This is a genomic window from Flavobacterium tructae, from assembly GCF_001853485.1.
GTDB classification, from domain to species: domain Bacteria; phylum Bacteroidota; class Bacteroidia; order Flavobacteriales; family Flavobacteriaceae; genus Flavobacterium; species Flavobacterium tructae.
Genome location: NZ_MIKE01000004.1, coordinates 1 through 57,671, shown reverse-complemented (window position 1 = coordinate 57,671; position 57,671 = coordinate 1). Strand labels below are relative to the sequence as shown.

Annotated in this window: 43 protein-coding genes and 1 pseudogene (1 of these 44 running past the window's edge); 29 read left to right on the top strand and 15 right to left on the bottom strand. The window is 32.6% G+C overall.

The window, feature by feature from the left end:
* Nucleotides 1–2,846, top strand: the 3' portion of a protein-coding gene (locus BHE19_RS01575) for a LodA/GoxA family CTQ-dependent oxidase (protein ID WP_070905669.1). It extends 373 nt beyond the left edge of the window; the window shows 2,846 of its 3,219 coding nt (coding positions 374–3,219); the start codon falls outside the window, past its left edge; the stop codon is at nucleotides 2,844–2,846.
* A 2-nt stretch (nucleotides 2,847–2,848) separates the two neighbouring features.
* Nucleotides 2,849–3,943: an NAD(P)/FAD-dependent oxidoreductase gene (locus tag BHE19_RS01570; protein WP_070905668.1), complete on the top strand. Its 1,095-nt coding sequence runs from the start codon at nucleotides 2,849–2,851 to the stop codon at nucleotides 3,941–3,943.
* A 121-nt stretch (nucleotides 3,944–4,064) separates the two neighbouring features.
* Here BHE19_RS01570 and BHE19_RS01565 read toward each other — a convergent pair whose 3' ends face one another.
* The 4 genes from BHE19_RS01565 to BHE19_RS01545 all read right to left on the bottom strand — a co-directional run bounded on the left by BHE19_RS01565 (nucleotide 4,065) and on the right by BHE19_RS01545 (nucleotide 9,934).
* Nucleotides 4,065–4,598 (bottom strand): GNAT family N-acetyltransferase, encoded by a 534-nt coding sequence (locus tag BHE19_RS01565; protein WP_083342437.1) that lies wholly within the window; start codon nucleotides 4,596–4,598, stop codon nucleotides 4,065–4,067.
* A 196-nt stretch (nucleotides 4,599–4,794) separates the two neighbouring features.
* Entirely contained in the window at nucleotides 4,795–5,382 is a 588-nt protein-coding gene (locus BHE19_RS01560; RefSeq protein WP_070905667.1) for a hypothetical protein, read from the bottom strand.
* A 514-nt stretch (nucleotides 5,383–5,896) separates the two neighbouring features.
* Nucleotides 5,897–7,792 carry a flavin monoamine oxidase family protein gene (locus BHE19_RS01555; RefSeq protein WP_070905666.1) on the bottom strand — a complete coding sequence of 632 codons (1,896 nt, stop codon included), beginning with the start codon at nucleotides 7,790–7,792 and terminating at the stop codon, nucleotides 5,897–5,899.
* Between the two features lie 1,587 nt (nucleotides 7,793–9,379).
* Nucleotides 9,380–9,934 (bottom strand): fasciclin domain-containing protein, encoded by a 555-nt coding sequence (locus BHE19_RS01545; protein ID WP_035625480.1) that lies wholly within the window; start codon nucleotides 9,932–9,934, stop codon nucleotides 9,380–9,382.
* Between the two features lie 542 nt (nucleotides 9,935–10,476).
* Here BHE19_RS01545 and BHE19_RS01540 point away from each other — a divergent pair.
* Genes BHE19_RS01540 through BHE19_RS22210 form a run of 5 tightly spaced genes read left to right on the top strand, consistent with a single transcriptional unit; the run spans nucleotide 10,477 to nucleotide 13,389 of the window.
* The gene (locus BHE19_RS01540) at nucleotides 10,477–10,743 is read left to right on the top strand and encodes a TIGR03643 family protein (RefSeq protein ID WP_035625517.1); all 267 of its coding nucleotides are present in this window, start codon (nucleotides 10,477–10,479) and stop codon (nucleotides 10,741–10,743) included.
* 15 nt (nucleotides 10,744–10,758) lie between these two features.
* A complete protein-coding gene (locus BHE19_RS01535) occupies nucleotides 10,759–11,160 on the top strand; it encodes a DUF2452 domain-containing protein (RefSeq protein ID WP_313771877.1) in 402 nt (133 codons plus the stop codon).
* A gap of 30 nt (nucleotides 11,161–11,190) precedes the next feature.
* The gene (locus BHE19_RS01530; protein WP_089052224.1) at nucleotides 11,191–11,841 is read left to right on the top strand and encodes a flavin reductase family protein; all 651 of its coding nucleotides are present in this window, start codon (nucleotides 11,191–11,193) and stop codon (nucleotides 11,839–11,841) included.
* A 20-nt stretch (nucleotides 11,842–11,861) separates the two neighbouring features.
* The gene (locus BHE19_RS01525; protein ID WP_233431343.1) at nucleotides 11,862–13,265 is read left to right on the top strand and encodes a cryptochrome/deoxyribodipyrimidine photo-lyase family protein; all 1,404 of its coding nucleotides are present in this window, start codon (nucleotides 11,862–11,864) and stop codon (nucleotides 13,263–13,265) included.
* Nucleotides 13,252–13,389: a DUF2256 domain-containing protein gene (locus tag BHE19_RS22210; protein WP_081912509.1), complete on the top strand. Its 138-nt coding sequence runs from the start codon at nucleotides 13,252–13,254 to the stop codon at nucleotides 13,387–13,389. Before BHE19_RS01525 ends, BHE19_RS22210 begins: the two co-directional genes overlap by 14 nt.
* Nucleotides 13,390–13,469: 80 nt before the next feature.
* Here the strand turns inward: BHE19_RS22210 and BHE19_RS01520 are convergent, their stop codons facing one another.
* Nucleotides 13,470–13,751, bottom strand: a complete 282-nt coding sequence (locus BHE19_RS01520; RefSeq protein WP_035625477.1) for a hypothetical protein — start codon at nucleotides 13,749–13,751, stop codon at nucleotides 13,470–13,472.
* Between the two features lie 277 nt (nucleotides 13,752–14,028).
* Between BHE19_RS01520 and BHE19_RS01515 the strand changes: the two genes are divergently transcribed.
* Entirely contained in the window at nucleotides 14,029–14,406 is a 378-nt protein-coding gene (locus BHE19_RS01515; protein ID WP_035625474.1) for a hypothetical protein, read from the top strand.
* A gap of 40 nt (nucleotides 14,407–14,446) precedes the next feature.
* On the opposite strand, the gene hemH is transcribed toward BHE19_RS01515, so the two are convergent.
* The 5 genes from hemH to BHE19_RS01490 form a co-directional block, all read right to left on the bottom strand.
* Nucleotides 14,447–15,460, bottom strand: coding sequence for a ferrochelatase (hemH, locus tag BHE19_RS01510; RefSeq protein WP_070905664.1), 1,014 nt, complete (start codon nucleotides 15,458–15,460; stop codon nucleotides 14,447–14,449).
* A 122-nt stretch (nucleotides 15,461–15,582) separates the two neighbouring features.
* A complete protein-coding gene (locus tag BHE19_RS01505; protein WP_035625466.1) occupies nucleotides 15,583–16,467 on the bottom strand; it encodes an AraC family transcriptional regulator in 885 nt (294 codons plus the stop codon).
* 46 nt (nucleotides 16,468–16,513) lie between these two features.
* Nucleotides 16,514–17,065 carry a YceI family protein gene (locus tag BHE19_RS01500; RefSeq protein ID WP_035625463.1) on the bottom strand — a complete coding sequence of 184 codons (552 nt, stop codon included), beginning with the start codon at nucleotides 17,063–17,065 and terminating at the stop codon, nucleotides 16,514–16,516.
* 53 nt (nucleotides 17,066–17,118) lie between these two features.
* The gene (locus BHE19_RS01495) at nucleotides 17,119–17,658 is read right to left on the bottom strand and encodes a YceI family protein (RefSeq protein ID WP_035625460.1); all 540 of its coding nucleotides are present in this window, start codon (nucleotides 17,656–17,658) and stop codon (nucleotides 17,119–17,121) included.
* Nucleotides 17,659–17,672: 14 nt separating this feature from the next.
* Nucleotides 17,673–18,041, bottom strand: a complete 369-nt coding sequence (locus tag BHE19_RS01490) for a hypothetical protein (RefSeq protein ID WP_035625458.1) — start codon at nucleotides 18,039–18,041, stop codon at nucleotides 17,673–17,675.
* Nucleotides 18,042–18,208: 167 nt separating this feature from the next.
* Here BHE19_RS01490 and BHE19_RS01485 point away from each other — a divergent pair, with 167 nt between their 5' ends.
* The 11 genes from BHE19_RS01485 (at nucleotide 18,209) to BHE19_RS01430 (ending at nucleotide 33,232) form a co-directional block, all read left to right on the top strand.
* Nucleotides 18,209–18,598 carry an OB-fold protein gene (locus BHE19_RS01485; protein WP_035625455.1) on the top strand — a complete coding sequence of 130 codons (390 nt, stop codon included), beginning with the start codon at nucleotides 18,209–18,211 and terminating at the stop codon, nucleotides 18,596–18,598.
* Between the two features lie 27 nt (nucleotides 18,599–18,625).
* Nucleotides 18,626–19,465, top strand: coding sequence for a DUF5777 family beta-barrel protein (locus BHE19_RS01480; protein WP_035625453.1), 840 nt, complete (start codon nucleotides 18,626–18,628; stop codon nucleotides 19,463–19,465).
* A gap of 128 nt (nucleotides 19,466–19,593) precedes the next feature.
* Nucleotides 19,594–20,028 carry a hypothetical protein gene (locus BHE19_RS01475; protein WP_035625451.1) on the top strand — a complete coding sequence of 145 codons (435 nt, stop codon included), beginning with the start codon at nucleotides 19,594–19,596 and terminating at the stop codon, nucleotides 20,026–20,028.
* Nucleotides 20,029–20,048: 20 nt separating this feature from the next.
* Nucleotides 20,049–20,642, top strand: coding sequence for a globin family protein (locus BHE19_RS01470; protein ID WP_035625449.1), 594 nt, complete (start codon nucleotides 20,049–20,051; stop codon nucleotides 20,640–20,642).
* 256 nt (nucleotides 20,643–20,898) lie between these two features.
* Nucleotides 20,899–22,203 carry a glutamyl-tRNA reductase gene (gene hemA / locus BHE19_RS01465; RefSeq protein ID WP_035625447.1) on the top strand — a complete coding sequence of 435 codons (1,305 nt, stop codon included), beginning with the start codon at nucleotides 20,899–20,901 and terminating at the stop codon, nucleotides 22,201–22,203.
* A gap of 1,845 nt (nucleotides 22,204–24,048) precedes the next feature.
* Nucleotides 24,049–24,606: an RNA polymerase sigma factor gene (locus BHE19_RS01455; RefSeq protein WP_070905662.1), complete on the top strand. Its 558-nt coding sequence runs from the start codon at nucleotides 24,049–24,051 to the stop codon at nucleotides 24,604–24,606.
* Nucleotides 24,607–24,724: 118 nt separating this feature from the next.
* A complete protein-coding gene (locus BHE19_RS01450; protein ID WP_051885885.1) occupies nucleotides 24,725–25,663 on the top strand; it encodes a FecR family protein in 939 nt (312 codons plus the stop codon).
* A 119-nt stretch (nucleotides 25,664–25,782) separates the two neighbouring features.
* Complete coding sequence (locus BHE19_RS01445; protein ID WP_081912508.1) at nucleotides 25,783–29,193, top strand: SusC/RagA family TonB-linked outer membrane protein; 3,411 nt, start codon at nucleotides 25,783–25,785, stop codon at nucleotides 29,191–29,193.
* Between the two features lie 33 nt (nucleotides 29,194–29,226).
* Nucleotides 29,227–30,744 (top strand): SusD/RagB family nutrient-binding outer membrane lipoprotein, encoded by a 1,518-nt coding sequence (locus BHE19_RS01440; protein WP_035625445.1) that lies wholly within the window; start codon nucleotides 29,227–29,229, stop codon nucleotides 30,742–30,744.
* A 155-nt stretch (nucleotides 30,745–30,899) separates the two neighbouring features.
* Nucleotides 30,900–31,730: an endonuclease/exonuclease/phosphatase family protein gene (locus BHE19_RS01435; RefSeq protein WP_035625443.1), complete on the top strand. Its 831-nt coding sequence runs from the start codon at nucleotides 30,900–30,902 to the stop codon at nucleotides 31,728–31,730.
* Nucleotides 31,731–32,017: 287 nt separating this feature from the next.
* Complete coding sequence (locus tag BHE19_RS01430) at nucleotides 32,018–33,232, top strand: sensor histidine kinase (protein WP_035625441.1); 1,215 nt, start codon at nucleotides 32,018–32,020, stop codon at nucleotides 33,230–33,232.
* 417 nt (nucleotides 33,233–33,649) lie between these two features.
* Here the strand turns inward: BHE19_RS01430 and BHE19_RS01425 are convergent, their stop codons facing one another.
* On the bottom strand, nucleotides 33,650–33,889 hold the full coding sequence (locus tag BHE19_RS01425; protein ID WP_035625440.1) for a hypothetical protein: 240 nt from the start codon (nucleotides 33,887–33,889) through the stop codon (nucleotides 33,650–33,652).
* 644 nt (nucleotides 33,890–34,533) lie between these two features.
* On the opposite strand from BHE19_RS01425, the gene BHE19_RS01420 reads away from it, so the two are divergent.
* The 5 genes from BHE19_RS01420 (at nucleotide 34,534) to BHE19_RS01400 (ending at nucleotide 40,669) form a co-directional block, all read left to right on the top strand.
* Nucleotides 34,534–34,947 (top strand): response regulator, encoded by a 414-nt coding sequence (locus BHE19_RS01420; RefSeq protein ID WP_035625496.1) that lies wholly within the window; start codon nucleotides 34,534–34,536, stop codon nucleotides 34,945–34,947.
* 293 nt (nucleotides 34,948–35,240) lie between these two features.
* Nucleotides 35,241–38,189, top strand: a complete 2,949-nt coding sequence (locus tag BHE19_RS01415; protein ID WP_051885884.1) for a PAS domain S-box protein — start codon at nucleotides 35,241–35,243, stop codon at nucleotides 38,187–38,189.
* 5 nt (nucleotides 38,190–38,194) lie between these two features.
* Complete coding sequence (locus tag BHE19_RS01410) at nucleotides 38,195–39,328, top strand: FIST signal transduction protein (protein ID WP_035625437.1); 1,134 nt, start codon at nucleotides 38,195–38,197, stop codon at nucleotides 39,326–39,328.
* Complete coding sequence (locus BHE19_RS01405) at nucleotides 39,328–40,365, top strand: sensor histidine kinase (RefSeq protein ID WP_035625434.1); 1,038 nt, start codon at nucleotides 39,328–39,330, stop codon at nucleotides 40,363–40,365. The genes BHE19_RS01410 and BHE19_RS01405 overlap by 1 nt, the downstream gene beginning before the upstream one ends.
* Nucleotides 40,352–40,669, top strand: coding sequence for a hypothetical protein (locus BHE19_RS01400; protein WP_035625432.1), 318 nt, complete (start codon nucleotides 40,352–40,354; stop codon nucleotides 40,667–40,669). The genes BHE19_RS01405 and BHE19_RS01400 overlap by 14 nt, the downstream gene beginning before the upstream one ends.
* A gap of 209 nt (nucleotides 40,670–40,878) precedes the next feature.
* On the opposite strand, the gene BHE19_RS01395 is transcribed toward BHE19_RS01400, so the two are convergent.
* The 3 genes from BHE19_RS01395 to BHE19_RS01385 are packed head-to-tail and all read right to left on the bottom strand — an operon-like array spanning nucleotide 40,879 to nucleotide 44,483.
* Nucleotides 40,879–42,051 (bottom strand): response regulator, encoded by a 1,173-nt coding sequence (locus BHE19_RS01395; RefSeq protein WP_035625429.1) that lies wholly within the window; start codon nucleotides 42,049–42,051, stop codon nucleotides 40,879–40,881.
* 16 nt (nucleotides 42,052–42,067) lie between these two features.
* On the bottom strand, nucleotides 42,068–43,234 hold the full coding sequence (locus BHE19_RS01390) for a glycosyltransferase (RefSeq protein ID WP_035625426.1): 1,167 nt from the start codon (nucleotides 43,232–43,234) through the stop codon (nucleotides 42,068–42,070).
* A gap of 10 nt (nucleotides 43,235–43,244) precedes the next feature.
* Nucleotides 43,245–44,483: an MATE family efflux transporter gene (locus BHE19_RS01385; RefSeq protein ID WP_083342435.1), complete on the bottom strand. Its 1,239-nt coding sequence runs from the start codon at nucleotides 44,481–44,483 to the stop codon at nucleotides 43,245–43,247.
* A gap of 464 nt (nucleotides 44,484–44,947) precedes the next feature.
* Between BHE19_RS01385 and BHE19_RS01380 the strand changes: the two genes are divergently transcribed.
* The 4 genes from BHE19_RS01380 (at nucleotide 44,948) to BHE19_RS01365 (ending at nucleotide 53,441) form a co-directional block, all read left to right on the top strand.
* A complete protein-coding gene (locus BHE19_RS01380; protein ID WP_070905661.1) occupies nucleotides 44,948–48,040 on the top strand; it encodes a hypothetical protein in 3,093 nt (1,030 codons plus the stop codon).
* Nucleotides 48,040–49,269, top strand: a complete 1,230-nt coding sequence (locus BHE19_RS01375) for an Ig-like domain-containing protein (protein ID WP_089052223.1) — start codon at nucleotides 48,040–48,042, stop codon at nucleotides 49,267–49,269. Before BHE19_RS01380 ends, BHE19_RS01375 begins: the two co-directional genes overlap by 1 nt.
* Nucleotides 49,256–50,809 carry a cellulase family glycosylhydrolase gene (locus tag BHE19_RS01370; protein ID WP_089052222.1) on the top strand — a complete coding sequence of 518 codons (1,554 nt, stop codon included), beginning with the start codon at nucleotides 49,256–49,258 and terminating at the stop codon, nucleotides 50,807–50,809. Before BHE19_RS01375 ends, BHE19_RS01370 begins: the two co-directional genes overlap by 14 nt.
* A 553-nt stretch (nucleotides 50,810–51,362) precedes the next feature.
* Nucleotides 51,363–53,441 (top strand): tetratricopeptide repeat protein, encoded by a 2,079-nt coding sequence (locus tag BHE19_RS01365; protein WP_035625418.1) that lies wholly within the window; start codon nucleotides 51,363–51,365, stop codon nucleotides 53,439–53,441.
* Between the two features lie 52 nt (nucleotides 53,442–53,493).
* Here BHE19_RS01365 and BHE19_RS01360 read toward each other — a convergent pair.
* A pseudogene (locus tag BHE19_RS01360) lies at nucleotides 53,494–54,188 on the bottom strand (LytR/AlgR family response regulator transcription factor).
* A gap of 1,511 nt (nucleotides 54,189–55,699) precedes the next feature.
* On the opposite strand from BHE19_RS01360, the gene BHE19_RS01355 reads away from it, so the two are divergent.
* On the top strand, nucleotides 55,700–57,671 hold a 1,972-nt coding region (locus BHE19_RS01355), incomplete at its 3' end, for a DUF11 domain-containing protein (RefSeq protein ID WP_165607896.1).

Below are 57,671 nucleotides of genomic sequence, written 5' to 3'. Positions count from 1 at the left end.
GAGAAGGCCCTACTGCCGATTTCATTTTTCAGAATATCGATCGCTTTTTTGCTAGTGATGCACAACAAATGTGTGCGTTTACAACTGCTGGTGCTATTGATAGGGATTATGATTCTTATATTAATAAACATCCTGAATTAGCTGGTATTTTACAAGCGATGCAGAAAGAAGAAGCGAGTGTGTTAAGTACTGGTTATTGGGCTATTTTACCTTTTCAACTGGGAGAATATCAAATTGTTAAATATCGTTTGGTTCCGGACGATACTTATAAAGGGGCACCTTTTGACGATGATAATTATTTACGTTTGGATTTAGAAAAACGTTTGCGCAATGGAGCTGCTACTTTCAGATTTGAAATTCAATTGCGTACTAATGACGCAACCATGCCTCTTAATGATGCACAAGTAGTTTGGAGCACAGAGGAAAGTCCGTACATCAGTATTGCAAGGTTGCATTTACCCCAACAAGATGTAACTGCGATTGGTCAGTCTGAATTTGGAAGCAATCTTTCATTCAATATTTGGAGAACTTTAGAAGTTCATAAACCTTTAGGCTCAATTGCAGAGGCTCGCAAAACCGTTTATGCTGCTAGTGCCGAAGCAAGGCATCAAGCCAACGGGCAACAGTTACAAGAGCCAAATGCCATAAATCCACATTTTAGAGGCAATACAGACGAGGATAGCAATTGTATTGTTAGAGCCGGTATTTATCCCCCTATTGGTGTAATGCGTGTAGGAACTAGTGAAGAAGAGTATTTTATAGGTCCTTTAGTAGATGAACCAGAAGTAAAAGAGGATGTTTATGCGTATCGCGATAAAACCGGAGCGATAAAACGTCAGGCCGCACAGTTTCGTATTTATGGTTTCAATGCTGCCGGAAAAGCGATTAAGGAGCTAACTATGGATAATGCTAAGATTACCTGGCATTCGCATTTGGCCAATCAAAAATCATCGTGGTATCAATTTCAAATTGCCTTAGATATTCCGGATGCATCCGCTCCTAATGTTCCGCCTTCTTTATTAAGAAATATTGATGTAAAAGACCGGAGCCAGTTATTGATTGATGGTGGAGGCGAAAGTATCTCAGATCCTAATGTCACTGAAGGGAAAAAATTCACGGGGGAATTCATGGGCCAATCGGTTTATTTGGGAGAAATGCACACCGACGAAAAAGGGCGATTAGTAATGTTAGGTGGTCATGGTAAATCGAAAAACATCAATGGTGACAGAGCCATTACCTTTGCTAACAATGAAGGTTGGTATGATGATATGTCAGATGGCCCCGTTACCGCCACAGTAGAATATGAAGGAGTAGCTCTTAATGTAGATCCTGCCTGGGTGATTTGCGCTCCGCCTGATTATGCTCCTATGCAAAAATCGGTTCGTACTATGTGGGATTTAATGCGTAGTGTTGCTGTAGAATCAGGAATGTTAGTAAGACCTGCAAGACCTTCTTTCTCTAAAGATATCTTGCCTATTTTTGAAAGAATGACCAATTTACAATGGGTAAATGCAGGATTTGCGGCTGCTTTTGGATGGGGTGGACAATTTAATTATACCAGTATAACATGGGTAAAAAAACTAAATGATCCTTCTTCTGCCAACTTAGAAATGCGTCGTACTATTTCCAATAATTTCCGTAGGTTTGATCAATCTGGTGCTGAAGCGCCGCAGCTATGGCCTTGGCTATATGGTGATGCAGTTGCCATTCCTACACAAGGTTCTGTACGTCAACATTCTACCTTATCGCAGTTGCAATTGCAGTTTTTAGATCAATGGGTCGAAGGTGATTTTGATGCCGATTTTGTAGATAAAACAGGCTGTCCTTATATTCCACCTGTTAAAAAAATTGATGATTATCCTATTGCCGAACAACCTGACATGCTAACCAAAGCGGCCATGGATTTTTGCCTGGCTGATGCTTTTCATCCGGGTTGCGAAATGACTTGGCCTATGCGAACTTCTGGTATGTATATGGCTCCTTTCCGATTGAAACACGCTCCTAAAACACCAAAAACCGATTACCATTATTATGGCTCTACGATGAATAGTGATGTCTTGACTTTACCTGCTGGTCCTTTATTAGGTGGTCAGGTACCAGGTGGTGTGACGAGATGGATGGCTATTCCCTGGCAAACGGATACGGCAAGCTGCAGAGATGGTTATACGACTGCATACGATCCTTATCTGCCAACATTTTGGCCTGCGAGAGTTCCTAATAATATTTTGAGTGAAGAACGTTATAAAGAAACTTTAGATACTCACTTAGCAGAAGAGACCCGCAGAGAAGCTTTTGCATATCGTTATTTTTGGTTGGATGATTTGCCTTTAGATGGAGAAGCTCCAACACAAACGAATCAGATTAATGCAATGGTGAAGTATTTTGACAAGTTAGCGATTGTGCAGCCGCGTCCGGGGGTATCTGATGATCCTAATTTTCCACCAGAAATGCAAATAGGTATAATTCCTAATGACGAACAAAATCAACTGTTGTTAAAAGAAACGGAAACCCGATTAAGAAAAATCTTAAATGACAACAAGCGTTTGGACAAGAAAGAAGAATCTTTATTAAATATTACTTTGGAACATTTGTCGAATGAAGGTTTGTTTACTGAACAAGTTGTAATAGAGAGCACTCGCGACCAACTATTAGAATTGGTTCAGGACGAATTGGTTCAGGATGAGACTTTAACAGGTGAAGTTCAAAAACTAGTTGATTTATTAGCTTCTAAAGCACATAAATTCACCAGAACAAGAACCGTTCCTCATTCCAGACAACCTAGAAAAGAGGTGGGTGTTCCGGAGCAATTAGTTCGTTTCCAGCGTTTTATTCCAAAACAGTATTAGATTTGGCAACAGAAAAAACAGATATATTAATTATAGGTGGCGGCATTGCAGGTTGCATTGCCGCCATTTCCTTGACAGATACCTATCAGGTAACATTAGTTGATAAACTTCCTGAACCCACTGAGCGCATTGGAGAATCTTTAGCTCCCGCTTCGCAACGCATTCTAAAACAATTGGATTTATTGGAGGGGTTGGAAAACCAAGAAGACATTTTGTACCGTAAAAGTGTAGGTATGCAGTCCTATTGGGGAAGCGACAAAGTGCATTTAGTAGACGATTTAAGAAATCCTGATGGTTTTGTTAAAAATTTGGACAGGCAAGCTTTTGAAGCCTATTTGAGAAGTGTTGCAGAAGCTAGAGGCGTACATTGTTTGTGGGGGTCTAAACTGCATAGTAGTTCTTATGAAAATTCTCGTTGGCAGGTGCAATTAAGAGCTAGTGATACCTCTTTGTATACTTCAACGATTTCTGCATCTTTTGTTATTGATGCTAGTGGGCGTCAATCGCATTTTGCACAGAGCCTGGGCATTAAACGACAAGTGGAAGATAAATTGATTGCCTGTTGGGTTACTTTACCTAATACCCGAACAAATATGATGAGTACTATTTCAGCTAGTGAAAATGGTTGGTGGTATAGTACTGTTGTTCCTCATGGCAAAAGGGTAGTGGTTTTTCATACCGATGCTGATTTAGTGGCAAAAAACGAACTTAAAACTACTGACTCATTTTTGGAACTGGCAAAAAAAAATACGGTTATTTTATCTTTACTAAACGAAGATAAAAATGCTATTACTTTTAAAGGTTCAGTTGCCGCTAATTCGACAAAATTAGAACAAGTAGCTGGGCAACAATGGGTTGCTTTAGGCGATGCAGCACTAAGCTTTGATCCGTTATCTTCACAAGGTATGTACAATGCCATGGCTAGTGCCATGCAATTACAAACGTTGCTATTACAGTACGGGTTTACTGAAACACTTCAAAAAATATATACAGAACAAACGGAACGCATTTGGAGCCATTACCTAAAACACAAAAGTATTTTTTACCAGGCGGAAACCAGGTGGAGAACAGCTGCTTTTTGGGAGAGACGGTTGTGATGTTTGCCTTTAGAGAGATGTTCCTATGTAAATCGAAAATAGGCAATTCTGTTTGATAAATTCGGGAAATTGAACAGTCTTATTTTTTTGTGACAAAGTAAGAGGCAACTTCAGTTTTGGTTTAATTTTCAACATTTAGAGTCATAGAAGTATAATCATAAGAAATGTTATCGATTCTAAACATATCTTTTGTTGTGCTCAATTCCTCAAAATTCATTTTTTTGTAAAGTTTGGTTGCAGGAATATTATTTGTCAAAACTTGCAAATCAATCCAGCTAATTTGGCGATTAGCTTTACAATAATCAATAATAAATGCTAACAAATTTTGACCAATTTTCAAATTTCTAAAATTACTGTCAACCCCCATTCCAAGTAAAACTCTATGTTCTGCATTTGGCTGATTTTGAGAACGGATGTCAATGTGTCCGGCAATTTTTTCTTCTTCATTTATTGCTATCCAAACTTTTCTCCATCCGGCTTTTTCATTCATTCCGTCCTCAAACTTTGCCTTCCATTCGTTTGAAAGTGTAGATTGCTGTTTAGAAAGTGGCTGGAAAAGTGCTGTTCCTTTCTGTCCATTTTCAGAAAGATGAATGTTCAAGTATTGAAAAAAGTCATCAAGTTTGTCTTTATTTAGCTCTTTAATTGAAATCATTTTATTAATTGAATATTGGTGTGTTGTTATTGGCTAACCACTAGCACAAATATATAGCTATTTTGGATTTGCAAACAAATAGGAGAGAAAGGTTACCCTACTTTTTTGTAATTAGTTAGTTTATGAAACTCTTCAATAGTTTTAAAAATAGGTGATTCCTTTTGATAAATTCAGGACGAGACATTTTTTAATTTTATCAGCTTTTTAAATTTAAAAAATCCAACACCTTTGGTGAAACTTTCAAATCAGATCGGAATTTTAAAACGCCCTTTATGAAATGTCTTTTTAATTCTTTTGCATTGCGTATTGAAAATGGAGTGTTGAATGTAATGGCTTTATGCATTATTGCGTTTCTGGAGTTATCGAAGTAATACACACAAATATCATGAGCTGTATCTTCTCCCACTGATAAAACGATATCATAATTTTTCAGATCGGGAGTTGGACATAAAGACTCAAAAGTTAGGGATTCAATAGCTATTTCATCTTTATAATGGTGCAAACCATTTTGATCCACTATTACTTTTGTAATTTTGTTTTTCTTGTGAATAATCGTATCCTTTACTACAAAATACACCAAAAAGGATAAAAGAATTACGGATAGTATTGCAGAACAAATTTTAAATTCAACAGATAGTTTAGATTCGATAATAATTACCTCTAAGTAAATTATTCCTAAAACGGTACCTATAAAAATAACTGCCCCTAAAAACTTTACTATAAAAGTTGTTTTTTTTGATTCTAATGACTCTATTTTTGAAAATTGATTATTCTGAAAATCCATTTCTTGTTGGGAGTTAGAAATTAAACATTACAGTTGTTGAAGCGAATTTAAGAAAGATAAATCTAATTTCGATAATTAGTAAAAGCTGTAGGTTATGGTTAGAATTCGGTCTTCAAAATTATTAGTTAAAAAAACATTGTGCCATGATTTTGTCACAAAAATATAAATGGACAAAATTGCGATGAATAGCCCTTAACTGCCTTAGCATTTTGTAGCAAAATGGGAGGCAACTCCAGAATTGAAGTTGTGCATGTGCGGAGGAAGAATCAGATGATTAGACCAGGGATAACTATGTTTAAATCATTTTGTAAATTGGCGCCCCAAATTTTAAATTACTTAAATTCTTATATTTGATTCTGACAGATGCGACATAATCTTAGAATGATATAGTATCAAATTTCATGAATAAGTTAGCAGGTTGTTGTTTGGAGTAACAATTTCGAATCAAACAGTATAATAAAAAAACGACGCAGAATACCTTCCGCGTCGTTCCATTCATTTCTATTTAATTGATTTAGATACCTTCCACCATCAAACGAGTGTCTGGTAAATTTTTCAATGGCTGTATTTTTACCTCTGGTTTTGCCATTCTCGTAATTGCATTTAATGCAGCTGCAATAGCGCCTTCTTGCCAACCAGGAAGGGAGGAAATTTGATCACCAACAATAAAAAAGTTAGCATTGCTCGCATTTTTTGTGTTCGGATCTATAATTCCAGATCCTTGTGCAATAGCGTTAAATTGTTTCGTTGAGTAGTTCGCATCTCCAACGGCTTGCCAATATGCCCAGCCACCCTTGATATTTGGCATATTTTGCCAAGCTATGGCAACGCCTTCTCCCAAGCCTTCGGCAAATTTATTACCGAATTTACTGGCATCATTTCGTGCTTTGGTAAGTCGCTCATTAACGGGTAATTTTCCCCAATCGTGTGCTACTTTATCAAAATTATAAGCGCCTGTGAGCACACCTTTTTCGTCTTGATATGCCGTAGATGGATACCAAATTTGTTGAATTTCATTGTCTGTCCAAGAGATTCCTCCAAAAATAGGTACAACTCCCACTTCGGATTTTTCAACTGCCATTGTTTTGAGATTTATTGGGCTTCCTTGCCATAAAGATCGATTTGCCTGCCAGCCCACTTTGGAGGTACAGGCTAAAAAACGCGGAATGTATCCGTCTTCTCGCGCTTCATAACCTGGAGCTTGTGTTGGTTCAAATTGTGCCACAAAAACGGCTTCTAAAGCATCTTTAAATTCAGGTTCAAGTCTCGAATTTAGGAGATCAGAATCTAGAATGTTTTTCAAAAAAGGCATCGCAAGGTTGCAAACACAATAATCAGCTTCGTAATAGATCGGTTCTTCTGTTCCAACTTGTCCAACCGAAATGATGTACTTCTCTTTAGTTGAGTCCCATTTTATTTTTTTTACAGGACTATTCAAAAGAATATTTCCTCCTAAAGCTGCCACTTGTTGAGCAAAAGCGTGTTGCACCTGATCCATTCCTCCAACGGGTTGAAATAAAGTAGGTTGCCAAAGAAAATCTGTAGGTTGATAGAATTTTGTGCCTTCCCAAAATTTTGATTCGAGCAATTTGTCAAAACTCAAAACATCGGCTACAATTCCAGCCGCAACACCAGGTAAAACTTCATATCCAGCGCGTGTTTTTCCATCCTCGAAGCCAGGTGATCCAGCTGTTGCGCTATAGGTTCCATCTACATCAAGCTCTCCGAAACTGATCATCAAACTTTGTAATTCTTCAACGCGTGTATTAAGATTACTTTCACTAATTCCCACTTGTGAATTGCGAAGTAATTCTTCCGCATTTTTGTATACCATGTGCGCCAACCAACCTCTTGTATTATGATCCAAACGACGGTAAACCATAGGTTCACCTCCAAAACTTTCGTCCTTTTGAACCAAATTAGATTCAGAGTTCATCACATATATTTCAACGTCTACCGAAAAACGTTTTAAGTAAGAAAGGAGTCGTTTGTGACTGCTTGGAATACGACCAGGACCTGCATTAAGGTAAGGTTCTGAGTCTCCCACTGGGCGTTTAAATCGAACAACTTGAGGTTCTCCAGGTTTCGAATCGAACAAATCACTGTTTTCATCTTCAATAAGTGTATCCCCTGTGCGTAAGCTCATGCAGCGTCCTCCCGTTTTATGAGATGCTTCCAGAATGGTTACTTTTGCACCAGACTCCTGAGCGAGTAGTTCATACGCGGTGGTAAGTCCCCCAACACCAGACCCGATGATTATAACCTCTTTTCCTTCTAGTTGATTTGGACTAAGTTTAATCGCTTGATTGGTAATCGTGTTTTGCATTTTTGTTGCTTTAGCCAATGCGGCGAATGCAATTGATCTCGGATTGTTTTTTAAAAATTCCTGACGACTTTTGTACTGTCCCATTTTGTATAAATTTTATGTTAAAAAATAAAAAAAATGATTTCTATGGTATTGGTATTTTTTGGGATAATCTTGAAAACGCTTTCTAACTCTAGATTTTATTTTCTGAAATGAAATTAATGATTGAAAATAAAAAAAATGAAAAAGATGTCGTTAGTGAAGATTTTTCTGTCGTGAATGGATGTTTTTTTGTTGTGAATAAAATGGATTTATTCCAATAAAATAAATTACTTAAGGTTATTGTATGATTGCGGTTTTATAAAGAAGATTAAAATATAAAAAAGTAAAGCCTACAATTATTCTGTCAGCCTTTTACTTTTTTTAATTAGATTTAAAAAGATCTCCATAAACTTTCGCTAATTGAATCTGCTTCTAAGTACTATCAGGTTCTGTCGCATCTAAAGCTAAGTTTTATCTTTGTCTTTTTTAAATTTTTAAATTGATGAATACGAAAGGTCATTGCTATCCGAAGTCTATTATACTGCAGGCAGTATAATTTAAGCTTAGGTTTACATTAAGTTATCGGGATCTTGAGACGATTTTGCCGCAAAACTTTTCAGTGTTTTTACAAAGTTTGAAAACTGTCTTAAAAGAAAAAAACCTACGAATCTTAAGACTTGCAGGTTTTATTAGGTCAAAAAAAAGTCCTGAAATGTTTCAGGACTTTTTAGTGGGGAGAGCAGGATTCGAACTTTATGTGTTTAGATCCCGTCTTTGCTACGTATTTATAAATGTCTTGAACCTAATGCACCGATTCTGCACCCAAATTCAATTTTACTATTTCAACAAATCATGCACAAAAATTAAAACACTAACGAATAACTGACAGTACTATTATTCTTTTTTGTACTACAAATATACCAAAAATACTTAATATTTACGGTTAAATAGAATTGTCACTTACACAGATTTTTCAGATTGAACTTTTCATTAAACATATTTACAGTTTTAAATATGATTACATTATTTCAAGATTTGAAAACGAAAACTCAAGAGGAAAAAATTATATATATACCAATTTTTTGAAGTTTTTTTTTAAAGATTGGGTGATTACAATATGGAAATTTAATTTCTGGATATGTAATTAATAATATTGAATTATCTTAATTTAAGTCCATTTCTAATCTGACTCTTTTTATTCGTTTTTTTACTGTTTAACTAGTACCTAGTTATAAAAAATAAGCGATTTGTATGTCCTGTCGGGGGACCTCGAAGGGACAAATTTCTATACATTTTATGGAAGATTTGAAGAGATTGGCTTACTGGATGTAGGACCTGTCTTAAGATGGCTTCAACAATTTGGTTTAGATGTCCTGTTGGGGATTGATGAAAAAATGTATAGTTTTATATATGATTTTACCATAAATTGCAATCTTATAATTTTAATTTATTTAAAGTAAAATGAGATAGCCCTTAATTTTTTTGTAAAAAAAGATATCAGCTCCATATATGTAAAGTTTTGAGCTGGCAATAAAATGTTAAGCAGAATCTCTTTTACAATCGACTATTATTATTGTATCGCATAGTAATTATATAAAAAGCCCTGAAATTTCAGAGCTTTTTATATAATTGTAATTTATTTTTAGCAAATTACATTTTTGGAAGCAGTACTGTGTCCACTACATGTATAACACCATTAGATTGATTTACATCTGAAGTTGTAACTTTAGCCTTATTGCCGCTTTCGTCGCTAATGTACAAATCTTTTCCATCCATCCAGGCAGTTAGAGTTCCGCCGCTCACTGTTTTTAAAGCAGCTTTTCCTTTACCAGCTTTTATTGCTTTTGCAATATCAGAACTATTCATTTTACCGGCCACTACATGATATGTCAATATGGTTTGTAATGATTTAATATTCTCAGGTTTCAATAATGTTTCAACAGTTCCAGCCGGCAATTTATTAAATGCTTCATTTGTTGGTGCAAAAACAGTAAATGGCCCTTTACTTTGTAAAGTTTCAACTAATCCTGCTGCTTTTACTGCTGCTACCAAGGTGGTATGATCCTTTGAGTTTACAGCATTTTCTATAATATTTTTATTAGGATACATAGCCGCTCCACCAACCATTACAGTTTTTTGTGCAAATGATGTAGATCCAAATCCTAATGCCAGGATTGCCGCTGCTAAAAATTTTCTAGTTTTCATAATTACTTTTTTTAAGTTATAAAGTCATTTACGCTTTAATATTCTTTTTGGTTTTAAAAGAAGTCAAAAAATAAAGTAAAATAAAATCGGACTAAGTAAAAGGTATTATGGATGAGTATTTTGAAGTAATATTTTTTGCGCAATTTACTTTTGTCAAAATAATTTCGCTGTTTTATTCAAAATCAAAGCAAACATGTAATGTATAGCCTAAATTTCTTCTTCTTTATCTTTGGTACTCCAAGTTTTCAATTAAGTAATTTTAATCAATTGATTATAAACTTTAAAAATCAAATGTTATTCTTTTAGCCCTTTTAAGTACTTAAAAGCTGGAATTCTAGAAATAAAGAATTGTGGCCTGGATTTTTTATCAATTTATAAAATAGAATTTCTTCCCATCTTTTAGATTATATTTATTGGTTTAAGATTTAATGTATTATCAATTCTCTCATAACTTTAAAAGTATTATTTTTGTTTAATGTTATTTAATAACTGTTAAACAAAATATGATAAAGTCAATCATTGTAAAAATCGATAATGGTGTAATGAATGAAATTCAGATCGATAGAATTATAGAAATGGCATGGGAAGACCGAACACCTTTTGATGCAATAAAATTTCAATTTCATCTTTCAGAAGCCGATGTGAAAGCTTTAATGAAAAAAGAGCTAAAATTCAGCAGTTATAAATTATGGCGCATTCGAGTTGAAAATTGTAAAACAAAACACGCTGCAAAGAGAGCCGAAACAATAGAAAGATTTAAATGTAACAGGCAAAGAGCAATTTCAAATAATAAAATATCTAAGCGTTAATAAAAATATTCGAAGATGATAAAAAAAGATAAACCCGATAATGTAGTATTTTCTTCTGAGCATGGTTATAATGCAAGCCTATTGCCATATGCTACAAATGTTGGCGCACCGGTAATAAAAGCAGATGATTTAGCAGGATGGAAAGGCATGGGCCTAAATAAGGTAAACAAAGAGTTTGAAAGTAAATTCAATGAACTAAAAATGCAATACCAGGATTTAATCGAAGAATTCCAATGGAATGAATTGGTATACAATGCCAGATTTTCTTTTGAACCTATTGTAGGTGAAATATATCACTTATATAAAGATGCAGACGGTTTTGATTTTCTCTCACTTATAGGACCCAAAGAATGGAATAAGGAACATATTGCTACTTTTAGACTTAACAGTGATAAAAAATGGATACTCATCAATTGAAAAGTTGCATTTTTTAATAAATTTCTACTAATGAAAAACAAAATAAATTTTAAAACCAGTGATCTGGAAAAAATGGAAAAGCAAACTGCCGTGCATTTAATCAATAGTTTAGGCGGTTTTAAAAGTGTGGCATTGGTAGGAACTTCTGATGTACAGGGAAATACTAATTTATCCATTTTTAGTTCTTTTTTTCATATTGGAGCAAATCCTCCATTAATAGGTATGATTTTTCGCCCCAGCCCGCCCGAGCGTGATACCATGAGAAATATTTTAGATACAGGATTCTATACCATTAATCATATCAATGAACAGATCTACAAGCAGGCACATCAGACATCAGCGAGATACAATAAAGAAATTTCAGAATTTGATGCTGCAGGACTCAGTGCGGAATATAAAAATAACTTTCCAGCTCCTTTTGTACTCGAAAGCAACGTACAGTTAGGCATTAAATTTAAAGAAAAAACAGCCATTTCAATCAATAATACTACTATGATTATCGGGGAAATAGTCCAGATTTTTATTCCCGAAGACTGCTTGTCTGAGGATGGTTTCCTCGATTTAGAAAAAGCCAATACCGTTACTTGTTCCGGTCTGGACAGCTATCATAAAACCATGCAGTTAGACCGATTTAGCTATGCAAAGCCCGATAAGGAAATTAAATCACTGCTTAAAAGTTGAATAAAAAAAAGATAAATATTATGTGGTTCAAACGTGATCTGCGTTTTACAGATCACGAACCTCTTTTTATGGCACAGCAGGAAAATATCCCTCTTCTTTTGGTTTATTTTTTTGAACCCTCAATAATGACTTGCGATGATGCTGATGTCCGTCATTGGCGGTTTGTTTATGAATCCTTAAAGGAAATGCAGTCTAAATTAAAATCATTTGCTGCGCAGATTTATTATTTTCATAACCAAGTCCAGACTGTTTTTGAGCACTTATGCAGTCTTTATGAGGTTCAAACAGTGTTTTCGCATCAGGAAATTGGCAACAAAGTCACTTTTGACAGGGATATTGCCATGCAGTTTTTTTTTGATGATCATAAAATTCTTTGGAAACAATCTCAGCTCCATGGTGTTATCAGAAAGCTGCGATCAAAACAAGATTGGGATAAGCGCTGGGAAGAAACAATGCGCGCAATTCCTAAAATGATTGACCTGAATACTTTTAAATTTGAAAATTTAGATCCTGATTTTTATCAAAAACTAAAAGGAAGAGTACTTTCGAATGAAATTACAAACCGAAATAAAAATTTTCAACAAGGTGGCGAATATTGGGCCTGGCGATATTTAGAAAGTTTTGCAAAAGAAAGACACGTAAATTACAGCAAGCACATTTCCAAACCAGCTTTAAGTCGAAAAGGCTGCAGCCGTTTATCGCCTTATTTAACCTATGGAAACATAAGCATGCGAATGGTGTATCAATATACCAATCAGTTTTATGAAACATCATACAACAAAAGAGCCATGCTAAATTTTGTTTCCAGACTTCACTGGCATTGCCATTTTATGCAAAAATTTGAAAATGACTGTCAAATTGAATTTGAAAATATAAACAAAGATTACGATTCCTTGGTCAAGCCAAAAAACGAAATCTATATAAAAGCCTGGCAGGAAGGTAAAACCGGCGTTCCTATTGTTGATGCCTGTATGCGATGTTTAGTCCAGACAGGTTATATCAACTTTAGAATGCGTGCCATGCTGGTTTCCTTTTTTACATTCAATTTGTGGCAGGACTGGCGGGACCTTCATTTCTTGGCAAGACAGTTTTTAGATTATGAACCCGGAATTCATTATCCGCAGATTCAGATGCAGGCCGGTACAACAACAGGCAATACCATTAGAATTTATAATCCCGTAAAAAATTCACAGCAGCACGATTCAGAGGGCATATTTATAAAGAAATGGCTGCCTGAGCTGCCTGAAATTCCACCACAATTAATTCATGAACCATGGAAATTAAATCTTATTGAGCAGCAATTTTACAAATGCGAAATAGGTAGAGATTATCCAGAGCCTATAGTTGACATAGAACAAACTCGAAAATACGCCAGTGATATTGTTTGGAGTTTTAGAAATAAACAAAAAAATGAGAGGAGTTAAAAAACAAAACCTGCCCACTAAAATCTGCATTGTTTGCCAGAGCCCATTTGCGTGGAGAAAAAAATGGGAAAAAATCTGGGACGAAGTGAAATATTGCAGTGATAAATGCAGAATAAGCAGATAAATGATATTTATACTGGTACTAGTTCTTTAACAAAGGTATTAATGGGTAATATATTTAAGAAAGTCAAAAAAGACTGTTTATCAATTTAGAAAGCTTTTGCTTCTTATATTTATTAGTCCCTTAATAGTTATAATGCTTGCATCTGTAGCTGAATCTAAAATAATAAGACCTTCACTATCTAGCATTATTAATGCATCTAAGACTTTTGCCTGATTTGACCTTTGGATAAATAAACTCTCTTGTAGGGATTCATTCAAACAAGCAATAACCATACTGGTTAAATCTTCAAAAGGGCAAGTTTTTTCAGGGCTTTGTGCCAGTATATTAAGAATGATTTCAGAAATAGTAAACTTGTTATACATAAAATAGTTTTACTTAAAATTATGCAAAATAATTCTATTTTAAAACTTTAAAAAGTTACCAAGATAATTAGTACAGAATTAGAATATTAAACAAAATTACTTTCCAGAGTAAATATTTACTTTTTAAAATATTTTTTTTTAACTCTCAAAATCAATTAATAACAAAACATCGAAATAAAAAGCGGGGAATTTAGAATCTAATTGATGTTAGACGTACTTAGGTAAGAAAAGTCGTTTTAAATGTTATACTTTTAACTAACTTTATTAATCGTAAATTATGGATCAGGATATTATATTAGATAAGTTAAAAAAAGCGAAGCAAGAACTTATTTTTAATCACGAAGAATTGCAAAGATGTACTAAAGATTTAAAAATTGCTAATGTAAATTTGAACATCAGAGAAAAAGAAAAGGAGTTGAACATGGAAGAATTTAACAGTGGTTTAGAGCAGATGATGTTTGCAATTTCTCACAAGGTTAGAAAGTCCGTTGCCAATATCCTGGGTCTTTCAAAATTGTTGTGTGAAGATGTAAATCTTGGAAATAATGAGTTGAAAGAAATTTTACTTTTGATTATTCAATCTGCCGAATCACTGAATGCTTCGACAGAAGAATTATCGAAGTTCATTTGTATAAAGAGGCGAACGGATATATGAATGATGGGAGGTCCAATATCTCGATATTGCTATTTTAGTATTATTCAGCCCAGTCATTAATCCAGTTACCAACAGTCTGGCACCACTGGTCGTCGTCATTCAAACAAGGAACGGCCAAGAAATTTTCTCCTCCATTTTTCTCAAAATCTTCTCTGGCACGCATGGCAATTTCTTCGAGCGTTTCTAAACAATCCGAAACGAAAGCCGGTGTTACCACAGCCAGATTTTTAATTCCTTTTGCCGGCATTTTATCAATTTCAATATCGGTATAAGGCTCCAGCCATTTATCTCCAGCCAATCGGGACTGGAAAGTTAAGCTGTATTTATCTTCTGGGAGACCTAATAATTTTACTACTTGTTTTGTCGTTTCATAACATTGATGACGATAACAGAAATCATGCGCTGGTGAAGGTGTGTTACAGCAAGAACCGTCAATTTTGCAATGCGATTTGGTTACATCGGTTTTTCGTATATGACGTTCTGGAATTCCGTGATACGAAAACAATAAATGATCGTATGGAAATCCAGCTAAATGTTTCTGAATTGAATCTGCCAGATTTTTGATATAATCCGGTTTGTTGTAAAAAGCAGCAACATTGGTAAAAGTCATCTGTGGAAATTTCTTCTTTCTGATTTCCTCTGCCTTTACTAAAATGGTTAGAGTAGAAGCCATTGCATATTGCGGATACAGTGGGAAAAGCATTACTTCGCTAACGCCTTTATCGTGTAATTCCTGGAGGCCTTTCTCGATGGTCATGCTTCCGTAGCGCATTGCCAGTGCAACCGGTACATTTACCAATGGTTGTACTTTCTTCTGCATTCGTTCTGAAAGCACTACAAGGGGCGAACCTTCGTCCCACCAGATTTTTGCATAAGCATGTGCCGATTCTTTGGGTCTTTTTCTTAAGATGATGCCTCGGACTAATAAAGCTCTCAATAAATACGGAACATCGATCACGTATTTATCCATTAAAAATTCATCTAAATACGGCTTTACATCTTTTGGTGTTGGACTTTCTGGAGATCCCAAATTTACTATTAATACGCCTTTCATTATTTTTTTGCTTTTTAGTTAAGCTTTAAGCTTTAAGTATTTGTTGTTTGAATTTTTTCTAAAAGTAGCATTTGCTGCCATTTAGAAATATGAGTAATATTATTTTTTATTTATACTGCAATTTACAAAATCGATACTGTTTTAAAATTGGTATTAATCGACATCAGATATTTTTTTGGAGTTGTGGCAAATTTTTTCTTGAATCCCGCAATGAAGTGGCTTCCGGTGCTGTAACCTATTTTTAAGCCCACTTCATTTACATTGTAGCAGCCGCTGTCAAGCAGTTTTCTGGCGCAATCCATTTTGTAATCAAACAGAAAACCATAGACAGTATCACCGTATATTTGTTTGAAACCTATTTTTAGTTTTTTCATATTAAGGCCAATTTCATCTGCCAATTCCTGTAAACCAGGGGGTTCATTCATATTTGCAATAATAATTTCTTTGGCTTTTCTGATTTTCAAAACATTGTCCTGATCAATTAAAAACGGACAATGTTGTGCACTTGGATTCTCAGACCTGTTAAAATACAAACTCAGCAGTTCATATCCTTTTGCTTTGTAATAAAGGTTTTTTATAGAAGGATGAAAGTTATAATGAAACAGCTGGCTTAAAACAATTGCCATCGGGGGACTGATATTTGCTTCAGTAGAATACTTTTGGTTGTTATTATCAGCACTTAATAAAGTAATATAATCTGCTTGAGTAGAAAACAGCGCGTGAAATTTCTTAATCGAGACGATAATAGAAATCACCCATGAATTTGGAGCAAGTTCTAAATGAAGTGATGTCTGCTTTTTAGGATTATACAAAAGCAGGGATTTTTCCTCTTTCAATTCTAAAGTATAACTACCCTGACTGAACAAAAAATTGCTATTGCCTTTCAGTCCGAAATGAAACTGAATCATATCACTTCCCAGCTCACGGTTGGCAAAAAAAGGCTCTGAACTGTCATTCTGAAAGCGTATAAGGGTAAAGTCGTCTTCAATTTTCGTTTCTTCCTCCATTTTTTTTGATATAATGAATAATTGACTTTTTAAGTTTTTTTGGTAGTTATTGTCTGTTTGCTCCTAATACTGCTGCAACTTGAATGTTTATTTTATTAGAAACTTTGCTTTTAACAAGGCTTGGTATTGCAATATTAAAATCACTGGCATTTACACTAAAATCAGATAAAATACTAACTCCTGATATTGATTTGCTTATCCTTGCTGTGGTGCTTACATCCTTAGATTTTCCGTGAAGTTCCAATTTACCCTTAATGATAAAATCTTTAGGATTTACCGTTAGGCTCTGAAGATCAAATCCTTCTATTTTTCCTTTAAAGAATGCTTTTGGATAGCGGTCACTTTCAATATAATTTTCATTGAAATGTTCTTCCATCAAAGCGACTTTAAATCGAAATCCTTTCATTAAGGCTAAACTTGCAATTTCGCCCGTTGCAGGATTCAGGACAAAAGTAACATTAGTATTTGTGGCCTTGACTTCTTCAAAAGAAGCAACGGATGCTTCAAAAGTAATTTTTCCTGATTTACTGATCATTTTTTCTTGTGAGAGGCCAATAGCGCAGACATATAGCATTGCAATGAGTATGTTTTTTTTCATAGTTTTTTGGCTTTACATTGTTTTTAGTGGATAAGATTTATCTGGTTTAGCATTTATTTTAAAACCGCAATAATTTGAACCTTTACCTTATCGTCCAGTTTATACTTAATAAGCGATGGGATAGGGATGCTAAAATCACTGGCATTTACGGCGAAATCAGAAATGATGGTGATTCGCGGCCCCGTCTTGGTAATTTTTGCAGCGGCTTTTATATCTTTAGATTTACCGTGAAGTTCTAACTTCCCTTTTATGATATAATCTTTATAATCTTCTGTTAGACTTTTAATGTCGAACCCCTCAATTTGGCCTCTAAAAACGGCTTTTGGATACTTATCGGTTTCCATGTAATTTTCATTAAAATGTTCTTCCATCAAAGCCATTTCAAATTGGAATCCTTTCATTAAAGCAAGGCTTGCCACTTCTCCTGTTGCGGGATTTAAAACAAAAGTTACATTGCTGTTAGTTCCTGCAACCGGCTGAAAAGAAGGTACTGAAGCTTCGAGCGTTATTGCTGCAGATTTAGTTACTATTTTTTCTTGCGAAAAAACAATAAAAGAAGCCAATAGCATTGGCATTATTATGATTTTCCTCATGATCTTGTTCTAGATTATTTTTCTAATAATCCATCCTGATTCCATTTATTTATAATATCTATAGTGGTTTGAGGTAATCTTGGTCCGCCCTGCGGCATTAAGGAACTATCTCCATTTTCTAAAGAAATTCGTGTAAGCAATCCTCGATTTAAAACTGCATTTTTCACCTGATCATAAGTAACTAAGGACATAGGCGCTCCATTTTTAGGAACTGCTGCATGGCATACAACACAGTTATTATCAATAATAGATTTTACATTTTGGCTGTACGTTGCCAGACCATTAATGGGTGTGGGGTCCATTAAGGTGCTTGGATCATCGTTGGCGCAGCTTACAAAGATTGAAGCTAATGATGAGATAACGAAAAGTGTTTTTAGATTCATAAGATTGGTTTTTAGTTATAAATAAAGGCATGATTTTAAGAATCATCAGGCATTTCAAAATCATATACGTTGAAAAGCATAATACAGATTTAACAAAAGGCATATTTAATGGTTTAAATCCAATAGGTATTTTTTAACGTAGATAATCCAAATACTAAAAAACAGTTATGAGAAAAAAAATACTAACTACAATTTCCCTTTTTATAATAATCGGAATTTTGTCTTTCTTCTACATCTACAAAGGGCATAGGGATATAGAATCAGAAACTGCCGATTATGTTGTAACCGTTAACGAACTAGAAAGAGAGTTTGCTTCAAACGATAGTCTGGCTTACATCAAATATCAGGACAAAACAATTGAATTATCTGCACCAGTAACAAGTATTGATAAAGCTGGTAATGGAATTGTTATGAGCGAAAAAATATTTGTGACATTCAAAAACCGTTTGCCTCAAAATATTACATCCGGGAAAACTCTCAAGATTAAAGGGCGTTTTTTAGGATATGACGAATTGCTCCAGGAATTTAAAATAGACCAATCTTCAGTTGTACACTAATACAAATAACAATTTAAAACTAACCTCATGAAAAACTTTATTCTATTATTTTTTTTATTTCCGCTGTTAAGCTTCTCCCAAACCGATTTGCTCTCTGGAGTAGAAACTCCTTCTACAAAAGAAAAAGTGACATCTGCATTCAAAGCCCTGAAAATTGTTAATCTTGAGTCTACAAAATTGGCCGCAAAAGGTGATTTGTATTTTGTTGTTGCACACCGATTCGGATCCATTAAAGATGGTTTTGAAGGTTTCTACGGACTGGATAATGCCAATACACAAATTAAATTTATTTACGGTTTGACAAATGGACTTAATGTAAGTGCGGCCAGAAGTGAATTTGCATATGACTTTGCAACAAAGTATATGCTATTACCTCAAATAAAAGATGGTTTTCCCGTCACTATAGCCGGGTTCAATAGTTTGTCTATTAATAACACGTTAAAAGAAAGCTTGTACCCTAAACTTGAATTTAAAGACAGGCTTACTTATGTAGCACAGCTGCTGATTTCCAGAAAATTTTCTGAAAAGCTGTCTTTAGAAATTGTGCCGTCATTCTTTCACCAGAATTTTGTTGACGACGTTGACCAAAGCAATACTCAATATGCTATAGGTTTTGGAGGAAGATATAAATTCGCCAAACGCTGGTCTTTAAATATGGATTATGCAGCGCATTTAAACAGGGCACAGAATTCTCTTTATAAAAACCCGCTGTCTATCGGTTTTGATTTAGAAACAGGCGGGCATGTTTTCCAGATGCATTTTACCAGTTCACAGGCAATTGATGAAGCTGGATATCTGGGAAGAACAACAGGCGATTGGAGAAAAGGAGATATATTTTTTGGATTTAATCTTGCCAGAGTTTTCTAGTATCTCCTTTATTATTAAATTATTAGGTAATTTCTGTATTTAAAACGATTCTAAATTGATCAATTTGCAAGTATTTCTAAAACCGCAGCGATTAAGTAGACGTAGATAATTTTAAAAACATAAAAATTATGAAAATTAATAAAATAATCAAAAAGGGACTTTTTATACTAAGCGGAATATTTGGGCTATTTATTGCCATTTTGCTTTTTCACATTATAACAGTAAAACCACCCGTTTATGATACGCCAAATCTGCAGGTAAGCAGAATCGATTTTCAATCAGATATCGATTCTCTGCAGGCCAGACAAATCTGTGCCGATTTAAGAAGTATAAAAGGCCTGACATCTGACTCTATAATAGTTAAAAGAAATGTTGTGGTGTATTTCCACAATAATAAAATTACAAACTCACAGAAAGTTTTCAATGAGTTGATGTCTAAAAGACACTATGATGCTAAGCGTTATATTCTACCTGCAAATTTAGCAAACAAAGAAGTCTGCCCAATGAATCAAAATAGCTTGAGTTATAAATTATCTCAAAAAATAAATCGTTTTTTTAATTAACCCTTTAATACCTTAAATTTATGAAAATTTATTCAAAACTTACACTTAGTGTATTGCTTGCTGCATCTGCAGCTATGATTTCCTGCAGCAGTAATGACGACGAAACCCCTGCACCTCCTGTAAAGGCATCAATTTATGAACGCTTAGGCGGGACTAAAATGGTTTCTGATCCTGATAATTCCGGCCAGATGATTGAGCAGGGACGTTTGAGTTTCCGCAAAGTGGTAAATTCAACTATCGGATTGATTGTTGCTGATATCCAATCGAATGCTTCAGGGAATCTGCAGGCACATTTTGCTCCTTTATTAGCAGAAACGGGAACTACCCAGTCTACCAATATTGCTAAATTATCAGATAATCTGACTGATTTCTTTTCATTTAACACTGGAGGTACCAATGCTGTAAATACATATTCAGGCTTGAGTATGTCAGCGGCGCATGATCCTGCAAAAAACCCTCGTATGGGAACAAAATCCAGCAGTGCAGATTATACAAAATTTGAAGGATATGTTGGAGCTGCAGCCAATGCAAATGGTGTTGCTTCAAATACAGAGCTTTATACTGATATAGTTGCTGTTTTAGAATCATTGAGAACTCCTATAGTTCAAAAATAATTTTCTTCTCAAAACGCTGCCTGAAAAAGGCAGCGTTTTATATTTCAATACTATTACGGTGCCGGATTCTTTACAATATTATAGAATCAGTATATAAATATTTTGAAACTCTCATGTAATGTATAATGGCAGGAAATTATATAAAATTGCCAATTTGAATCAATTTATTCCACAGCGATATATTAAGTCCTTCTAGCGTTGTTATATATAAATTAGTCAGTAATAATTTTTTGAACTTTTTAAGGAAAGCATAAATATGGAAAATTTTAATATGTCCAGTTCCACCACTTTTTACGCATTAGGGCTAAGCTATAAGAAAGCAGATGCAGAAATTAGAGGAAAATTTAGTTTAGATACTCAAGCACAATCTGATTTATTGATGCAAGCCAGAGCAGAAGGCTTAGAATCATTAATCGTGACTTCTACTTGTAATAGAACTGAAATTTATGGTTTTGCCCATCATCCTTATGAACTCATCAAATTGCTTTGCGAAAATAGCAATGGTTCTGTTGAAGAGTTTCAGCAGGCTGCTTATATATATAAGAATGAAGAAGCTGTTAATCATATGTTTAGGGTAGGGACAGGTTTAGACAGTCAGATTCTGGGCGATTTCGAAATTATCAGCCAAATTAAAATCGCTTTTAATCATAGTAAACAAGAAGGTTTGGTAAACACTTTTCTGGACCGTTTGGTAAATACTGTTATTCAAGCGAGCAAAAAAGTTAAAACAGAGACTAAAATTTCTTCTGGTGCAACATCCGTTTCTTTTGCATCAGTGCAGTATATTATACGAAATGTGGCAGATATTGAAAATAAAAATATTTTGTTATTCGGAACAGGAAAAATAGGAAGAAATACTTGTGAAAACTTAGTAAAACATACTAAAAACAGCCATATTACTCTTATAAACAGAACAAAAAACAAAGCCGAATTATTGGCAGGAAAACTCAATATTATTGTAAAAGATTACGACGATTTGAAAGAAGAACTACAGCAGGCAGATGTGCTGGTTGTAGCTACAGGAGCACAAAACCCGACTATTGACAAAACATCGCTTGCTTTACATAAACCATTATTGATTCTGGACTTATCCATTCCACGGAATGTAAATACTAATGTAGAAGAAATACCCGGTGTAACTTTAATACATCTGGATTATTTATCTCAAATTACTGATGACACGCTGGAAAGAAGAAAACAGCATATTCCAGCTGCAGAAGCTATTATTGATGATCTGAAATTAGAACTGAATACCTGGGTAAACGGCCGAAAATGTGCGCCAACCATCCATGCATTGAAAGCGAAACTAAATGATATTGTATCGGCTGAATTTGCTTTTCAAAAAAAGAAAATAATCAATTTTGATGAAGTTCAAATGGATTTAATCAGTTCCAGAATTATTCAAAAATTAACAAACCATTTTGCAGTCCACTTAAAAAATGAAAATAATTCCTTGGATCAAAAGATCGAGTTTATTGAAAAAGTGTTCCAAATTGGACAGTTTACGCAGAAAATAAGCCCTTCATCAGCAGAAGAAAAATATAAAATTAAACTTTCATAAAAATTCTAAAATAATAGGCCTTAATTCTGGAATTTTAAAAGTATAACTTTCTAAAGATAATGCTGATTTAGCAACACTGAAAATGATGCCCAAATTTTTCTAAATGATCACACAGCTGGTTCTGGGAAAATTATTGATAGTGGAAGAAGTTTAAGTATCTAAAAATTTTAATCTCAAGAAAATGTATTATGATAATATACCAGATGTATTGATGGTTAATTATTCTATCTAACATTTAAAGAAAATCATAGATTTATAGTAATATCGCATAAAAATTAAAACAGCCGTTCGCGCTGTTTTTTTATTTTACAATGTCTTAAATCGAAAAAAATGGTTCTGTCGCATTAGGATAACTTTATCTTTATAATTTTAAACCTAGCGAAAAATGAATACCGAAGTTCATTGTTATCCTCAGTCAATTATTCTGCTGGCAGTATATTTTAAAGTTAGGTTTACTTTAAGTTATCGGGATATTGAAGAAATAATGAAGATAAGGGCTGTGATTGTGGTTTATGCTAGGATTCAACATTGCGCTTATGCCGATTTAAATGCACGCAATAGCTATTTTCGGACATTTAGGGATCTTTGTTTTGCTGTCGAAAAAATAAAGTTTTTCTATTTTTGATTGTACAAAAGCCGGGAGCGTTCTGCAGGGCTTGAGTAATCGAGTATTGAGTTAATCAGGCGTTAAGAGTTGTTGGCGGAATTTATTTTGGAGTGGTGAGCATCGTCAATTGTATATAATATTATTTTTTAGGTTTATTATTATTATTATTATTATTATTATTATTATTATTATTTGGAGCTCTTACCGCTTTATGTTCCAATCTTTTGCGCAGAACACTGGCACAAAAAGATTTTCACTGTTATCAGGGCTAAGGGCCGCCTAAAGGTCCTATTTTATCTTTTGAAAAATGCATATTCGAAGCCAATTGTTGTATTTTTTGTAAATTATCACTTTTTTTAATATCATACGCTGCAATTCTCTTAAAGCTATTAGTACTTTCGGCAAAGAATAAATGAAGAATCTAAACATTGGAACGTATCTTTCAGAACTACTAAATACGCACCTTTTAATACTGATGCAATAAAATATAGCATAGTGCGGCTCTTTAGACTAATAAATTTATAAAGTATAATAAAAAAGGCGTCAATTGTCTTCAATTGGCGCCTTTTGGCAGTGTGGTGACAGGAACGGGATAAATTTCAACAAAATTTATGGAGGTTTGAAGAGATTAGCTTACTATATTTAGTGTCTTTCTTCCATTGGCTTTATGAATTTGGTTTGGATGTTCCGTTGGGGATTGATGTAAAAATTCATGAGCTTAAATTATTTAATTGTCTTTTCATTTAGTTTTAATTGTAGTTCCTTTAACAGTACTTCATTTATACTTTTTAAAAACTTAAGATTTCTTAATATAAATATTTTTTTTAAAATGACTCTAACTTATCGAATGGAATTAATTCAATTTTGTGATCCAAATCTGAGTGTCCAGCATCTTTAATACAATAAAGTGCAGTCATAAAAGTATTTAACAAAAAAGTCATTCTCAAAGATTAAAATCCATATGCCTAGAAAGATTCAGGAGGTTAGATAATGGATAACTATGTTTATATCATTCTGTAAATTAATAGTTTAATTTTAAAATTACTTAAAGGCTTATATTTTATGCTTACAGATTCTATAGAACTTATTATTATAACATTTTACCTCTTTATCAAGATCATTTTTAAGTTATCAAGCCTGTTTTCTGATTAATTAAAAATTTAATAAAAATATCATATTGATAAATAGTAAAGTTAGGTAAGGGCCATATAGTTTTGCAGTAAACTAAAACTAATGTAGTGAACGCAGAATACAATACTTTTTTAGACAAAAAACCTGTTTTCAATAAAGTTTACCAGCAGAACTGGAAAGCCCTTTATTCTTTTGCTTTTAATATTTTGCGTGATAAAGAATCAACAGAAGATATTATTCAGGAAATATTTATTGACTTTTGGGTACGAATGAATGATACTGATATTCAAAATTATACAGCATATTTGTTTCAGGCAGTTCGAAACCAATGCGCTAAAAGGCTTAGATATAAGAAACTAACAGTTTTTGAATTACAAGTTTTAGAAGAATCTATACAATTGATAGATGAGGAAGAATTTTTTGAATTTCCAAAAGAGCAGATCGTTGAGCAAGTCAGACAAAAGGCACATGAAATTTTACCTCCTAAGTGCCTTGATATCTTTAATCTTAGATTTTATGAAAAGCTGAGCATTAAAGATATTGCTGAATATAAAAAGATATCAGTAAGTACAGTTGAAAATCAAATTAATAAGGCTTTAAAAATGTTAAAGACAGAAAATGATTACTTCATTAAATTATTGGCCATCCTTATTTTTTGTTCTTAGCTAGAGTTCTTTTCAAGCTTTTTGTTAAGAATGTTAACAAATTGTAATCCTTTAAAAATTTTATAGGTGCTGCCTGCTTTTCGTGTACTATATAATAAAGACCTTATTAAATAGTCATATGCAAAAACAGTACAAGCATCTTTTTAAAAGATACAGTGAAGAGAAATCTTCTGAAAAGGAAAAAAAAATAATAGATACTTATTTTAACAAAATTCAATATAACGGTATTACAGAACAGAATATTGATAATGTTTTGGGAGATCGTATTTTGCTTAAAATAGAAGAACGTTTAGAAAGAAAAAAGAAAACCTATTATTATAGAATTTCGGCATCTGTTGCGGCTGTTATACTTTTAGGAACGTTGCTGTTTACTTTTAATTCTATTTTTAAAACGAATCATTTTATTACTGTTGCTGCACAATTTGGTGAGCAAAAAAATGTACGATTACCTGATTCCTCAGTGGTTTATTTAAACTCAGGAAGCAGTATAGTTTATCCGGAACACTTTGGAGAAGATTCCAGAGAAATTACTTTAAAAGGAGAAGCTTATTTTGAAGTTGTACACAAAGAAAAACATCCATTTATAATTTCTTCAGCTCATTTTAAAACGCAGGTTCTGGGAACCAGATTTATTGTAACCAATTATGAAAAAGGTCTTGCGTCAGTAACGGTTGTTTCCGGAAAGGTAAAAGTTACAGATCAGCATTCATCTAAATCCGAAATTATCACTAAAAATCAGAGAGTGAGTTATGATGATGTTTCAGGGGCTTTTATAAGATCTAATAATATCGAATCATCAAATTACCTGGCATGGAGAGAGGGAAGAATCTTTTTTGATCACGCTCAGATAGATCAGGTATTGCTAACACTACAGAGAAAATACAATGTGGTACTGAAACTGGATTCAAAACCTTATCAATGCAATACTATTAGTGGAAATTTCTCAGGCAATGACATCGAAAAAATCTTAAGCAGTATTCGTTTCATTAATGATATGGAATATAGCACAATTAAAAATGACACCATAAAAATTAAACTAAAACCCTGTAAAAACTAGCGCCTATGCAAAACTGAAAAACTACTCAAAAAATATAAAAAAAACCCGAACATGGCGGCCACCAATCATCGGGTCACATTAATTGCAAATAATTAACATAAAACAAATATATTCAAATTATGTATCTTGTAACAAATAAAAACAATAATAAAAAGAATATACTTTTCTTTTTTTTGGTTACGTTATGGACACAAGTGACATTTGCGTCAGCATTTACCTCGCAAAGCACAGAATCTACTCCAGTATCAGTTTCAAAAAATGTTTATGAACTCAAAGCTTTATTTAAAGCTATTGAAAGTCAAACTGATTTTTCACTTCTTTATTCTGATGAGGTTGCAAAACTTAAAACTCAAGTTCCTTTTAGTTCAGGAACACAAACAATAGCAGCATTACTTAAGGAAGCTGCTGTTAAATTTAAAGTTGCTTATCAGATAAATGATGGTTTGATTACTTTTAAAATGAATAATCCTGCTAAAGGTAAAAAGGCAGTAAATGTCGCAAAGCAAATAAAAATCTCAGGTACAGTTACGGATAATTTAGGTAAACCAATTCCCGGAGCTACAATTCTGATTGAAGGAACATCAGTAGGGGTGCAAACGGATTTAGACGGAAAATACAGTATTGAGGCCGGAGAAGGAGAAATACTAGTTTTTGTTTATATGGGATTTAAGACCGTTAAACAAAAAGTTGAAAAAGATAGGACAATCAATATTACCCTTGAAGAGGAAGCTGAAGCACTAAACGAGTTAGTAATTACTGCCTTAGGAATTAAACGAGAAGAAAAGGCTCTTGGATATGCTGTACAAAAAGTCGATGGCTCTTCAGTACAAACGGTAAAAGGTGTAGATGTTGCAACGTCATTAACTGGTAAAGTATCAGGTTTACTTGTAAAAAACAGTACTGAATTTGCAGAATCCCCTACTGTTGAAATTCGAGGCGAAAGTGCCTTATTAGTTATTGATGGAGTACCTTATGGAAACATGACTCTCAGGGACATTCCTGCTGATGATATAGAATCTTTAAGCGTACTCAAAGGAGCAACTGCATCAGCCTTATATGGCTATCGTGGCGCCAGCGGTGCTATTGTTGTAACAACCAAAAAAGGAAGTTCTAAAAAAGGCCTTACGGTATCGTTAAACAGCAGTACGATGTTTACAGCGGGTTATCTGGCAATTCCCGAAACCCAAACGACTTTTGGAAGACAGATAGATGCTACTACCAATATGTATAAGGGAACAGGCTCTTGGGGAGTACCAATGGAAGGACAAGAAGTTGTTCAGTGGGATCCGGTTAGTAAATCGTATAAATCGATGCCTTATTTACCAGTAGGAAAGGATAATTTTAAAAACTTTCTGGATCAGGGTTACATTTTAAATAATAACTTAAGTGTAACACAGCAAGGAGAATTCGGGAATCTTAGATCATCTGCAACCTGGGTTAGCAATAAAGGGCAATATCCAAATTCTCAATATGATAAATATACTTATGCATTAGGTGGAGATATTAGTGTAGATAAATTCAAATTATCATCTTCAATATCGATAAATAAGCAAAGTTCGCCAAATATTGGATTTAATGGTTATAAAGGCTATGATCCAATGTATAATATTCTGGTTTGGTCATCTCCGGATTACGACATACGAAAATATAAAGATTACTGGCTTGTAAAAAATGAGTCGCAAAATAACAGTTATACCGGTACAAATAATAATCCTTATTTTGACAGATTTGAAAGATTACACAGTTTAGACCGCAATGTTTTTAACGGTTTTGTTTCGGCAAGTTATGAAATAGCGCCCTGGCTTAATGCTACTGTCAGAACTGGTTTTGATACCTATAATAACAAACAGACAGTTAGGGTTTCAAAAGGGTCTCTGGTTGGTGCCGGTGTCTCTACAGTTATTCTTAACGGGACTGAGATTTGGGGTGAATCTCTAAAAGGATCTTATAATGAAGGCCTAGGAAGTGGTTATAGTTCTAATACTGATTTTATCTTAAATGGAAATAAAAAGATCAATGATTTTGATATTGACGGTCTTTTTGGAGGAACTATTTATTATACACAGGACGAAGGTATTGAGGCCAGAAGCCAGGGAGGACTTTCTGTTCCTGGGTTCTATTCTTTAAAGGCTTCTGTTACTAATGCTGTTGTGAATTCTTCTGTTTATAAAAGACAGGTAAACAGTTTTTATGGAAGACTTGCCGGATCGTGGAAGGGAATGGCTTTTCTTGAAGGTACTTTACGAAAGGACTGGAGTTCAACTCTTCCTGAATCTACACGTTCTTATCTTTATCCATCTGTTTCAGGCAGTTTTTTAGTCTCAGAAGTTTTACCAAAATTTGATTGGTTAACTTTATGGAAACTTCGCGGTTCCTGGACTTCATCTAAAACCCCGGCAGGAGTTTATGATATTAATTCGGTTTACAATATTACAACCAATTCCTGGGGAGGTTTAAACTCGGCATCTTATCCTGATGTTATCCGTGGAAACGAAGTTAGACCCGAGTCAGCCAGTACATGGGAGATGGGAACAGCTGCCAATTTGTTTAAAAAACGTTTGTCATTTGATTTTACTTATTATTCAAAGAGAATGTACGACTTTTTAACCGCTACCAATGTCAGCAGTGCATCAGGTTTTAGCTCAAATTATATCAATATAGATCAGGAAATTACCCGAAGAGGAGTTGAACTTACACTAAACTTTACACCAATAAAAACTTCAGACTGGCAATGGGATGTAATGGCAAACTGGTCTAAATATGCACGCTATTATACCAAGTTGGACAAAGAATTTTCGGCAGATAGACCCTGGGTAAAAGTTGGAAACAGAGTTGATGCTTTTGTTTTAAACGATTTTCAGAAAAGTGTAAATGGTGCTGTTATTTATGAAAATGGGCTACCGGTCTATTCTCCTTATGAGTCCGTTTATGGATATGGTGATCCTGATTGGATTTGGGGGCTGACATCTTCACTTTGTTATAAAAATTTCACTTTGAATATTTCTGTTGATGGACGGGTAGGAGGTTTGGCACAAACTACAACCGAAATGTATATGTGGCAGTCTGGAAACCATCCTGACTCTGTAAATGATATTCGTTACAAAGATATTACTACCGGTACAAGTAATTATGTAGGAGATGGAGTAAAAGTAATTTCAGGTGCAGTAACTTATAATGCTTACGGAAATATTACCAGTGATACCAGACAATATGCTTCAAATGATGTTCCTGTTACTTATGAGAACTATGTAAAAAGAATTCATAAAGGTACAGCCTGGGGAGGTAATTCATCTCCTGCGGATACTTACAGCACTACTTTTTTGAAATTAAGAGAAGTCTCACTTACTTATAGTGTTCCTAAGTCAGTATATAGTTTTATAAAAGCAAAAAATGCTACAGTATCAGCAATAGGTCAAAATTTATTCCTTTGGGCAAAAGATTTTAAATATTCTGATCCAGATGGAGGAGTTGATAATTTTAGCGATCCTTCACAGCGTTTTGTAGGTTGCAATATTAAGCTTGAATTCTAAATTTAAAAGTAAACATAATTTAAAATTATTGATATGAAAAAAATAATCGTTGCAATTACAGGTATGCTAATGTTTTCTGGCTGTAGTAATTTTGATGAAATCAATACCAACCCTAATACGCCTACCCAGGTAAGTGCTTCACTATTAGCTACAAATATAATTCTGAGTATTGCTAAATATCAAGGCACTGATTCAAAAGAATATATTTCTGAAAATGCTTTGCCAAAATATGTTGGTTATGCTAATGAAGGACAATTAGGAACTCAATATAACTTAATAGCCAATTCAAGTTTTAACAAAATGACCATTTTACCTGATATTGATAAAATGTTACTTGCTGCTCAAGGCAGCCCGGCAGAAAACTCATATAAAGGAATAGGTCATTTTATAAGAGCGTATACTTTTTATATCCTTACCATGAAGATGGGAGATATTCCATACAGTGAAGCAAATCTTGGACTGCAAGGCAATTATAAACCAAAATACGACGCTCAAAAAGAAGTTTTTATGGGGATTCTTGGTGAATTGGAACAAGCACGTCTTGAATTCTCACAAGGTTTGACTTTTGATGGAGATCCAACCATTTTTAAAGGAAATCCTCAAAGATGGAGAAGAGCCTGCAATGCATTTGAACTTAAAGTTCTAATGACTCTCAGTGCAAAAGAGAGTGATGCTGATTTAAAAATTAAAGAGAAATTTGCCAGTATAGTTAATGAAAATATACTTCTTCAAGATGATTCTGATTATTTTGGCTTAGAGTATAATACCGTAAACCTTCATCCATTATACAGTACAAATGATATGTTTACCGGAAGAACTATTTTAAGTGATATTGTAGTAGACAATCTAAAAAGACTAAACGATAAAAGATTGTTTTATTTTGCAGAACCCTCAGCAGATCAAATTGCAAAAGGATTAGCTCAAAACAGCTTTATGGCTTATACTGGTGTAAAAACTTCATTAGATTATGGACTAATGAACGCTAATTATGCAGGTGGCAAATATTCTAAAATAAACCTGCGATACCAAACCAAACAAAATAGCGATCCAAGAAGGCTGCTTACCTATGCAGAGCAGGAACTGATTTTGGCCGAAGCGAGCATTAAAGGCTGGATTACTGCATCAAATGCACAGCTTTATTATGAAAATGGAGTGAAAGCTGCCTTAAAAAATCTTATGAGTACAGATGCTTCTTTTGCACATGGAAATCCTATTGTGCAAAATGATATTGATACTTATTTTATCGGTGAAGCAGCATTTTCGGCAGATGCAGCTACGCAATTGAAGCAAGTTTGGATGCAGCGATATTTGCTCAATTTTTTAGTTGATGCAGAAACTGCGTATTTTGAATACAGAAGAAATAAATACCCGGATTTTAATATTGACCCGACAACAAACCTAAACGTTAATAGTCCTACTAGTATGCCTATAAGATATTTATATCCTTCTTCGGAATTGAATTATAACAGTCAAAAGTTGATGGAGGCCTTAAACCGTCAATTTGGAGGTTATGATGAAATTAATAAGACAATGTGGCTTTTAGCAAATTAGCAAAAAGGTCATATTGATTAGTTTTGTTTTTTTATTTTTTTGAACGCTGCTCTTTATAATTAGAGCAGCGTTTTTATTGGCAAATAATAGAAAATAAGAAATCAATTTTAAAGATTTAAAAATAAATTAATTCAATACAGAATAAAAATAAAGTTATGAGAAAAGTAAAATTTTTGATAGTGATTCTTTTGGCCATGCAAATCAATGGACAGAATTTAAAAATAATGACTTACAATATTCGTGTAGACCTAGCAGTTGATGGTGATAATGACTGGAGCCACCGCAAAGATTTTTTTACATCCCAAATTCAGTTTTATCAGCCCGATGTATTTGGAATTCAGGAAGCGGCACCAAATCAGGTAAATGATATTGCAAGTAACCTTGCTCAATACAGTTTTGTTGGTATAGGAAGAGAAGGTGTTGGAAAAGGGGAATCCTCTACTATTTTTTATAATAGAGAGCGTTTAAAAATGCTTTTAAATAACACATTTTGGCTTTCAGAAACACCCGGTGAAATTTCTTTGGGTTGGGATGCGGCATATAAAAGAGTCTGCACCTATGCTTTGTTTAAAGATCTAAAAACAAAGCAGCTTTTCTGGATTTTCAATACCCATTTAGATCATGTTGGTGAACAGGCAAAAATAAATGGTATAAAACTTATTCTTGCTAAAATTAAAGAAGTGAATAATAAAAATTATTCGGTCATTTTTACTGGAGATTTAAATTCAGAGCCTGAATCAGAGGGCATTTTTCTTCTAAAGAAAGAAATGAAAGATACCAGAGAAGTTTCAAAAACACTACCTTTTGGTCCTTCTGGAACTTTTAACGGTTTTAAGCACAATGAACCCGTAACACGATTGCTGGATTATATTTTGATATCTAAAGATACTGGTTTTAAAGTAGAAAAATTTGCTGTTTTAAGTGATTCAAAAGACTTAAAATATCCATCCGACCATTTGCCTGTTTATGTAGAATTGAGTTATTGAAGGAATATATATCCGATTAAATAGAAAACCTTTTGATAATTTGTAAGAAAAAAAAAACTAATATATTTAAATTAGCATTAGGGTAAACGGGATAGTAAGAACAAAATGAAGCCTCATTTTGATACAAACAAATTCGCTTTGAACAAGATTGAATTTTATATGTAGGCTAGTTTTAAAATAATTAGGTATATTATTAAGGAAAATTAGTTATTTTTATCGTTAAAAGAAATAGAACTTCCTTACATAATTACGTTTGTTATAATAGAAAAAAATAAAAATTCAGTTATATGCAAAAACCTGAAATACCTGATAACGAGCATCTTCGTTTCGAAGCCTTAGATGCTTATAAAATACTAGATACATTGCCTGAAGATGAGTATGATGCCTTAACCAAAATAGCAGCACAAATTTGTGGTACACCCATCGCATTGGTCACTTTAGTTGATCATAATCGACAATGGTTCAAATCGCATCATGGTTTAAATGCAACCGAAACTCCAAGGGATTTTGCTTTTTGTGCACATGCAATAAACACACCGGATGAATTATTTATTATTCCGGATGCCACTAAAGACGAAAGGTTTCATGATAATCCGTTAACAATTAATGACCCAAACGTAGTGTTTTATGCAGGCGCTCCGTTAAATACCAAAGACGGTTATTCTTTAGGGACGCTTTGTGTTATTGATACAAAACCAAGAGAAGGTCTTACAGAGAACCAACAAGAATCATTAAAGGCATTGGCCAATCAAGTGATTTCGCAATTTGAACTTCGTAAAAAAAATAGATTTTTAGAAGATTTGAATGATGAAATTATTAAAAAAAATGTGCAGTTGGACCAATTTGCTTATCGGCTTACTCATGATTTAAAAGTACCAATACGAGGTATAAATTCATTATTAATTTTTATAAAAGAAGATTATAAAACACTCCTTGAAGACACAGAATTAGAAGCTTGCATCGATTTAATTTATTCTCGAAATGAATACATGGATTTCTTAATTAATGGAATCTTAGAATATACAAAAGTTAGTAACGATCAAATTTGTTTTGAAGATTTTAATGTCGAAAGCACTATTCAATATATAGTTAATAATGGTGCTTTACATATTCCGACTCATATAAATTTTAGGAATTGCGATACCTTTATAAGGCATTCAAAAATAGGTTTTGTTCAAATTATTCAAAATCTTTTATCAAATACAACGAAACATACCGACAAAGAAGAATGTAATGTTTGGATTTCACTAACAGAAAATGAAACTAATTATTCTTTTGTTTATGAAGATGATGGGCCAGGTATACCAGAAAAATATTGGTTAAAAGTATTTGAGTTGTTTGAAACAGTTAACTCAAAATATGGTAAAAATGCCGGTATTGGCTTGTCAACAATAAAAGCCATAGTAGATCGAGTAGTGGGTACTATTTATTTGAAGAATAGAGAAGATAATAAAAAAGGTGCTTGCTTTTGTTTTGTTTTACCAAAAGAGTATAACTGTTAATTTTTGACGGAAGATTTTATCAGCCTACAACAAGCATTTTACTTTTTCTTTTAATAAAAGTAGTATCGAAAATTTGTTTGTGAAGCAAGAAAATAGCACTTCACTAGAATTACATCGCCTTTTAATGATTTTAATTTGGATAAAAGCTCAGAGCTTTTTGGGCAAAAAAGGTGGTAATATTTTTTGGTACTTAGCAAGTCTTTTTTGAAGGTGTAGGCAATTTCAAAATTGATTTTTAAAAGCGCAAAGTACAACAATAAATGGCAATGTAATTCTGGAAGTAACTGCAATAGTGGAACAATATTGGCGCAAACAGGGTAATGGCAGTGGCAAAAATGAAACAAAAATTAGTTTTAGTTTGTCATTTTTCAAATAACTTATAAAAAATTCTTTGCTTGATACTATAACTTATGGTAACTAATACCGTTTTTGAAATGTATCGAATAAAATTTTCTTTTTTAAACGGTTATTAACAATTTGAAGTGTTATTCCGATTAATGAAATGGCTAAAAAAATCATAATCAAAGTGTTTGCTTCGATAGGGATCTTTGGCTCTAGGTTTTTTCCAATAGTTATAATAATCATGGAGAATACTAAATAGTGCTCAGATTTGATTCCAATAGGAATTGTGTTTGCTAAAGTAATTGCTGTTTTCATTTTTCAGTGGTATTTGAATGAAACTTCATTTCTTGTTGATAAATAGTTTTAATTTTGAGTGTTTACTAAATCGAATAGATTATCTATCGAAGTTGCAATCACTGCTGACATTGTTAAATTGTTTTTGGAAATAATTATTTTATTAATTTTTATTTTTTTTGTTCCTTAATTCTGACACAAATCTAAGACGATTATAAGAATTGTTTTTTGTTTTTTCGATGAATAGCAGTTTGTTGTCGATCAATAATCAATCTTTATGCTTGAATTACAGTTGATTATGATTTTGTGTCGATAAATTAATATTAAAAATGGAAATCGTCCTTTTTTTTGTTTTTTTTAATATTCAGTTTACTTATTATATAGTTACAGACGTTCTACTTATATATAAGAAATTTTAAAAATCAGATGCAATGGCTATTCGATAAAAATTAGATTGAAGTATTAGGATCCCTTTTTAGATGTCGTTTTTTACTGGCTTCCGGATATTTTTTATGAATGAATTACATATAAAATACCATTCGTCGACACTTTTTTTGCAGTTGTCTACACTATATTATGAATTAGCTAAAAAAGACTCTTGCTTTAAAAGGAATAAAATACCTTTGAAGTTGAATAAGTATGCATCAAACTTTAAAATTAATAAAATGGCAAAATCGTTGAATATACTATTAATAGAAGATGATGCAATTGAAGTAATGAAATTCAATAGAGTACTAAAAAGTTTAGAACTCAATCATCGAATCATTGAAGCAAATAATGGAGAAGAAGCAGTTGATCTATTAAAAAGGAAAGAAATAATACCAGATGTTATTATTTTAGACCTTAATATGCCTAAACTAAACGGTATCGAGTTTTTATCTATCTTAAAAGCAGATGATGTATTAAAATATATACCAGCAATTATCTTAACTACTTCTAACAATCATAGAGACGTGATGGAGTGTTATAAAATAGGTATTGCGGGCTACATTTTAAAGCCTTTGAAATATGAGGATTATGTAGATAGGATAAAAAAAATACTAGACTATTGGAGCACGAATGAATTAATTTCTCAGTAAAAATAAGTAGCGTTATTTTTTGAATCTAGTACTAGAGATAAGAATTAAAGCTTTAAAATATTTTTTGTTTTTTATGTCATAAACAAATTGAAAACCACTTGAGATTTAAAACATTTGTAGTGTAAGAAAAAAAGTAGTACTTTACGTTACAATTCTAAAAGAGTTGAATAGCTGGAATTTGAGTTGGGTTTAGCAGTAGTCTTATCTACTTTTCGTAATCAAAAACATTCGAAATAATAGAATGTATCCAGATGCCGTATTCATGAAATTTTTAAAACTAAGGAGGTAACAACATGGAAAATTCTCAATTTCATTTTGATAGTGAAACATTCAATAGGATTTTCCCTTTTTATGTTTTACTAGACCACAACTTACTTATTCAAGACCGAGGTGAAGGTTTAATCAAAGTACTTCCGGACTTAAAATGCAGAGGATATTTCCTGAGATCATTTACAATTACCAATCCATTTATCGAAGAGCTAAATGTTGACAATTTTTATAAAGTTACCAATCAATTAGTTATAATAGAATCTGTTAAAGATAAAATTTCGCTTCGAGGACAATTTGAAAACTATGAAAGTGGCTATTTATTTATAGGTAGCCTATCGCATACTTCCTTGAATTATTTTGAAGAAAAAAAAATCTCTCTTTATGATTTCGCTAACTACGATGCAGCATTACAAAATTCTTTGAATACAATACATCAGCAAGAAAATCAATTAAAAGAAGCCAATAAGAAAATTGTTGATATTGCTCTTTTTACTACTCAAAGTCCAGATCCATTAATTCGGATTGATTTTGAGGGACATCTATTAAAAATGAATCCAGCAGCCGAAGATTTAAAAAATCTTATATTTCAGGGAATTGATTATGAAATTGAGGATTTTTTAAAATTTATCATTCATCAAATTGATAAGAGAAAAGAAAGATGGATGTTTGAGGCGGAGAATAATGGTAAGTGCTATTCTTTTGTTTGTAAAAGTCTGCAACAAGAGGGCTGTGTAAATATCTATGGACGAGATATTACAGAACAAAAAAGAAATCAAGAAGAGCTAAATAAGTTGTCCTTGGTAGCAAAAACGAATAAAAACGGCATTGTATTCACTTATCCGGATGGAAAGATATTTTGGTGTAATGATGCATATCTTAAATTGACAGGATATGAGAACGATGAAATCATTGGTAAAACACCTGTTGAAGTAGGTTCGGACGCTCTATCGAATAAAGAGGAGATCCACAGAATGATCAATGCATTTTACGAGGGAAATACTTTTGAAGTAGAAATTTTGCATGCTAAAAAAAACGGTGGCACTTTTTGGTCTAAAACAGTGGGACAACCCATTTTTGATTCCTCCAAAAAGGTGATTCAATATTTTGCAATGATTGAGGATATTTCTGAAGATAAACAAAAAGAAGAACAACTTTTATTACTTTCCTCGATAGCAGATAAAAATATTAGTGCAGTCATTATTTGCGACAGTGAAGGTAAAATTGAGTGGGCCAATAGTAGTTTTACCACAATGACTGGCTACTCCAAGGAAGAATTGATTGGTAAGAGTCCTGGTCGTTTATTACAAGGTGAAGCAACCAATCCAAAAACGATTGCTTATTTAAAGAATCAAATAAAACAAGGACTTCCTTTTACTTGTGAGATCTTAAATTATACAAAATATAAAAAGAAATACTGGGTTAGAGTACAAGGACAGGCGCTTCATAACAAACAAGGAGAGGTGATTAAATATTTTGCTATCGAAGAAAATATAAGCCAAGAAAAAGAGTTCAATCAACAGCTTATAGATTCTGAGAATCGTTTAACGTCATTAATAACCAATCTTCAATCAGGCATTTTACTAGAAGATGAGGATAGAAAGGTGCTAATTGCCAATAAAAGGTTTTGTAATTTATTCGATTTTAAAGGAGAACCAGAAGAGATGATAGGTTTTGATTCTAAAATGGCTACTGAAGAAAATAAACACTTTTTTAAAAGATCAGATGAATTTATTGAAAGGGTAGAAGAAATTTTAAGAAATAAAAAAAACGTCTTTTCTGAAGAAATTGAATTGGCCGATGGACGCGTTTACGAAAGGAGTTTTATTCCGATAGCCAAAGGCAAGAAAAATGATGGTCATTTATGGAGTTTTGAAGATATTACCATCAAGAAAAAGTACAAAGAAAGTCTAGAAGCAGAAAAAGAAAAATATAGAAATATTATTGCCAATATGAATATGGGTTTATTGGAAGTAGATATGGATGACGTAATACAATTAGCCAATCAGTCTTTTTGTGATATGAGTGGTTTCTCTTTAATTGATTTGTTAGGCAACAATGCATCTGAAATTTTGTTGCATCCTGAGGATAAAAAATTAGTAAATTTTAAAAATAAAGAACGGGTTAAAGGTAAGTCAGATTCGTATGAAGTTACTTCTATCAATAAAAAAGGAGAGACAAGATATTGGTTAATTAGCGGCGCTCCAAATTATAATGTAAATGGTGAAGTAATTGGTTCGATAGTTATACATTTAGACATAACTCGACAAAAGAGCCTAGAATTGCAAAAAGAAGAATTACTTAAAAAATTAGAAAAACAGAACGAGCAGCTCAATGATTATGCTCAAATTGTATCGCATGATTTAAAGTCACCACTACAGAGCATACATTCTTTAGTTACATGGATTAAAGAAGATAATGATAAAGAGTTTAATGCGCAAACGAGTCAATATCTTGATATGATTGAAGACAAAGTCGAGAAAATGGATCATTTGATTGAAGGAATTCTAACTTATTCTAAAGTAGATGATATTGAGATGATTACTGAGAATATTAATTTGAATGTTGAAATCAATAAAATAATTGATATTATTCATATACCTAAGAATATTGAAGTTATAGTAAAAAAAGAACTACCGACAATCAAAGCTGAGCGATTTAGAATGCAACAGTTGTTTCTAAATATCATCAGCAATGCGGTGAATTATATTGATAAGCCTCTCGGAATTATTCAAATAAGTTTTGAAGAGGAAAAAAAGCATTATATTTTTGCTATTAAGGATAATGGTCCTGGAATTGCTGCAGAGAATCAGGAAAAAATTTTTAAAATATTTCAGTCTTTTACATCTAATAAAAAATCAACAGGTATCGGATTGTCTATTGTAAAAAAAATAGTCGAGAATTACAAAGGAAACATTTGGATAGAAAGTGAACTGACTAAAGGTACAACCTTCTTTATTAAATTACCAAAATAGAAACTATGAAAATAATTCAAGCTTATAAAAAAAAGAATGAAAATTGGCAGTACCTAACAAATAAGGAAAAACTAAAAAATCCGCTGGTACTTGTTTTTGCCAATAGGATGCAATTAGAGCTTCCAGAAGTCATTGATGCTATTAGAAACGAGTTTCCTTATGAACATCTGGTTTTTGGCTCTACAGCGGGTGAAATTTTAGATGCAAATGTCTTTGATGATTCTATTGTTGTTAGTGCTATAGAATTTGAAAAAAGTACGTTTGCAATTAAAACCGATAATATTTTTAATCATAATAAAGATGCAAATGCTTTAGGGGAATCTCTTTACCAACAAATACCCAAAGAAAACTTAAAGCATTTATTTGTACTTTCAGAAGGTAGTTTCGTAAACGGAAGCTCACTTATTGAGGGTCTTGAGAATGGCATTCAAAATAAAGTGCCTATCTCAGGAGGAATGTGTGGAGACGATGCAAAATTTGAGAAGACATTGGCTTCTTATAAAGAAAATCCAAAAGAAGGAGAAGTCGTTTTAATTGGGTTTTATGGAGAAACTTTAGAAATTTCGTTTTCCAGTTTTGGAGGATGGAGCTCATTTGGTCCCGAAAGAATTATTACCAGATCAGAAGCCAATGTATTGTATGAAATCGATGGACAACCTGCTTTAGATTTGTATAAAAAATACTTAGGAGACAAAGCCAATGAGTTGCCGCAAGCTTCTTTGTTATATCCTTTAAATGTTACGCCCGAAGGTAAATCACAAGCTGTAGTTCGTACCATTTTAAATATCAATAACGAAGATCAGTCGATGATTTTAGCTGGAGAAGTGCCTGAAAATGCCAAAGTACAGCTCATGATGGCTTCTGTAGATGCTATCGCCGAGGGAGCTTCACAAGCGGCAATGTTAGCAATGCAAAATAGAATAAATCACCCACAACTTGCTTTACTAGTGAGTTGCGTAGGAAGAAAATTAGTTATGAATCAACGGGTTGAAGAGGAAATAGAGCAAGTGCAAGAAATAATAGGAAATGAAGTAGCAATTACCGGGTTTTACTCGTATGGCGAAATGGCTCCATTTAGCGAGAATACTTTTTGTGAATTACATAATCAAACCATGACTTTAACCCTAATCAGCGAATAATGAATACTCTTTTAAAAAGGCAAATTGCTAAATTTATAAACCCTGAGCACTTAAAAGATTTAAAGCATTTTTTGCAGGCAGTCAATGAATCTTATGATAATCACGAGGATCAGATGAACATGTTGCAGCGAGCAATGAAAATTAGTTCTGATGAACTTTTCCAAGCCAATAAAAAACTACGCGATGAAGCCAATAGTTTAAAAGAAATAAATTCAAATTTGACAGAAATATTGAATTCTATGAATTTGGATGCTGAAAAATTAGGTAATGAAAAAGATTTTAATCAATCCGATTTCTTAAAAAAACAATCTATAGAAATTGTGACTATGAATAAGCAAAGAGAAGAATTACTAAAGAGTTTAGAAAATCATAATAAAGAACTTAACGAATATGCTCATGTTGTTTCTCATGATTTAAAAGCACCACTCAGAAATATAGACACCCTTATTAATTGGGTCATTGAGGATAATAAAGAAATGGGTGAAAGTTGCTTAAACTCGCTTAATCAGGTACTTTTTAATGTCGAAAAAATGGATTTGCTCATCAAAGGAATTTTAGATTATTCTACTGTAGACAAGTTAGAATCTGAAGAAAGATTAATTGATCTTAATGAGGTAATTGACGAAATAAAGAGAGATATTCATATTCCGAAAAATATTGAAATTTCGATAATCAATGATTTACCAAAAATAAAAGGAAATACATGGCGATTCAAACAATTAATGCAAAATTTAATTGAAAATAGCATCCATTATAATGATAAGTCTCAAGGCCAAATTGAAATTGGTTGTAGAGAAAAAGAGCAAGATTTTGAATTTTACATCAAAGATAATGGCATCGGAATCGCTGAAAAATACCACGACAAAATTTTTAAAATATTCACAAAATTAGAAAGCAACAATCAAAATTCAGGAGTAGGGCTTTCTATAGTTAACAAAATTATTGAGTATTATAAAGGTTCGATCTGGCTTGAAAGTAAAGAAAACATTGGAACAACATTTTATTTTACCTTACCTAAAAACTATGGAACAGCCTAATTTAAATTATATTGACCAACTCTGCGGAGAAGACTATGCATTTAAGCAAAAAATGATTGCAATTATTAAAAAAGAACTACCTCTTGAAATAGATTCCTATCATAAATGTATGCAAGAGCAGCATTATAAGCTGGCAGCAGAGTGTGTTCATAAATTAAAGCATAAAATATCTATTTTAGGCCTTGAAAAAAGCTATGATATTACTCATGAATACGAAAATTACTTATTAAATGGCACACTTGGATCTGAAGACAAATTTGAAAGTATTTTACAGTTAATGCAAAATTTTGTAAACGATTTGTAAAAAAGCTTAGTTTACGAATGGTATTATTATTGGCAGTTAATACATATATTATGATACTTTACATTCTCCTATTATATGTCAGAGATATTAAAAAACAAATAGAGTCAAAATAATCTTTAACCGTTTGTCATAAAAGTACTTTTTTAATAAAAAAAGCGAAAAGCAAGTTATGGTTTTAACTTGCTCTATACTTTACTGGTTGTAGTTTTTTACCTGTAATGAAGTGCGATTTGGCCAATTTGACCAATAATTTTTATGGAATCTTTAAATGACAATTTCGAACCATCCATGTGAATCCATCTGTTTAAGGGTTTTTCTAAAATTAACTCTTGAGTCTTCGTAGAGCCATATATTTTTTTCATCCGCATAAAAATCTCTACATCAAAAACCCATTTTGTTATGAATTTTTCATTAAAGGTTTTTTCTATAATTTCTTTTGTCATTATTTTGGCGCCACATTGTGTATCGTTAATTTCCATTCCAAGAATTTTTCTAATGATATAATTTATAGTTTTGCTAATAATAGCTCTTGCGGATTGTTTGGTAATATCAGCTCCCATTCTTGAAATTCTGGAGCCAAAAACCAATTTGTATTTAGAGTTATAAATTGTATCTGCCAAATCTTGAAAATCATCGAAATTGGTCGATAAATCGGCGTCTAAAAAACCGATGTAATCAAATTGATTTTGCTTGGCCAAGTGTAACATTCCCAGACGGACAGCTTCGGCTTTTCCACCATTTTTTTTACAATCATAAACGCTAATATATTCTTCTTTTCCTTTTGTTAATTCATGCAATACAGCTAGTGTATTGTCTTTACTTCCATCGTTTACAAAACACAAATGGTAACCTAAATTTTTATGTACAAAAGACTTAAATTCATCACTAGACAAACGAGTTTCCTCGTTATAACACGGAATAACAACTCCAATACACTTGTTTTGGATATATCGCTCTTTCGAATTGGGTTTTTCCGTAACACTTTTTTCAATAGTAGAGCCTATTAATCTTTTTACTCTCGCACCAATTTCGCTTAAACTCAAAGGCTTCTTCATGTAGTCATCAATACCTAAATCAAAACCTTTTATAATGACTTCTTCATCAGTATTACCAGATAAAACCATTACAGGAGTGTTGTCTTTTTTGATTTGCTTGATATGTTTGACTACCTCCAAACCAGATTGATGCTCATTTAAAGATTCTGTATTAGAGAGATTAGACATATTAATGTCAACAATAACTAAATTTGGCTTTTCACTGTCATATTTAGCTATGGCATCGATTATATTGTCTGTACTTATAACTTCATATCCTAAACCACTTAGCAATTTTTCTAAAGACAACAAGACCAATTGCTGATCATCTACTATTAGTATTTTCATAATATTACATTTAAGTTTATTGTATTGATTTAAAACATTCTATATACATCATTATAATTTTGTCCATTGATAGGGCGCTTGCAGCCTGAAAATTAGCAATTGCTAATTCTTTTCGATAGGTATCGTTTGAAATAATTTTGTCAATCGCTATAGCTAAAGAATCGGCACTTTCCGGATTAAAAAATTCTCCTTTATACCCTTCATCTTTAATTAGCAAGGCCAAATCACCTAAATCAGGCATGATAACTGCTTTGCCGTAGCTTCCTGCTTGATGCAAAACTCCAGAACTACCAGTAGTAGATGTATAAGGGAATACCACAATTGTACTATCAGTAAAAATTCGTTCTACATTATTTTCTTCAACATAGCCGGTAAAAATTATTCCCTCAACGTTTTTGTATTTTTCTTGTACTCCATCTAAATATCCAGGTGTGTTTGGACTATCTGTTCCAGCAATCACGACTTCTAATTTTTCTGGATTTGTTTTTCTAACAATTTCGACTGCATCAATTAAAATTTCGACTTTTTTGTAGGTTCCAAATTTACCAAAAGCCATAATTTGTTTAGGGCCAGATTTAATTTCAAAATTAGGATTTTTGACTGATTCGAATGTCCCATGTGGAATTAGCATTACATTTTTGGTATGGTATTTAGCATTTAAAACATCCACATATTTATGAATAGTTACAGCAACTTTATTGGCTTTCAAAATGCATCTGGTAATGTTAGTTCCAATAAAATTATAGATCTTCTGCATGAATTTACTCTCTGTGAATCCTGCTTTTTCTAGATCAACTTGCTCTAAAATGTTATGTAATAAAACCACTGTTTTGTATCCAAAAAATCTCAAAATCATGGGTAACAATAATCCCAAGGCAGAAGGTGTTTTTTTATCTCCAAATTTTACAAACTGAAGATTAAACAAAATCACATCTGGTTGTTCTTCTCGAACTGCATTAAGAACAGAAAAAATAGTGGTGTAACTGTTAAATCTCCAACATTCTTTTACTTTTACCTTTTCTTTTTGGTCAAAGTCTAATTGTTTCGCTTCAGATGTTTTATCGGATAATAAAATTAATTCGGATACTTCTGAGTTTTGAACAAAGTTTTTTACCAAATGATAACCATATTCATTTAGTGTAACTTTACTTGGCGGAAATGCAGTGACTACAGCTACTTTCATATTTAAAATGTTACTTTTTATTGTTATTAAAAAAGAAAAAAAACAATTGAAATAATAATAATACCACCATCGCGATGATTTGCATAACAACCACTTGTTCGAGTGAATTATGATAGAGGACTATTAGAATTATTTGTGTAAGTCCCAGAAAGGCTGATATTACAACAGGCACATACTTATTTATAGAAAGAAAATAGTAAGCAAAAATATTTGCGATAGCAAAAATTGAAGTTGCCAATGCATATTTCCACAACAAAAAAGCTATGGGTAGGTATTTCTCGCCAAACATTAATCGCACTACAATTTCTGGAAATAAGAGTGCACTTAGAACAATTATTGTAGACAAGCAAACAATATATAAAACATATTTTAATAGAATCGGAAGTGTATCTTCACCCTGTTTTTTTAACTGTATTACTTTGGGCAAAAGGAGCATTACAAACATCCAAGCGACAAAATATACTACCCTGCCTATTAATGCTAAACAAGCATATAAGCCCGCTTTTTCATTATCAAAATAATGTTTAACCAACATAATATCACTATTGTTAATGATGATTTGCGTTAATTCATAGAAGGCTGTTAAAGCGAAAAATGTAATAATGGATTTTGTATCTAAATTGTCACTTAGAGTCTGTTTGTTTTTGCTGTTAATTATTTTTTGAAAGGGAATCAAACCAAAGACAAAAGAAATTAAAATTCCTACTGCGATGATAATAGAAGATTGAATTTGAGGTAAAAGGTAGAGTAACAAAAGTGTCAAAATCAAACGACATAACATTTCAAAATAGTAGGTTTTTGACAAATTTCTCAGATCATTTTTCCCCTGATATAAACCCCTATTAATACTCATTATAAAATACATTGGAAGTCCCAAACCAAACAAAACGAACATTAGTGAGGTTTTGGTTTTAAAAATTTCTTGCAATTGATGGCTGAATACTACTACTGTAAATCCCAGTATTACACCGAAGAGGAGTGCATACTTAAAAATAAATTTTAAAAAAACATGCAATTGCGTTCCTTCTAGCAAAACGGCATATTTAGCCGCAGTAACCTGAAATGTCATTCCAACAAAAGACAATACTAAAAGCAAAGTTATTAAGATCGCAGCGTCAGCAAACTCAGAAGGACCAAGTATTCTTCCTAATAGCAAATTGTACAAATAATTTCCTGCATTTACAAATAAAATTGTAAGCATAAAAAATTTTTCCGCAGTGATCTTTTTATAAGTATTTTTAATATTCAATTCAAGTGTGTAGTATTAAAAAAATAGTATGATGAAATTTTAAAAAGCTTATTCTTATAAACAAATATAAGAAAAATAAGAAAACTTTAACAAAAATGAAAAGGAATTTATAAGATAAATTCCTTTTCGGCAACAATTAACTAAATCAACATATTTATTATGAATTGTAATTTTTGAAATTAAAAAGTACTTTCAACGAAAGTCTCTACAAGAGATTTAAACAAAAGATGTTTTGTTTTTTTGAAAATAACATCACTGTGATGCTCTAATTACATGATTCTGGCAATACTTATTTTAGAATATTATTCTGATGTAAAATTAGAGCTCTTGTATGACTTTTTTTGATATTTTAGATGTTTGGTACTGTTTCTTTCGATGAAAGGACATTTTGTACAGTTATATCGTTTTCTTCTATAAGACGATATCCCTATATTTACAAAAACAATAATGTAAAATAAGAGTGATTGAAAGAAACTTCTAATAAATATTTGATAGTAGCCTTACTTTTTGGATTGACTTTCCATGGCAGCGCTATTTTTTTTACTTTAGAAAGTTCTTATGATGCTTTAATTCACATGTTTTTCGGAAATCATTATGCCCACAGTTGGTTTGAACCTTGGAATTATAGTTGGTATACGGGTTTTAATGTGATGAGTTATCCTCCATTAGTGCACCAAACCATTGGGTTACTTTCTTTAATTGGAGGTTTGAAATTTGGTATGTTTACTGTTGCCATCGTTGGGATTATTTTATTCATTGCAGGAACTTTTAGATTTTCACTTTTAATAACTGGAAATAGAACCGTTGCAGGTTATTCTGCTATTCTGGCAGTGGTTTCTTCTTCTTTTGTAGAAACATTGCATATTTTTGGACAGCTTCCCAGTATTATTGGAGTTTCTGTTTTAATGCATGCACTTCCAGAGATTTATCTTTTTATCAAAACAGGCAAAAAGAAATATTACTTCACCTCTCTGTCTTTGATGGCCGTAACCGTTTGTTCGCATCATGTTACACCTTTATTTGGAATGGTATTTTTTGTTTCGCCTTTAATCGGTATGATAGTAATGGATACCGCTCGCGAAAATGTCAATTCATTCAAGGAAATCACATTCAAAATATTCTATAAAACATTTCTATCATTATTAAAACGGATTATTCTTTTCTGTGGTAGCGCCGTTTTTCTGCTAGTATTTTGTATACTGCCGTATTGGATTAATTCTAAAGCCAATCCCATCACTCAGGTTCCTATTCCGCATGGAAGTCGCGACAATTTTATAGAAGTAACCTCTTCTGGCTTGATGTTCTTCTTGATACCTTGGGGAATATTACTTTTTATATTGCCTTATATATTTTATAGATATTACAGCAAAAGGTATATTTTTTTCGGATTATCCTTAACCTTGCTCACTGTTTTAGGAACGGGCGGCACAACTCCAATTCCCTTAGCAATTTTAGGAGAAAATGCTTTTAATATCCTAACCTTGGATCGCTTTACACTTTGGGCTTCTATAATGAGTTTGCCCATTTTTGGTGAATTTGTGTACCGATTAGTTGAAGGTGACTTAAGAACGGCTTTGCAAGTAAAATTTGGGAGTGTTTATAGGAGGATCCTAGGCGGATTATTTGCTGGTTGCTTTTTGTTTTTTGCAGTGTTTACCATGACGTTAGGGTATTTTAGACCATTGCAACCGCAAAAAATTAACTTTTTACCAATTGTCAATTTCTTAAATCAGGATCAACACGATCACTGGAGGTTTTTGCCATTAGGTTTTGGTGATCAGATGGCCTACTTATCGACACAAACAAAGGCAATGACGGTTGATGGAAATTACCATTCGGCAAGAAGATTACCAGAATTGACTTCTCGTGCAGTAGAACGGCTGGAAAACTCCAAATTTCGAGGACTTGAAGGTATTGGTTCATTGCAGCAATTTCTAACGGTTCCTGAAAAATATAATTTGAAATATGTTTTTTCTAACGATAAATTTTACGATCCAATTCTCTATTTCTGCGGTTGGCATCGATTATCACAATTAGAAAATGGTATAATGGTGTGGGAAAAACTAAATGTGCAGCCCTTGTCTAAAATTCTTCCAAAAGATGAAGTACCGATCTATTTGAAATTAATGTGGGGAATTATTCCGATGTTAACCATTCTTCTGGCTTTTATACTTAATGTTCAGATGATTTGGTTGCAGGCCTTAAAAATAAAGCCTTTAGAAAAACCTTCTTTCAATAAGTATGGAATTGTTTATGCTAATTTTCCAAGAGCGATGATAAAATTTCTACACATTTGGACAGGGATTTTACTACTAATTATAAGCTTTGGAGCATATCGCATTTATATCAAAAATGCTGTACAGATTAGTCCTGAAAATGTTGTAAAAGCATATTATGATGCTCTAGATTTTAAGTTTTATGATAAAGCGCACTCTTATGTTGTTCCTAATAAAGAATACTCGGTGGCTCAGTTTATGCTGGAAATTTCTGTTTCGGATGGTGTTCTTAATTCTTACGCCAAGTTAGATGCTATCGAAACTAAAATTGTTCAGCAAAGTAAAGACAAAGCTAGAGTTATTGCAACGACCAAGTGGGTTACACCATTAGAATTAATTGAAAAAAAGTACATACATGACGTTCAGAAAATAAACGGGAAATGGTTTATCATTCCAGATAAAAAAGATACCGATATTCCTCCGCACGAATTCATGTCAGAGAATATTAATTCGTATTACAAGCAAGGGAGACGAAAGATAACTACCCAGCAGACCTATCATGAAGATGTACTGCGCCAACCAGATTTAGAAATTATATCGGCAAGTTTGGTAAAAATTGACAGTCAATATATAGTGATTGGTGAAGTTCAAAATATAGATAATGTTCCTGCAGATGTGGTCTTGAAAGCTACTTTATATGACAGAAATGATAAATCGATTGCCGTATTCAACGCAAAGTATACTATTAAACATAAATTGATGCCAAAAGAAGTCACGAGTTTTAAGGTGAATTTTGAAGATATTGCGTGGTTAAAGCCAACTGATGTAAAGCCAACAACTTTTAACCCCAATGAATTTACACCAAAAGAATTGAAAAATATTCCCGCTACATTTGATATTCAAAGTGCTGGAAATGTCGCAACCACCGACTTGTATAATTCGGTTGCTATTTCAGATTTAGTGATAGATAACAACCAGATCAAAGGTACTTTATTCAATTACGGAATTCAAGAAGTAACCATTCCAGAGCTCTTAATTTCGTATTACAATGATAAAAAAGAATTGGTTTATGTTGATCACCAGTTTATAAAAGAGGGTGTTCGCATTCAGCGTAAGCAATATTTTACCTATAATTTGCTAAGAGATTTGAATCCTGTGATTATAAAATCTTCAACAGAAAATTGTTTTGTAAATGGTTTAGAATCAGAAGCTCTTGCTCGTGCGGTAATTCCGGTACGAAACAGTAAACAAGAAAGTGCACAAATGCAAAGGGTTAAAGGACATAAAGGGTATTCGTTTATTAAAATTGAAATTAATAATTACATTGGAAATCCTAGATAATGAAGAATAAAATCTATATATTTTGTTTTTGTTTGTTTACCATATTATTGGTATCAGTCACTTTATTGCCTAAAAAACAAACGGGCGCTATTATACTAATTACGCAACAAAAGACTTTTATAGCAGGTGCCAAAATAGCTTTAGATTTTGAGGTCAATACGTCAAATAGACCGCAGTTGTTTTTAATTCATTCTTTAGGAAAAACACTTTTAGATGCCACCGTTAAAAATGATAAATTAACTTTTGCCCTCCCTAAAAGTTATGCTAAAAAATCGGGTCGTATTGATTGGTTTTTGGTTGTAAACGGAGAAAATAAACTACAGGGAAACTTTGAAATTTTGCCCAATAACGACACTAAAACGGATATCGAAAATTATTTAGGTCCACCAAGTACATTGGTAGGTGATGGTCATTTTGTAATGTACGTTACCATTCCGACAGATGGCTTTGATAATCCGAAACCAGAAAATACTCCTGTAATTTTTAGAAGTCAGTTTTTAAATACTATTACAAATCAAACGGTAAAAACGAAAAATCTCATTGCTTGGAAAATAATTGATGCTCCTACAAAATCTGGAATAGTTTTGGTTTCTGCTCAATGCAATGCTACCATTACTAAAGAATTTAACGCTGTAATTTTTCCTGGAATCGCTACAAATTTCATAATTTCTTTTACTAGAAATCATCAATATGCTGATGGAAATCAAATTACGACCTTAAAAACAGCTGTTATTAAAGACAAATTTGGTAACGTTGTAAGCGACGGAACCATGGTCTCATTTGTGATTTCTACTGCTAATAATATGGTTTTAAAATCATTTGGCACAACTATAAACGGAGTTGCAACTGCTCAGATTTTGCATCCTGATCACCAAGATGTTTATACTGCAAAAGCGTATGTAGCGGGAATAGCAGAAAGTAATTCTATAGCAATTAACTACGAACCGATTAATCCGAAAATTGAATTTGAATTTTCAAAAGATAAGCGCACTATAATAGTCGGCCCGTTGCGTAGTTTTATAAATCAGTTAGTTCCAGACGGAATTAAAGTGACTCTAAAAGTGTATCATCATAATCAACTCATAGCGACTTTGCAAGAAGATAGCGTAAAAGGCCATGCTGTTTTTACTATTTCATCTGAATATTATAAAGAAAAAAAATATTCATTTGAAATTTCAACCTTAGGAAGTATTCAAAAAGTAGAAGAAAAAAATTATGATAGTAATTAACAATAAAAATAATTATCGGGCAATTTTAATAGTTTCATTTATTGCGATTAATATTTTGGTATTATTTGGAATGAGTGAAATTTTGGGCTACTTAAATTCGGGAGCAGATAGAAGTTCGATGCTGCATTTAGAGAAAGAGACTTTAGATACATATTTACCCAAAGTAACGTGGGAAACCTTCAAAAATCAAGGTAGACGGATGGAAAATCAAACCATCCAGAAAATTGAGAAGCATTATTTGTTTTCTTATGTAATAAAAAATAATGCTCTTAAAAACAATGTCAATGATGGAATTGACGATTATTTTACAGAAAGTTCGAGAAAGCAATTAGAACAAATTATAGCCTATAATAAGGCCAAAAAAATTTCGATCCAGAGTACAATAATAGAACATCATGCATCGTTAGATTTTTATAGCGAAGACGGCCAACAAGTCGTTATTACCGATAAAAATGTAGTTGAATTTCAAAATATTTATCAAGATAACAAGCTTATAACTTCTGTTCGGGATACTGCAAATTATAAGGTTTTAATGTTGCTAGAGGATGGTTTTTGGCGTATTCGACACTATGTTCGGATGCAAAAAGAAAAGAGTTTGGTTGCTGTAGAATTGAATAAAAAAATATACACGGTAAAAGGAAATGAAATTTTAAAAAATGGTGCTCCCTATATCATAAAAGGTATTAATTATTATCCTAAAAATTCTGCTTGGGATATGTTTGGAAATAAATTTAATAAAGATACTATAGCTGCTGATTTTGATATAATAACAAAAGCAAAACTCAATACGATTAGGATTTTTGTTCCTTATGAAGAATTTGGTAAAGCAGAGGTTTCAAAAGAGAAATTAGATAAGGTAAAAATAGTTTTAGACTTGGCCGAAGAAAAAAAACTAGCTGTAATCGTTACATTATTCGATTTTTATGGAGATTATGCTCCAGAAAGCTGGACTTTAACTCATCGACATGCAGAGAAAATTGTAACGACTTTTAAGGACTGCAAAAATATTATTGCTTGGGATATTAAAAACGAACCTGATTTAGATTTTGAATCACGTGGGGAACAAAATGTAAAGCCTTGGTTGGAACAAATGATTGCAGCAGTCAAGAAATTCGATGCTAATCATTTGGTCACTATTGGATATTCTAATATTGCATCGGCAGAGATACTAAAAGATAAGGTAGATTTTGTATCGTATCATTATTATGAAGATATTTCACTTTTTGAAGACAAACTTGCTGTTTTAGAAAAAGCAGCCAAAAAGCCTTTGGTAATGCAAGAATTTGGGCTTTCGTCCAATCGAGGACTGTGGAGTTGGTTTGGTAATTCAAAAGAAAAGCAGGCTAATTATCATAAAAAAATGCAATCTATATTCAAAAAGAAGCAACTTGCATTTGTTTCCTGGACTTTATATGATTTTCCGAAAGTTCCAGATAAAGTTGCTGGAAAATGGCCGTGGATAAAAAACAAACAAAAACAGTTTGGATTCATCGATTCAGAAGGAAAAAACAAACCTTCTTTTTTGTATATAAATTATTGATTTTAATTTTTAAATAAAAACAATTAAGTCTTTTTATTTGACATTGAATTAACTTTTAAAATAGTACTTCACTAGAATTACATCGCCTTTATTGATTTTAATTTTAAAAAAACGTATAGCTTTTGCGGCAAAAAAGGAGATCATATTTTTGATACTTAGCAAGTCTTTTTTGAATTTGCAGGCAATTTTAAAATTGATTTTTAAAAAGGCAAAAGTCCAACAATAAAGGGCAATGTAATTCTCTAAGTAGTCGCATAATATTGGTACAAACAGGTTAATGGCAGTGACATAAATGAAATAAAAAAAAGTGTTTTAGTTTGTCATCTTTCAGACAGCTCTTAAAATTCTTTCTTTTCTTAATAGTATTACATACTCAGCAAGCTAAATCTGTTATTCATAATTAATTTTACTATTTTGTTTCTTAATTCTGATACAAATATACGTTCGTTATAAGATTTTTTTTTATTTTTTTTCGATTATCCGCACTTTACTGTAGACGAATAATCAATGTTTATACTTAACTTGCAGTTAATTACAAAAGATATGTTTAAAAATGAACATTAAAAAGGAAATAGTCTTAGTTTTTTGCTTTCTTCTTGGATTATCAATTCAAGCGCAAGATATGCAAGAGGGTTTTACCAATTTAGAGAAAGGAGAATTTGCTCAAGCCGAAATTTTTTTCAGCAAAATTTTAAAGACATATCCAGATAATAAAACGGCAAAGCTATGTTACGGTAGAGCTGTCGGTTTAAATTCAAGTCCTGAAAAAGCCACAGTAATTTTTTCTGAACTACTAAAAAAGTATCCAGATGATTTTGAAATCCAGTTGAATTATGCTGAATGCATGTTATGGAATAAAAATTTTTCTGAGGCAAAACCTTATTACTTTGGCCTGATAGCAAAGCATCCCGAAAGTTTTCCGGCTTTACTAGGCTATGCAAATACTTTGTCTAATTTAAAACAATATGAGGAGGCTTTAATCTATGTAAATAAAGCTTTGGCAGTTTCTGTTAAAAATCCAAATGCCTTAGTTTCTAAGAAATACATTCGCATGGGATACGCCAATCAATTGGTACAACAACAAGATTATAAAACTGCACTTTCTTTATTAGATGAAAATTTTGAGGATTTTCCGAAAGACAAGGAAACATTAATGAATAAAGCTAATATTTATTTAATCACTAAGGATAAAAAAAATGCAACCAAGGTATATCGAGAATTAGCAGTATCCAAAAAGGATAGCTTGTTTTCTTTAAACGGATTGTCATTAGTTTCGCATATAGCCGAAAGAGATAGCGAAGCTTTATCTATAGCCAAAAAAGCATTAAAAAATAGCCAATTTATTGAGGACATAAAATTACAAAATCAAACAAAAGAACGCTATGTTCAGGCACTAATTTGGAATAGAAAGTACAAAGAAGCAGCAGCAAAAATAAAGGAATACCAAATTAGTAATCCCAATGAAAATTGGGTATTAGCGCTTTCTGCAACTTTAGGAATGTATCGTAGTGATTTTAAAGAAAGTATTGCTGACTACCAAAATATATTGGTCAACGATGCAAAATCATTTGATGGAAACTTAGGAATATCGAATGCTTACTTTGCAGATGGCGAACCATTAAAAGCTTATGAAGCAGTTGATACTACCTTGAAAATATTTGAAAACCAAAAAGATGCTATTGGATTTCTAAAAAAATTAAATGAAAATTTCACACCAAGTGTAGAGGAGATAATAAGTTATTCATTTGATAATGGAAAGAATGAAGCCTACGCTAATAATACAGTTTTGAATTTTCCAATATCGACGAAATGGGCTTTTTTAGGAATGTATCAATACAGAAAAACTGAAAATACAGTCACTAAAAATTCGGCAGTCTCTAATGACTTCAAGGTCGGCGCACAATGGCAATTTCATCCCAAAATAAATTTTAATGTTTTAGTAGGTTCAAGTAATGCAAGATCTTTCGTTAGTAATTATAGTCAATTATTAGTAGACGTATTTTTCAAAATAAAGCCCTTAAAATTGCAAGATTTAGAATTAGGGTATAAGCGAGATATTCAGAACTTCAATGCTGATCTGGTAAGTAGAGAGATAACAGCTAATAATTTTTATTTCAATTATAATATTGGCACAAACTTCAAATTAGGATGGTTTACACAATATTATTACAGCGCGCAAAGTGATAGTAACCAGCGAAACTTATTATTTACCTCATTATATTATAATTTTTTATCAAAACCAATTTTGAAAGCAGGCTTTAATTATCAATTTATTGCCTTTCAAAAACAATTGCCAACAATTTATTTTAGTCCAAGTAAATTTAATGCTTATGAGATTTTTGTTGATTTTTTGAAAGATGAAAAATCGGCTGAAAACAATGCTATCTTTTACACACTAAGTGCTGCAACAGGATTTCAATACATTGAAAATGATAGCAAGCAATCGACTTATCGAGTGCAAGCTAAATTTGGCTATAAATTTTCAGATCGTTTTTTGGCGAATTTTTATGGTGTTAAAAGTAATATTGCGTCTGCTACTGCTGCCGGGTTTCAATATACAGAAGTAGGTTTGCGTCTTAGATGGATGTTGACATCTAAACCAGTATTCAAAGTGAAGAAAAACGAGAAATAAGAGCTTTTTTCAACTTAGTATTAAATAAGTAGTATTTTCTTTTATAAAAATGCTACAATAAGTTCAGTCGTTTCATTAAATCTGGTCTATTGGCGCGACTTACAGGAATGACGTCTTTGCCAATTAAGACACTATTGTCTTCAATGTCAATAATTTTTTTTGTATTGATAATAAAGGAACGATGCACTTTCAAAAACAAATCTTTAGGTAATTTGTGTTCTATTTTTTTAAGGGTTGAGTGGACCACATAGTTTTTGTTTTCCGTTTTGATATGAATATAATCTCCTTTAGCTTCTATAATATTGACGAAAGCAAATTCAATTTTGATCAGACGGCGATCAATATTGATGTAAAATTCGTTTGCATTATCTTCATTAGCACTTCTATTTAAAATTGTTGTTGTAGTATTCGCTTTTTGAATTGCTTTTGAAAGCGATCTTCGGTAATTGGTTTTACTAAATAATCTACAATACATTCGTATTCAAAAGCTTCGATAGCAAAATTTTTATCAGAAGTTATCAGTATAATTTTGGGTGGACTTTTAATTGTTTTAATAAAATCAAAACCTGTAAAATCAGGCATGTGGATGTCTAGAAAAATTAAATCGACATTATTTTCATTTAAATACTTTATGGCATGAATAGCATTTGAGAATTCTTTTAACAAGTTTAATTGAGATGTATTTTCAATCATTTTTTCTATTATGGATCTTGCCATTTCTTCGTCATCAATAATAATGCAATTCATAGTTTAATAAGATATTATAATTATATTACAAGTCTATTGTAGTTCCTAAAAGTAATCTAAAGTTCATATTGTCGGTTAGTACTATTTCTTTTTTTAATTTTCTTCTTATTTTTTAGCAATATATGAACTTTTTGCAAGACCTAATATGGAAATTTTAGATTTTAATTTTTAAATGATTCTAAAAAAGTTTTTTTGAATAGTTTAAAGTAAAAGTTTAATTAATCTTTCTATTATTTTAAAGTGTTTTGCAGTTTCTTGTTGGTTTTTTTGAAATTATTATTATTATTATTATTATTATTAAGATTTTGTTAATATATCAGTATTGATTTCTAGATTACTGATAGTTCGGATATTTTTAAATCTTTGAACCCAAAAATATTTTTGCGACAATATCTAATCTAAGATTAATCCATAGTGAATTTAGAATATTGTAAGCGATTTCCCTACTAAATTAAGTTGTAAATTACTTATTACGATAGAAGTGGCAAGAAGTTTTTATTGTTTTAAAGCGGATTTGTATTGATGGAATGTAATTTAAAATTTTTTGATATGCAATAATTGAAAGCTTAAGATATTTTGCTTATCTATATTTTAATATTATTTCATTTGCTGTAATTCGATCTGAATTCAAGCTCTATTCGCTTGCAGATGATAAGTTCGATATTCTTTAATTTTTTGTTCAACGTCAGTAGGCTAGAAACCGTTTGTCGATATTTTTTGGTGATTTGCCGTAACTTGTTAATGACTTAACGAAAATGTTTAATCGTCTAAAAAAATAGATGATAATTTTGGTATTAGATAATAGATTTAACTCATCGATATGTATTCAGAAATATTTATTATAAAAGTATTTCAAATTGATCAGTACAAATAACTTTTTTAAAAAATAGTATACCTTATTTATTAAATTAATTTAAAGTTTTTAATTGCAAAATGCCAAAAGTTTAATCTCATTGTTTCTGTAGGTAAAAGTTTAATACTTATTTGCAACCAATAATATGAAGCAAATAATTTAGTACAAGTGGCTAAATTTTAACTATAAGTTTTAATATTTTTTTTCATAACATTAAATATTATATAGTATTTAATTCGAATTTCAAATTAATAATCCTTGTGGTTATTGATGTCCGTGGATGATTAAAAAAAAAAACTCTTTTTTTTTAAAAATTAGCAAGATTTTGCTTTTTATTTGTAAGTTTATGATGTTGTTTTTAGTTTTTTTTTGTCGGAATTTTTCTTCGTTATAAAAACCAATTTATAATTTATCTCGTATTTTAATTTGATATCCAATTTTTAATTAAAATTTCTATAGTATGAATAATTTTACACTCATTAATTCTGTAATTAAAAGTTTATTATCGATTTTCTATTTTCTATTTAGCAAAGGACTATTGATTTTGAATAAGTTATTAAATTTTAATTCTTTTTCTTTTTTTATAAATGTTTTTTTTCTTTTTAATATATCATCTTCAATATATGCTCAAGCTACTATTGTAACAAATCCATCAAATTTGCAGATAAATACCGCTTTAAATGGGCCTGGAATAGTTATCGTTGGTGGAACATTGTCGGGAGCAGCAACTGCCGCAACATTGCGTGCAAATCAAGTTGCCACCTTTTCTAATGGTATTAGTGGCGCTGGTTTGCAGATACCGAGCGGTGTGTACTTTACTACAGGAAGTGCCCCTTTCGAATTAGCAAACAAAAATACTGCTGTCCAAAATAGTTTTAACCCTGCTGGAGCTACAACATTATCAGATCCCAATTTATCTTTAATTGATCCTACCGCAACACGTGACTTAGTATCGTATTCTTTTACAATAACTTTAGCACCGAATGTTTCGGGACTACTTTTTAGTTATCAATTTGGTTCAGAGGAGTTTCCAGATTATGTAGGTTCTAATTTTGATGATGCTTTTGGTTTTTTTGTTTCGGGGCCTGGTATTTCTGGAATTCAGAATTTCGCAACATTGCCAAATGGTAATGCCACATCAATAAATAAGGTAAATTCTGGTATTCCTGGATTTAGCTCACCGGCAACACCTGTCGCTGCATACGATGGTTCTCAATCTGCTTTGTATATCAATAATGGTCACATTACAACTACTACTGGAGGTAAATATAACCTGAATACAGCGCCTCAACCAGGACCTTTCCCAGTTTTTACAGAACATAATGGTTTAACAAAGTCGATAAAGAAATCCATTGCTGGCTTAACTCCTGGAGGAACTTATACTTTTAAAATTGTAATTGCTGACGCTGGTGATGCATCGTTGGATTCGGGTGTTTTTTTAGATATTATAGAGGGTATAATTTCTGCCGATCTCTCTGTTTCTAAAACTGTAAATAACCCAAGTCCAAATGTGGGAAGCAATGTTGTTTTTACACTCACAGCAGGCAATACTGGTCCTGGTAATGCACCAAATACCAAGGTTACTGATTTGTTACCAGCTGGTTACACTTTTGTGTCTGCTACACCAAGTGTTGGGACATACGATTCCTCGACAGGGGTTTGGGATATTGGTTTATTAAATATAGGCTCTTCCCCAACTTTGCAAATTACTGCTACGGTAAAAGCTGCAGGTCCTTATTTGAATAGTGCTTCTATAGCATCTCCAGATATTGCAGATCCTACCCCTGGAAATAATACCTCTAGTGTTACCCCAACCCCGGTTGCGCAGTCTAATGTTGGTATAACCAAAACCGCAAGTAGCGCTACGCCTAATGTTGGCAGTAATGTTACTTTTACTTTAACAGCAACCAATGCAGGTCCAAGCAACGCAACAGGAGTAAGTGTAACAGATATTTTACCTTCTGGCTATACTTTTGTAAGTGCCAGCACAGCTTCAGGAACCTATACAAGTGGAACAGGAATCTGGGCCATTGGTACTTTAGCCAATGGATCGAATGCTACCTTATCTATCATTGCCACAGTCAATGCCTCAGGAACGTATACCAACAGTGCGAGTATAACTGCCAATGAAGCAGATCCTACCCCTGGAAATAATACCTCTAGTGTTACCCCAACCCCGGTTGCGCAGTCTAATGTTGGTATAACCAAAACCGCAAGTAGCGCTACGCCTAATGTTGGCAGTAATGTTACTTTTACTTTAACAGCAACCAATGCAGGTCCAAGCAACGCAACAGGAGTAAGTGTAACAGATATTTTACCTTCTGGCTATACTTTTGTAAGTGCCAGCACAGCTTCAGGAACCTATACAAGTGGAACTGGAATCTGGGCGATTGGTGCTTTAGCCAATGGAGCGAATGCTACCTTATCTATCATTGCCACAGTCAATGCCTCTGGAACGTATACCAACAGTGCGAGTATAGCTGCCAATGAAGCAGATCCTACTCCTGGAAATAATACCTCTAGTGTTACCCCAACCCCGGTTGCGCAGTCTAATGTTGGTATAACCAAAACCGCAAGTAGCGCTACGCCTAATGTTGGCAGTAATGTTACTTTTACTTTAACAGCAACCA

Bases quoted from the DNA above. Each gene is read 5' to 3' on its own strand.
- BHE19_RS01415 (WP_051885884.1), top strand. From the start codon at position 35,241: ATGGAAAATTCTCAATTTCATTTTGATAGTGAAACATTCAATAGGATT.
- BHE19_RS01505 (WP_035625466.1), bottom strand. From the start codon at position 16,467: ATGGAGGAAGAAACGAAAATTGAAGACGACTTTACCCTTATACGCTTT.
- BHE19_RS01555 (WP_070905666.1), bottom strand. From the start codon at position 7,792: ATGGGACAGTACAAAAGTCGTCAGGAATTTTTAAAAAACAATCCGAGA.
- hemH (WP_070905664.1), bottom strand. From the start codon at position 15,460: ATGAAAGGCGTATTAATAGTAAATTTGGGATCTCCAGAAAGTCCAACA.
- BHE19_RS01500 (WP_035625463.1), bottom strand. From the start codon at position 17,065: ATGAAAAAAAACATACTCATTGCAATGCTATATGTCTGCGCTATTGGC.
- BHE19_RS01535 (WP_313771877.1), top strand. From the start codon at position 10,759: ATGATAAAAAAAGATAAACCCGATAATGTAGTATTTTCTTCTGAGCAT.
- BHE19_RS01565 (WP_083342437.1), bottom strand. From the start codon at position 4,598: ATGATTTCAATTAAAGAGCTAAATAAAGACAAACTTGATGACTTTTTT.
- BHE19_RS01515 (WP_035625474.1), top strand. From the start codon at position 14,029: ATGGATCAGGATATTATATTAGATAAGTTAAAAAAAGCGAAGCAAGAA.
- BHE19_RS01435 (WP_035625443.1), top strand. From the start codon at position 30,900: ATGAGAAAAGTAAAATTTTTGATAGTGATTCTTTTGGCCATGCAAATC.
- BHE19_RS01545 (WP_035625480.1), bottom strand. From the start codon at position 9,934: ATGAAAACTAGAAAATTTTTAGCAGCGGCAATCCTGGCATTAGGATTT.
- BHE19_RS01390 (WP_035625426.1), bottom strand. From the start codon at position 43,234: ATGAAAGTAGCTGTAGTCACTGCATTTCCGCCAAGTAAAGTTACACTA.
- BHE19_RS01470 (WP_035625449.1), top strand. From the start codon at position 20,049: ATGAAAATTTATTCAAAACTTACACTTAGTGTATTGCTTGCTGCATCT.
- BHE19_RS01395 (WP_035625429.1), bottom strand. From the start codon at position 42,051: ATGAAAATACTAATAGTAGATGATCAGCAATTGGTCTTGTTGTCTTTA.
- BHE19_RS01520 (WP_035625477.1), bottom strand. From the start codon at position 13,751: ATGTATAACAAGTTTACTATTTCTGAAATCATTCTTAATATACTGGCA.
- hemA (WP_035625447.1), top strand. From the start codon at position 20,899: ATGGAAAATTTTAATATGTCCAGTTCCACCACTTTTTACGCATTAGGG.
- BHE19_RS01400 (WP_035625432.1), top strand. From the start codon at position 40,352: ATGGAACAGCCTAATTTAAATTATATTGACCAACTCTGCGGAGAAGAC.
- BHE19_RS01475 (WP_035625451.1), top strand. From the start codon at position 19,594: ATGAAAATTAATAAAATAATCAAAAAGGGACTTTTTATACTAAGCGGA.
- BHE19_RS01410 (WP_035625437.1), top strand. From the start codon at position 38,195: ATGAAAATAATTCAAGCTTATAAAAAAAAGAATGAAAATTGGCAGTAC.
- BHE19_RS01495 (WP_035625460.1), bottom strand. From the start codon at position 17,658: ATGAGGAAAATCATAATAATGCCAATGCTATTGGCTTCTTTTATTGTT.
- BHE19_RS01485 (WP_035625455.1), top strand. From the start codon at position 18,209: ATGAGAAAAAAAATACTAACTACAATTTCCCTTTTTATAATAATCGGA.
- BHE19_RS01365 (WP_035625418.1), top strand. From the start codon at position 51,363: ATGAACATTAAAAAGGAAATAGTCTTAGTTTTTTGCTTTCTTCTTGGA.
- BHE19_RS01445 (WP_081912508.1), top strand. From the start codon at position 25,783: ATGTATCTTGTAACAAATAAAAACAATAATAAAAAGAATATACTTTTC.
- BHE19_RS01450 (WP_051885885.1), top strand. From the start codon at position 24,725: ATGCAAAAACAGTACAAGCATCTTTTTAAAAGATACAGTGAAGAGAAA.
- BHE19_RS01540 (WP_035625517.1), top strand. From the start codon at position 10,477: ATGAATGAAATTCAGATCGATAGAATTATAGAAATGGCATGGGAAGAC.
- BHE19_RS01530 (WP_089052224.1), top strand. From the start codon at position 11,191: ATGAAAAACAAAATAAATTTTAAAACCAGTGATCTGGAAAAAATGGAA.
- BHE19_RS01370 (WP_089052222.1), top strand. From the start codon at position 49,256: ATGATAGTAATTAACAATAAAAATAATTATCGGGCAATTTTAATAGTT.
- BHE19_RS01440 (WP_035625445.1), top strand. From the start codon at position 29,227: ATGAAAAAAATAATCGTTGCAATTACAGGTATGCTAATGTTTTCTGGC.
- BHE19_RS01375 (WP_089052223.1), top strand. From the start codon at position 48,040: ATGAAGAATAAAATCTATATATTTTGTTTTTGTTTGTTTACCATATTA.
- BHE19_RS01480 (WP_035625453.1), top strand. From the start codon at position 18,626: ATGAAAAACTTTATTCTATTATTTTTTTTATTTCCGCTGTTAAGCTTC.
- BHE19_RS01525 (WP_233431343.1), top strand. From the start codon at position 11,862: ATGTGGTTCAAACGTGATCTGCGTTTTACAGATCACGAACCTCTTTTT.
- BHE19_RS22210 (WP_081912509.1), top strand. From the start codon at position 13,252: ATGAGAGGAGTTAAAAAACAAAACCTGCCCACTAAAATCTGCATTGTT.
- BHE19_RS01430 (WP_035625441.1), top strand. From the start codon at position 32,018: ATGCAAAAACCTGAAATACCTGATAACGAGCATCTTCGTTTCGAAGCC.
- BHE19_RS01420 (WP_035625496.1), top strand. From the start codon at position 34,534: ATGGCAAAATCGTTGAATATACTATTAATAGAAGATGATGCAATTGAA.
- BHE19_RS01560 (WP_070905667.1), bottom strand. From the start codon at position 5,382: ATGGATTTTCAGAATAATCAATTTTCAAAAATAGAGTCATTAGAATCA.
- BHE19_RS01405 (WP_035625434.1), top strand. From the start codon at position 39,328: ATGAATACTCTTTTAAAAAGGCAAATTGCTAAATTTATAAACCCTGAG.
- BHE19_RS01425 (WP_035625440.1), bottom strand. From the start codon at position 33,889: ATGAAAACAGCAATTACTTTAGCAAACACAATTCCTATTGGAATCAAA.
- BHE19_RS01490 (WP_035625458.1), bottom strand. From the start codon at position 18,041: ATGAATCTAAAAACACTTTTCGTTATCTCATCATTAGCTTCAATCTTT.